The 55779-nt window shown below is 64.4% G+C and carries 52 protein-coding genes (2 of these 52 cut by a window edge); 30 read left to right on the top strand and 22 right to left on the bottom strand.

Annotated features, from left to right (window positions below):
- The 3 genes in view from ACVWZ5_RS03590 to ACVWZ5_RS03580 are tightly spaced (at most 16 nt apart) and all read right to left on the bottom strand, a layout consistent with a single transcriptional unit that may run on beyond the window.
- A protein-coding gene (locus tag ACVWZ5_RS03590) for a hybrid sensor histidine kinase/response regulator (RefSeq protein ID WP_062573431.1) crosses the window boundary here: on the bottom strand, window positions 1–153 show its beginning. Its footprint begins 2232 nt before the window's first position; the window shows 153 of its 2385 coding nt (coding positions 1–153); it begins with the start codon at window positions 151–153; the stop codon falls past the left edge of the window.
- Between the two features lie 11 nt (window positions 154–164).
- Window positions 165–626, bottom strand: coding sequence for a response regulator (locus tag ACVWZ5_RS03585; protein ID WP_457340409.1), 462 nt, complete (start codon window positions 624–626; stop codon window positions 165–167).
- Window positions 627–642: 16 nt separating this feature from the next.
- Window positions 643–2922, bottom strand: coding sequence for an ATP-binding protein (locus ACVWZ5_RS03580; protein ID WP_457340408.1), 2280 nt, complete (start codon window positions 2920–2922; stop codon window positions 643–645).
- Window positions 2923–3214: 292 nt separating this feature from the next.
- Here ACVWZ5_RS03580 and ACVWZ5_RS03575 point away from each other — a divergent pair, with 292 nt between their 5' ends.
- The 7 genes from ACVWZ5_RS03575 to ACVWZ5_RS03545 all read left to right on the top strand — a co-directional run bounded on the left by ACVWZ5_RS03575 (window position 3215) and on the right by ACVWZ5_RS03545 (window position 9539).
- The gene (locus tag ACVWZ5_RS03575; RefSeq protein ID WP_062573433.1) at window positions 3215–3742 is read left to right on the top strand and encodes a Csu type fimbrial protein; all 528 of its coding nucleotides are present in this window, start codon (window positions 3215–3217) and stop codon (window positions 3740–3742) included.
- Window positions 3743–3766: 24 nt separating this feature from the next.
- Window positions 3767–4300 (top strand): Csu type fimbrial protein, encoded by a 534-nt coding sequence (locus ACVWZ5_RS03570; protein ID WP_457340416.1) that lies wholly within the window; start codon window positions 3767–3769, stop codon window positions 4298–4300.
- Window positions 4301–4317: 17 nt separating this feature from the next.
- Window positions 4318–4851, top strand: a complete 534-nt coding sequence (locus ACVWZ5_RS03565; protein WP_050705094.1) for a Csu type fimbrial protein — start codon at window positions 4318–4320, stop codon at window positions 4849–4851.
- A 3-nt stretch (window positions 4852–4854) separates the two neighbouring features.
- On the top strand, window positions 4855–5358 hold the full coding sequence (locus ACVWZ5_RS03560) for a Csu type fimbrial protein (protein ID WP_084941333.1): 504 nt from the start codon (window positions 4855–4857) through the stop codon (window positions 5356–5358).
- Window positions 5359–5392: 34 nt separating this feature from the next.
- Window positions 5393–6172, top strand: a complete 780-nt coding sequence (locus ACVWZ5_RS03555) for a fimbrial biogenesis chaperone (protein ID WP_457340407.1) — start codon at window positions 5393–5395, stop codon at window positions 6170–6172.
- A gap of 68 nt (window positions 6173–6240) precedes the next feature.
- The gene (locus tag ACVWZ5_RS03550) at window positions 6241–8574 is read left to right on the top strand and encodes a fimbria/pilus outer membrane usher protein (protein ID WP_457340415.1); all 2334 of its coding nucleotides are present in this window, start codon (window positions 6241–6243) and stop codon (window positions 8572–8574) included.
- Window positions 8571–9539 carry a Csu type fimbrial protein gene (locus tag ACVWZ5_RS03545; protein WP_457340406.1) on the top strand — a complete coding sequence of 323 codons (969 nt, stop codon included), beginning with the start codon at window positions 8571–8573 and terminating at the stop codon, window positions 9537–9539. Before ACVWZ5_RS03550 ends, ACVWZ5_RS03545 begins: the two co-directional genes overlap by 4 nt.
- A 66-nt stretch (window positions 9540–9605) precedes the next feature.
- On the opposite strand, the gene ACVWZ5_RS03540 is transcribed toward ACVWZ5_RS03545, so the two are convergent.
- Window positions 9606–10754 carry a M14 family metallopeptidase gene (locus tag ACVWZ5_RS03540; RefSeq protein WP_062573437.1) on the bottom strand — a complete coding sequence of 383 codons (1149 nt, stop codon included), beginning with the start codon at window positions 10752–10754 and terminating at the stop codon, window positions 9606–9608.
- Between the two features lie 210 nt (window positions 10755–10964).
- Here ACVWZ5_RS03540 and ACVWZ5_RS03535 point away from each other — a divergent pair, with 210 nt between their 5' ends.
- Window positions 10965–11822 carry an RHS repeat-associated core domain-containing protein gene (locus tag ACVWZ5_RS03535; protein WP_457340405.1) on the top strand — a complete coding sequence of 286 codons (858 nt, stop codon included), beginning with the start codon at window positions 10965–10967 and terminating at the stop codon, window positions 11820–11822.
- 15 nt (window positions 11823–11837) lie between these two features.
- Here the strand turns inward: ACVWZ5_RS03535 and ACVWZ5_RS03530 are convergent, their stop codons facing one another.
- Both ACVWZ5_RS03530 and ACVWZ5_RS03525 read right to left on the bottom strand, forming a co-directional pair.
- A complete protein-coding gene (locus ACVWZ5_RS03530; RefSeq protein ID WP_096050239.1) occupies window positions 11838–12353 on the bottom strand; it encodes a DUF4880 domain-containing protein in 516 nt (171 codons plus the stop codon).
- A 576-nt stretch (window positions 12354–12929) separates the two neighbouring features.
- The gene (locus ACVWZ5_RS03525) at window positions 12930–13244 is read right to left on the bottom strand and encodes a DUF6124 family protein (RefSeq protein WP_062573438.1); all 315 of its coding nucleotides are present in this window, start codon (window positions 13242–13244) and stop codon (window positions 12930–12932) included.
- 89 nt (window positions 13245–13333) lie between these two features.
- On the opposite strand from ACVWZ5_RS03525, the gene ACVWZ5_RS03520 reads away from it, so the two are divergent.
- Complete coding sequence (locus ACVWZ5_RS03520) at window positions 13334–14041, top strand: XRE family transcriptional regulator (RefSeq protein ID WP_062575698.1); 708 nt, start codon at window positions 13334–13336, stop codon at window positions 14039–14041.
- A 354-nt stretch (window positions 14042–14395) separates the two neighbouring features.
- Here the strand turns inward: ACVWZ5_RS03520 and ACVWZ5_RS03515 are convergent, their stop codons facing one another.
- From ACVWZ5_RS03515 to ACVWZ5_RS03500, 4 genes are read right to left on the bottom strand one after another with little or no spacing between them, the layout of a single operon-like run.
- Window positions 14396–16351: an ATP-binding protein gene (locus ACVWZ5_RS03515; RefSeq protein ID WP_457340404.1), complete on the bottom strand. Its 1956-nt coding sequence runs from the start codon at window positions 16349–16351 to the stop codon at window positions 14396–14398.
- A complete protein-coding gene (locus tag ACVWZ5_RS03510; protein ID WP_028692514.1) occupies window positions 16348–17157 on the bottom strand; it encodes a gamma-carboxygeranoyl-CoA hydratase in 810 nt (269 codons plus the stop codon). Before ACVWZ5_RS03510 ends, ACVWZ5_RS03515 begins: the two co-directional genes overlap by 4 nt.
- 3 nt (window positions 17158–17160) lie before the next feature.
- Complete coding sequence (locus ACVWZ5_RS03505; RefSeq protein ID WP_096048247.1) at window positions 17161–18768, bottom strand: carboxyl transferase domain-containing protein; 1608 nt, start codon at window positions 18766–18768, stop codon at window positions 17161–17163.
- A 19-nt stretch (window positions 18769–18787) separates the two neighbouring features.
- The gene (locus tag ACVWZ5_RS03500) at window positions 18788–19951 is read right to left on the bottom strand and encodes an isovaleryl-CoA dehydrogenase (RefSeq protein WP_336196576.1); all 1164 of its coding nucleotides are present in this window, start codon (window positions 19949–19951) and stop codon (window positions 18788–18790) included.
- A gap of 285 nt (window positions 19952–20236) precedes the next feature.
- On the opposite strand from ACVWZ5_RS03500, the gene ACVWZ5_RS03495 reads away from it, so the two are divergent.
- Window positions 20237–21910, top strand: coding sequence for an AMP-binding protein (locus tag ACVWZ5_RS03495; RefSeq protein ID WP_084941340.1), 1674 nt, complete (start codon window positions 20237–20239; stop codon window positions 21908–21910).
- Between the two features lie 85 nt (window positions 21911–21995).
- On the opposite strand, the gene ACVWZ5_RS03490 is transcribed toward ACVWZ5_RS03495, so the two are convergent.
- The 3 genes from ACVWZ5_RS03490 to ACVWZ5_RS03480 all read right to left on the bottom strand — a co-directional run bounded on the left by ACVWZ5_RS03490 (window position 21996) and on the right by ACVWZ5_RS03480 (window position 30897).
- The gene (locus ACVWZ5_RS03490) at window positions 21996–22199 is read right to left on the bottom strand and encodes a cold shock domain-containing protein (RefSeq protein ID WP_062573443.1); all 204 of its coding nucleotides are present in this window, start codon (window positions 22197–22199) and stop codon (window positions 21996–21998) included.
- A gap of 86 nt (window positions 22200–22285) precedes the next feature.
- Entirely contained in the window at window positions 22286–30538 is an 8253-nt protein-coding gene (locus ACVWZ5_RS03485; RefSeq protein ID WP_457340403.1) for an RHS repeat-associated core domain-containing protein, read from the bottom strand.
- A gap of 197 nt (window positions 30539–30735) precedes the next feature.
- A complete protein-coding gene (locus ACVWZ5_RS03480; protein ID WP_167388392.1) occupies window positions 30736–30897 on the bottom strand; it encodes a hypothetical protein in 162 nt (53 codons plus the stop codon).
- A 138-nt stretch (window positions 30898–31035) separates the two neighbouring features.
- Between ACVWZ5_RS03480 and ACVWZ5_RS03475 the strand changes: the two genes are divergently transcribed.
- From ACVWZ5_RS03475 to ACVWZ5_RS03445, 7 genes are all read left to right on the top strand, one after another.
- Window positions 31036–33054, top strand: coding sequence for an alpha-1,4-glucan--maltose-1-phosphate maltosyltransferase (locus tag ACVWZ5_RS03475; protein ID WP_457340402.1), 2019 nt, complete (start codon window positions 31036–31038; stop codon window positions 33052–33054).
- Between the two features lie 62 nt (window positions 33055–33116).
- Window positions 33117–36434: a maltose alpha-D-glucosyltransferase gene (gene treS, locus ACVWZ5_RS03470; protein ID WP_301141308.1), complete on the top strand. Its 3318-nt coding sequence runs from the start codon at window positions 33117–33119 to the stop codon at window positions 36432–36434.
- Entirely contained in the window at window positions 36435–38645 is a 2211-nt protein-coding gene (gene glgB / locus ACVWZ5_RS03465; RefSeq protein ID WP_301141310.1) for a 1,4-alpha-glucan branching protein GlgB, read from the top strand.
- A 130-nt stretch (window positions 38646–38775) separates the two neighbouring features.
- Window positions 38776–39096, top strand: a complete 321-nt coding sequence (locus ACVWZ5_RS03460; RefSeq protein ID WP_084941344.1) for a hypothetical protein — start codon at window positions 38776–38778, stop codon at window positions 39094–39096.
- 21 nt (window positions 39097–39117) lie between these two features.
- Window positions 39118–40266 (top strand): PQQ-dependent sugar dehydrogenase, encoded by a 1149-nt coding sequence (locus tag ACVWZ5_RS03455; RefSeq protein WP_084941345.1) that lies wholly within the window; start codon window positions 39118–39120, stop codon window positions 40264–40266.
- 72 nt (window positions 40267–40338) lie between these two features.
- The gene (zapE, locus tag ACVWZ5_RS03450; protein WP_301141316.1) at window positions 40339–41439 is read left to right on the top strand and encodes a cell division protein ZapE; all 1101 of its coding nucleotides are present in this window, start codon (window positions 40339–40341) and stop codon (window positions 41437–41439) included.
- An 11-nt stretch (window positions 41440–41450) separates the two neighbouring features.
- Window positions 41451–42035: a DinB family protein gene (locus ACVWZ5_RS03445; protein ID WP_062573450.1), complete on the top strand. Its 585-nt coding sequence runs from the start codon at window positions 41451–41453 to the stop codon at window positions 42033–42035.
- 7 nt (window positions 42036–42042) lie between these two features.
- Here the strand turns inward: ACVWZ5_RS03445 and ACVWZ5_RS03440 are convergent, their stop codons facing one another.
- The gene (locus ACVWZ5_RS03440; protein WP_062573451.1) at window positions 42043–42411 is read right to left on the bottom strand and encodes a CesT family type III secretion system chaperone; all 369 of its coding nucleotides are present in this window, start codon (window positions 42409–42411) and stop codon (window positions 42043–42045) included.
- Window positions 42412–42718: 307 nt separating this feature from the next.
- Between ACVWZ5_RS03440 and ACVWZ5_RS03435 the strand changes: the two genes are divergently transcribed.
- From ACVWZ5_RS03435 to ACVWZ5_RS03375, 13 genes are read left to right on the top strand one after another with little or no spacing between them, the layout of a single operon-like run.
- Window positions 42719–43477, top strand: a complete 759-nt coding sequence (locus tag ACVWZ5_RS03435; RefSeq protein WP_081100246.1) for a helix-turn-helix transcriptional regulator — start codon at window positions 42719–42721, stop codon at window positions 43475–43477.
- Window positions 43478–43511: 34 nt separating this feature from the next.
- Complete coding sequence (locus tag ACVWZ5_RS03430; protein WP_062573453.1) at window positions 43512–43934, top strand: CesT family type III secretion system chaperone; 423 nt, start codon at window positions 43512–43514, stop codon at window positions 43932–43934.
- Window positions 43922–45445 carry a type III secretion system outer membrane ring subunit SctC gene (gene sctC, locus ACVWZ5_RS03425; protein WP_084941346.1) on the top strand — a complete coding sequence of 508 codons (1524 nt, stop codon included), beginning with the start codon at window positions 43922–43924 and terminating at the stop codon, window positions 45443–45445. The genes ACVWZ5_RS03430 and sctC overlap by 13 nt, the downstream gene beginning before the upstream one ends.
- Before the next feature lies 1 nt (window position 45446).
- A complete protein-coding gene (locus tag ACVWZ5_RS03420) occupies window positions 45447–46349 on the top strand; it encodes an FHA domain-containing protein (protein ID WP_457340401.1) in 903 nt (300 codons plus the stop codon).
- Entirely contained in the window at window positions 46339–46536 is a 198-nt protein-coding gene (locus tag ACVWZ5_RS03415; RefSeq protein WP_062573456.1) for an EscE/YscE/SsaE family type III secretion system needle protein co-chaperone, read from the top strand. Before ACVWZ5_RS03420 ends, ACVWZ5_RS03415 begins: the two co-directional genes overlap by 11 nt.
- A gap of 1 nt (window position 46537) precedes the next feature.
- Entirely contained in the window at window positions 46538–46798 is a 261-nt protein-coding gene (locus ACVWZ5_RS03410) for an EscF/YscF/HrpA family type III secretion system needle major subunit (protein ID WP_062573457.1), read from the top strand.
- A gap of 2 nt (window positions 46799–46800) precedes the next feature.
- On the top strand, window positions 46801–47151 hold the full coding sequence (locus ACVWZ5_RS03405; protein WP_186599553.1) for a YscG family type III secretion system chaperone: 351 nt from the start codon (window positions 46801–46803) through the stop codon (window positions 47149–47151).
- On the top strand, window positions 47148–47369 hold the full coding sequence (locus tag ACVWZ5_RS03400) for a hypothetical protein (protein WP_062573459.1): 222 nt from the start codon (window positions 47148–47150) through the stop codon (window positions 47367–47369). The genes ACVWZ5_RS03405 and ACVWZ5_RS03400 overlap by 4 nt, the downstream gene beginning before the upstream one ends.
- Entirely contained in the window at window positions 47366–47704 is a 339-nt protein-coding gene (gene sctI, locus ACVWZ5_RS03395) for a type III secretion system inner rod subunit SctI (RefSeq protein ID WP_062573460.1), read from the top strand. Before ACVWZ5_RS03400 ends, sctI begins: the two co-directional genes overlap by 4 nt.
- A 28-nt stretch (window positions 47705–47732) precedes the next feature.
- Window positions 47733–48446 (top strand): type III secretion system inner membrane ring lipoprotein SctJ, encoded by a 714-nt coding sequence (gene sctJ / locus ACVWZ5_RS03390; RefSeq protein ID WP_186599552.1) that lies wholly within the window; start codon window positions 47733–47735, stop codon window positions 48444–48446.
- The gene (locus tag ACVWZ5_RS03385; RefSeq protein ID WP_062575701.1) at window positions 48443–49057 is read left to right on the top strand and encodes a SctK family type III secretion system sorting platform protein; all 615 of its coding nucleotides are present in this window, start codon (window positions 48443–48445) and stop codon (window positions 49055–49057) included. Before sctJ ends, ACVWZ5_RS03385 begins: the two co-directional genes overlap by 4 nt.
- Window positions 49036–49671, top strand: coding sequence for an HrpE/YscL family type III secretion apparatus protein (locus ACVWZ5_RS03380; RefSeq protein WP_301141331.1), 636 nt, complete (start codon window positions 49036–49038; stop codon window positions 49669–49671). The genes ACVWZ5_RS03385 and ACVWZ5_RS03380 overlap by 22 nt, the downstream gene beginning before the upstream one ends.
- Window positions 49668–49844, top strand: a complete 177-nt coding sequence (locus tag ACVWZ5_RS03375) for a hypothetical protein (protein WP_155721646.1) — start codon at window positions 49668–49670, stop codon at window positions 49842–49844. Before ACVWZ5_RS03380 ends, ACVWZ5_RS03375 begins: the two co-directional genes overlap by 4 nt.
- 60 nt (window positions 49845–49904) lie before the next feature.
- On the opposite strand, the gene sctU is transcribed toward ACVWZ5_RS03375, so the two are convergent.
- The 8 genes from sctU to sctN form a co-directional block, all read right to left on the bottom strand.
- Window positions 49905–50957, bottom strand: a complete 1053-nt coding sequence (gene sctU / locus ACVWZ5_RS03370) for a type III secretion system export apparatus subunit SctU (RefSeq protein ID WP_062573462.1) — start codon at window positions 50955–50957, stop codon at window positions 49905–49907.
- Window positions 50954–51742 (bottom strand): type III secretion system export apparatus subunit SctT, encoded by a 789-nt coding sequence (sctT, locus tag ACVWZ5_RS03365; RefSeq protein WP_062573463.1) that lies wholly within the window; start codon window positions 51740–51742, stop codon window positions 50954–50956. The genes sctU and sctT overlap by 4 nt, the downstream gene beginning before the upstream one ends.
- Window positions 51739–52005, bottom strand: a complete 267-nt coding sequence (gene sctS, locus ACVWZ5_RS03360) for a type III secretion system export apparatus subunit SctS (protein WP_062573464.1) — start codon at window positions 52003–52005, stop codon at window positions 51739–51741. The genes sctT and sctS overlap by 4 nt, the downstream gene beginning before the upstream one ends.
- Window position 52006: 1 nt before the next feature.
- Window positions 52007–52660, bottom strand: a complete 654-nt coding sequence (gene sctR, locus ACVWZ5_RS03355; protein WP_062573465.1) for a type III secretion system export apparatus subunit SctR — start codon at window positions 52658–52660, stop codon at window positions 52007–52009.
- Window positions 52657–53580 carry a type III secretion system cytoplasmic ring protein SctQ gene (gene sctQ / locus ACVWZ5_RS03350; protein WP_062573466.1) on the bottom strand — a complete coding sequence of 308 codons (924 nt, stop codon included), beginning with the start codon at window positions 53578–53580 and terminating at the stop codon, window positions 52657–52659. Before sctQ ends, sctR begins: the two co-directional genes overlap by 4 nt.
- Complete coding sequence (locus tag ACVWZ5_RS03345; protein WP_084941349.1) at window positions 53577–54332, bottom strand: type III secretion system needle length determinant; 756 nt, start codon at window positions 54330–54332, stop codon at window positions 53577–53579. The genes sctQ and ACVWZ5_RS03345 overlap by 4 nt, the downstream gene beginning before the upstream one ends.
- A gap of 80 nt (window positions 54333–54412) precedes the next feature.
- Complete coding sequence (gene sctO / locus ACVWZ5_RS03340; protein WP_062573469.1) at window positions 54413–54883, bottom strand: type III secretion system stalk subunit SctO; 471 nt, start codon at window positions 54881–54883, stop codon at window positions 54413–54415.
- Window positions 54874–55779 carry the 3' portion of a type III secretion system ATPase SctN gene (gene sctN, locus ACVWZ5_RS03335; RefSeq protein WP_084941350.1) on the bottom strand. 423 nt of this gene lie beyond the right edge of the window, so 906 of the gene's 1329 nt are visible here — the last part of the coding sequence; its start codon lies beyond the right edge, outside the window — the gene reads right to left on this strand; its stop codon occupies window positions 54874–54876. The genes sctO and sctN overlap by 10 nt, the downstream gene beginning before the upstream one ends.

Below are 55779 nucleotides of genomic sequence, written 5' to 3'. Positions count from 1 at the left end.
GCTGTCTTCGCGCAGGGCATGCTCGACGCCGACATGGTCGAACACCAGCCGTGACTGGACCTGCAGCCCGCTGCGTTCCAGGCACAAAAGCGTCAGCTCGGCGTCCATCGAGCTGTCTTCGACCAGCAGCAGGCTGAGTGGTGCGCCTTGCATTGCCAGCTGACTCAATTGCTGCCGCGCCTGTTCAGGCGCAGCGAGCCGGGCGGCGGTTCGTTGAGTACCGCCCAGAACACGCCCAGATCGGAGATCGCTGCCACGAACTCCTTGAACTCCACGGGCTTGACCACGTAGGCATTGACGCCCAGTTCGTAGGCGCGCAATAGGTCGGGTTCTTCTCGCGAGGAGGTCAGCATGACCGTCGGGATGCTGCGCAACTCGGCGGTATCGCGCACTTGCTTGAGTACCTCAAGGCCATCAACCTTGGGCAGCTTCAGATCAAGCAGCAGCACCGCCGGGTTGCCACCGTCACGCTCGGCGTAGGTGTTGCGTCGCAACAGGTAGTCCAGGGCTTCGGCGCCATCGCGCAGCACGATGACCTCATTGGCCAGTTGGCTGCGCTCCAGTGCCAGGAGGGTCAACTCCAGGTCCCTGGGGTTATCTTCGACCAGCAGAATGGGTTTGAGCATGATAGGTGCAGACGCCTCAGGAATGCGGTTGATGGCGAGGAAGGGTGAAATGGAAGCTGGCGCCCTGGCCGACCTGGCCTTCAGCCCAGACCCGGCCGTCGTGGCGCTCGATGATGCGACGCACGCTGGCCAGGCCGATGCCGGTCCCTTCGAATTCTTCCATGCGATGCAGGCGCTGGAACACACCGAAAAGCTTGTTGGCATAGGCCATGTCGAAGCCCACGCCGTTGTCGCGCACGTACACCTCGGTCTCCAGTTCGTGCTGCACGGCGCCGATTTCGATACGCGCGGGGCGGCGTCCACGGCTGTATTTGATGGCATTGGCGATGAGATTGTACAGGGCCATGTTGATGAACGCCGGATCCGCGATGACTTTGGGCATGGAGGCGACCATCCAGATGATTTCGCGCCCCTGGTAATCGGGCTCGAACTCCTGGCGGATGGTATCGACCAGGGTGTTGAGGTCGACGTCCGCCAAGCGCAGCGCCGAGCGTCCCATTTGCGAGAAGTTTAGAAGGTTGTCCACCAGTGAACCGGCAAAATGTGCGGCCTCATCGATGTGGGACAGGAAGCGTCGACCGCGTTCGCTCAAGTGTTCGCCCTCGATTTCGCTCAGCAGCTCGGTATAGCCGGCGATATGCCGCAACGGTGCGCGCAGGTCGTGGGAGACGCTATAGGAGAAGGCTTCGAGTTCCTTGTTGGAGCGTTTGAGCTCTCCGGCCAGTTGCGCCAGTTCCTCGGCCTTGCGCAGGACGATGCCCAATACGGCCATGCGCAGTTCGAGCACGCCATCGACGACGAGGGGACTCCAGGGGGCGCTGAAGCCACGCACTTCCTCCTGCCAGCGTTCGAAGCTGTGGCGTGGATTGAGGTGTCCTTGGGGGCTGATCGCTTTGTCCGGCCGTCCGGCCCAGTTGACCAGGCGGGTTTGCTCAGGGCGAAACCACACCAGGTAATGCGAGTGCAACTGCGAGATCGCAACGGCCAGTACTCCGCCGACACAGCTGGCGAGCTCCGGCAGAGCTTCGATGTCACGGCCCACGTTGTCGGTATGGAACACCCCCTCTTCGCCGCGCTCGCCAAGCCAGTGCACCAGGGCATTGACCTGCGCCGCCGAAGGTGTGTCTCCGATCAGGTCGCAGCGCTCGGCGCTGATGATGGCTGCGCCACTGGCCCCGGCGAAGGCCAGCAGCACCTCGGGCTGGTCGAGCAGGCCCTCGCTCACGCTGTCACGATCGGCCATCGCCGCCAGCATGCGTACGATGCGCTCACGCAGCTCGAGCAGGGTACGGGTGCGGTCGTGGGATTCGCGTGACTCGATCTGCAGCGACAGGACACTGGCAAGCAATTCGCACGCGGTGCGCGTCTGGAAGTCCACCGGTCGGGGGCGCTCGTGGTGGCAGGACACCAGCCCCCATAGTCGACCGTCGACCACGATGGACAGCGACATGGAGGCCAGGGTGCCCATGTTTCGCATGTATTGCAGATGCACGGGCGACACGCTGCGCAGGGCCGCAAAGCTCATGTCCAGCGGCTTGCCGGTCATCGGGTTCAACGGCGGCAGCAAGGGAGAGGGCTGATAGTCGGCATCTTCGATCAGGCGGATGCGATTGACCCGGTACAACTCCCGGGCCTGGCGAGGAATGTCGGACGCGGGGAAACTCAGCCCCAGATAGCTTGGATAGCCAGGGTCGGCCTCTTCGGCCAATACCGTGCCGTTGCCCTCGGGATCGAAACTGTAGGCCTTGACCCGTCCGAAGCCGGTGATGCGTTTGATCTGCCGCACCGAATGCTGCAGCAGATCCTCGACGCTGGTGGCTTTGTGCAAGGTGCTGACGAAAGCGCGCACCAACGGATAGTAGTCCCCCTGATAAACGCCCTCGGACTTATGGCTCGATTCGAATTCGAGAATCAGCACCTGATCATGCCGATGGGCGAGCACGCGCAGCAATGACTGGCTGGGTGCGTCCTGGCGCAAGTGCACGTCGCCAATGTGAAAAGGGAAGACGTCTCCTTGCGGCAGATAGCCCAGCTGGCCGCTCAGGTCGAAGTCAGCGCTGACCAGATCCGGGAATGCCTGGCCGAGCAGGTCGCCTGCGGGTACGCCGAACCATCGCTCGGCGTTCTCGCTCGCCTGCAGGACGCGCAACGTGCTCTCGTCAACAGCCAGCAGGAAGCCCTGGGGCTGAATGCTGCCCGGAACCTGGATCGGCTCCTGGGCGCAGCGCTCGATCGCCTGGTCGAGCGGGGTCTGGTCGGTCGTCACGGGACTCTCCTGTAGGTTCCGTCCATGCATGAGTCATGCGCTAGCACAAAATATTGCGGATGAACGGTACCAGAATGGTGGCCGCCATGCCGGAATCTGGTCATTGGAAAGTGGGCGGGCGCCGAGGTTTCGTTCCAGACCGGAAAATTCCTTCTGGGGCCTGCCGGTGATGGGCTGCGCGGCAGCCCCGGTGACACAAACCGGCAAGCACAGGTCCAGCCCTGCCATTTTCATTAATGCCAAAGAGGGGTAGGCCTTCCCCGGCTCGGATCCAATCGCGCTGCTACGCTCAAGCTCAACCCATACGCACAAGGATCGACCGGTGACGGAGCGCTTGGTGGCCCTGCTGTTGGGCCTGTGGTTGAGTGGCAACGCCATGGCAGCGGATTTCCTCGTCGAAGTGCAGGTGCGCGTGCAGCGTGGTTGCATGCTGGTCAACCAGCAACGCGACGCCGGTTCGCAGGCGTTGGGGCGCATCGACCTGGGCAGCGCGGCGCGCCTGGATGGCCCGGCTGCGCCGGTCAGTGGCGTGCTGCTCGCACAGCGCCCGCCGCGGTTGGAGTGCAACCCGGACACCCCGTACCAAGTGCGTGTCGATGGCGGCCAGCACGGCGGCGTCGGCGAAGTGCGCTACCTCGTAAGCCCCGATGCCCAGGCCCGGCCGATTCCTTACCGCCTGTACCGTGATGCCGCCTGGCGTCAGCCGCTGGCGGTGGACGTGGCGCAATCGGCGCGGGTACCGGACAGCGGCTCGGTGGAGCTGCCCCTCTACGCACGGATCGACAAGCTGGCCTGGGCCCCCCGCGCCGGGCTGTACGCCGACCTGCTCAAAGTTACGGTCACCTGGTAGGGAGGCTGCATGCTCATGGACGTGTTGCACCGTGGTTCGATCCTGCTACTGACCCTCGGCCCGCTGCTGCTGCCCAGCGGCGCGGCCCACGGCACCACCACCGGCTTCATCCAGGCACGGCTGGTGATCAGCGCCGCCTGCCAGATCAGCAGCGACCCGCAACCGGCCACCCTGGGCAACCCGGGCCTGATGGACTTCGGTGCCCGCGGGCCGACCTGGGACCAGCCGCTGACCAGCAGGGTCGACGAGGCCGGCGGCGAGGGCAGCCTGCAGATCAGTTGCTCGCCGCAGGTGCGTGCCTTCAGCGTGCGCATCAACGGCGGGCAGAACGGTGGCGACGGCGTGCGCCGCCTGCGCAACGGCCGCGAGCTCATTCCCTACCAACTGGCCACCGACCCGGGCGGCAACAGCCGTTATGGCATCGGCCAGGCCCGTACCTTCACCATCAGCGGCACCCAGCAGGTGCCCGTGCCCATCTATGGCGTGGTGGTCGCGCAACCGCGCGCGCTGCCTGCCGGGCTGTATCGCGACACCCTCAGGGTGACCCTGGACTGGTAACACGCAAGGAGATTCCGATGCCCAAGCACCTCACCCGCTGCATCTTCGCCGGCCTTGGCCTGGCCCTGGCCGCCCAGGCCCAGGCCGCCACCGTGACCGGCACCATCAGCTCGACCCTGACACTGACCGCCGCCTGCCAGGTCAACGGCAGCGGCGGCACCTCGGGGCTCAACTTCGGCAGCCTCAACTTCGGCACCCAGGACTCGCTGTTCACCACCGCCAATGGCCAGGTGCTCGGCGGCGGTGGCGGGGCCATGAGCATTCTCTGCTCGGCAGGCACGGTGCCGACGATCAAGGTGCGTGCCGGTACCCATGACTCGCAGTCCGCCGGCGGGACCCGGGCCCTGGCCGATGGCGCGGGCAATTTCGTGCCCTACGACTTCTACACCGATGCCGGGCACACTCAGCTGTTGGCGATCGACGGCACCATCACCCTGCCGACCAGCACCGGCGTGGCGCAGACCGTCAACCTGTACGGCCAGGCTCGCGGCAAGGCCGGCCTGCCGGCCGGGGTGTACACCGACACGGTGGCGGTCGAGCTGAGTTTCTGAGCCATGTCGGGCACGGCGCGGCTACTGGCCGTCGGGCTGTGCCTGGCGCTGACCCAGGGTGCCCACGCGGTCACCACCAGCACCTTCCAGGTGACGGCGCAGATCGTCGCCGGCTGCCTGGTGGTCGGCGGCGTGACGGCCTATGGCGTGCTCGACTACGGCACCAGCTCGGCGCTGTCCACCGCCACCCTGAGCACCTCGCTCGGCGGCAGCTCGGTGACCTTCCAGTGCACCCCCGGCGTGGCCCTGAGCATGAGCCTGGACGGCGGCCAGAACGGCGCCAGCGGCACGCGCAACCTCAAGCGTTCGGGGGGCACGCAACTGCTGGCCTACCAGCTGTACCGCGACGCCGCGTTCAGCCAGAGCCTGGGCATCGGCAGCAGCGTGGCGGTGAGCTACAGCGATCCGACGGCGATCAAGTTGCCGGTCTATGGCCGTACCACCCTGACCGGCACCCTGCCGGCCGGGACCTATACCGATGTCGTGCAAGTGACGGTGACCTGGTGACAGGCCACTGCGGATAACCGAGAAGGAGAGGGGCATGGGGGCAGGCGCGAAACGGGCGCGTGGGATCATCGGGCTGCTGCTGTTGGCCAGCTGCGCATCGGCCTTCGCGGCCACTTCGGTGCTGATCTGGCCGATCGACCCGGTGCTGGAGGCCGACCAGAAGGCCGGCGCGCTGTGGCTGGAAAACCGTGGTTCTGCGCCGACCAGCCTGCAGGTGCGGGTGTTCGCCTGGCGCCAGGGCGAGTACCAGGAGCAGTTCCAGGCCCAGCGCGAGATCATCGGCAGCCCGCCGGTGGCCAATATCCCGCCGGGGCAGAAGCAACTGATCCGCCTGACCCGCACCGGCAGCTCGCCCGCGGGCCAGGAGCAGGCCTACCGCATCATCATCGACGAGATCCCTTCGCCGCTGCCGACCGATGCCGCCAGCGAGGGGCCGAAAGCGGCAATCCGCCTGCAGATGCGCTACTCGGTGCCGCTGTTCGTCTACGGCGAGGGGCTGTGGGGCAAGCCCGACCCAGAGGGCAGGCGCAGTGCAGAGGGCGTGGGCAAGCCGCAGTTGAGCTGGCGCGCGGTGACGGTGCAGGGCAAGCCCTATGTCGAGCTGCGCAACACGGGGCCGGTGCATGCGCGGCTGACCGACGTGGTGTTGCAGCAGGCCGGCCAGGACCGGCCGCTGGTAGAGGGGCTGCTCGGCTACGTGCTGCCCGGCGCCAGCATGCGCTGGCCGGCACCGGCCACGCCGGGCGCGGCCAGCGTGCTCAAGGGACGGGTCAACGGCCAGGAGGTGGCACAGGCCATCAAACAGGGGCTGTGACCTGCGCATGAACGGATCGAAGGGGCCAGGGAGGACCCGGTAATGGTTGGAAGTCGTGTGTGAGCTGGGTGTGTGTGGCAACGCACCGGTTGTGCCTGGGCCTGGCGGTACTGGGGCCCGGCCTGGGCGTGGCCGACGAGCTGCCGCCGCCACCCTCGGAACAGGCCGCCATCGCCGACGCCACGCTGTACCTCGACCTGCAGGTGAACCAGGTGGCCAAGGCTGAGCTGGTGCCGGTGCAGCAGCGCGCCGGGCGCCTGTACCTGGCCAGCGAGGTGTTGCGCGAGGCGGGCATCAGGCTGCCGGGCGAACCCCAGGGCGAAGTGGCCCTGGACGAGATCCCCGGCTTGCACAGCGACTACGACAGCCAGAACCAGCGCCTGCTGCTGCAGGTGCCGCCGGCCTGGCTGCCCGACCAGCAGGTCGGCGAGCGCAACCTGTACCCGGCCAGCGACGCCCGCAGCAGCTTCGGCGCCTTGCTCAACTACGACGCCTACCTCAACGACACCGACGAGGGCGGCAGCTACCTGGCCGCCTGGAACGAGCTACGCCTGTTCGACGACTGGGGCACCTTCTCCAGCACCGGGCAATGGCGCCAGTCGTTCAATGGTGCCCAGGCCCAGGGTCGCCAGGGTTTCCTGCGTTACGACACCACCTTCCGCTACACCGACGAGCAGCGCCTGCTCACCTATGAGGCGGGCGACCTGGTGACCGGCGCGCTGCCCTGGACCACCTCGGTGCGGGTGGGCGGCCTGCAACTGTCCCGCGACTTCGGCGCCCGTCCCGACCTGATCACCTATCCGCTGCCGGCCTTTGCCGGTGAAGCCGCCGTGCCGACATCGCTGGACCTGTTCATCAACGGCTACAAGAGCAGCAGCACTGAACTGCAGCCGGGCCCCTATACCCTGACCAACGTGCCGTTCATCAACGGCGCCGGCGAAGCGGTGGTGGTGACCACCGACGCCCTCGGCCGGCAGGTGTCGACCACCTTGCCGTTCTACGTCACCAGCAGCCTGCTGGCCAAGGGGCTGTCGGACTTCTCGGTGGCCGCCGGCAGCCTGCGCCGCGACTATGCCGTGCGCGATTTCGCCTATGGCCCGGGGGTCGCCTCGGCGACCTTGCGCCACGGGGTGTCCGACTACTTCACCCTGGAAACCCATGCCGAGAGCGCCGAGTCGATGATGCTCGGCGGCCTGGGCGGCAACCTGCGCCTGGGTACCCTCGGCGTGCTCAACGCGGCGCTGACCCAGAGCCGTTTCGAAGGCGATACGGGCCAGCAGCTGGCGCTGGGCTACCAGTACAACAGCCGGCGCATCGGCTTCAACTACCAGCGCGTGCAGCGCCACGGCGACTACGCCGACCTGTCGCTGGTCGACAGCCCCTTCACCCGCCTGAGCCAGCGCAGCGAGCAGGCCACCCTGAGCCTCAACCTGGACCGCTACGGCAGCCTTGGTATGGGCTATTTCGACGTGCGCGCCGGCGACGGCACGCGCACGCGGCTGATCAACATGAGCTGGAGCAAGCCGCTGTGGCGCAACAGCAGCCTGTACCTGTCGGCCAACCGCGAGGTCGGTGACAGCCAGTGGGCGGTGCAGGCGCAACTGGTGATTCCCTTCGACCTGCGTGGCACCCTGGCCTTCAGCGCCGAGCGCAGCAAGGATGGCCAGGACCTGCAGCGGGTCAACTACAGCCAGGCGGTGCCCGTGGGCGGCGGGGTGGGCTACAACCTGGGCTACGCCACCGGCGGCAACCGCGACGACTACCGCCAGGCCGACCTGACCTGGCGCCTGCAGTCGGTGCAGTTGCAGGTGGGCGCCTACGGCAGCAGCGGCGAGATGACCCGTTGGGCCGATGCCAGTGGCTCGCTGGTGCTGATGGATGCGGGCCTTTTCGCCGCCAACCGTATTGACGACGCCTTCGTGGTGGTCAGCACCAGCGGCTACGCCGACGTGCCGGTGCGCTACGAGAACCAGCAGATCGGCCGCACCGACCGCAACGGCCACCTGTTGGTGCCGTACAGCAGCGGCTACTACCGCGGCAAGTACGAGATCGACCCGATGGACCTGCCTGCCGATGTGCTGGCGCCGCAGGTGGAGCAACGCGTGGCGGTGCGCCGTGGCAGCGGCTACCTGCTGGAGTTCCCGCTTAAGCGTGTGCTGGCGGCGAGCCTGGTGCTGGTCGATGCTGACCAGCAGGAACTCAAGCTGGGCAGCCGGGTACGCCATCAGGAAAGCGGCGGCGAGGCGGTGGTGGGGTGGGATGGGTTGGTCTACCTGGAGAACCTGGCACCGCACAATCGCCTGCAGGTGGACAAGGCCGATGGCGGGCAGTGCCAGGTGGCGTTCGACCTGCCTGAAGGGCAGGGGCCGATTCCACTGATCGGCCCGCTGGTGTGCCAATGAACCGGCTGATCCGTGGGTGCCTGGCAGGGCTGTTGGCGCTGCCGGGGACGGCCTGGGCGTTGTGCTCGTCGGTGGTCACCGCGCCGGCGGCCTACGGCTCGGTCAACTCGACGCTGGTGCGCACCACCGTGCAGAATGCCTCGACCACCAACGCCGGCCTGCAGTGCACCGGCTCGCTGTTGTCGCTGTTGACCAGCAATGACCATTTCTATGCCACCTTCACGTCGTCCAGCAGTGGGTTGGTGGGGCCGACCGGCGATGTGATTCCCTATACGCTCTACGCCGACAACACCACCAGCTACCCGATCAGCCGTGGCGTGCAGTTCGACTTCGCCCGCAATGGCATCATCGATGCCCTGGGCCTGCTCAACGGCACCACGCCCAAAGCCGTGCCGCTGTACCTGAAGACCGTGGTCGGTGCCAATGTCGCCGCCGGCCTGTACCAGGAAACCCTGAACATCGCCTGGAGCTGGAACTACTGCTCGGGGATTGGTATCGGTGCCATCTGCCTGGGGCGCGACATCGGCAGCGGCAACCAGACCCTGCTGGTCAGCCTCACCGTGACCAACGACTGCCAGATCACCACGCCCAACATCAGCTTTGCCAGCGCGCCGGTGGTGGCCGGATTCGGCACGGTGAACCAGAGCGTGAGTGTGTCGTGCACCAAGGGCAGCAACTACACGGTGGGGCTGGATGACGGGCAGAACGTCTCGGGCGGGCGGCGGCGGATGAAGTCCAGCGCCAACAACTACCTGGCCTACGACATCTTCAAGAGCGCCGGCGTGGTGCGCTGGGGCTCGGTGGGCGCGGCGCGACGTTCGAGCAGCGATGCCGAGGTGAACCCCGGGGCGGGGACCGGGACGGGGAGCCAGGTGTTCAACTACAACGCCAAGGTGTACACCGACCAGGCCACGCCGCCGGCGGCGACCTATACCGACAGTGTGGTCCTGGATGTGCAGTTCTGAGTAACACCACACCTGGGAGCGGCCTTGTGTCGCGAAAGGGCAGCTCCCACAATGGGATCGGGTTGCTCAGCGCAGATCGCCGACCATCTTCAGCAACGTCTCCAGCACCGCCCCGGCCAGCGCCTTCGAGCGCTCGCCCGACCAGCCGGTGCGCGGGTTCGGCGCATCGTCGTGGTCCTTGAACGGCATCTCCAGGGTCAGCGACAGGCAGTCATGGGCCTGGCCCACGGCATTGCAGGCCAAGGTCATGTTGGCCTGGCCCGGCTCGTCGCGGGTGTAGCCGTATTTGGTCTGGAAGTCCGGAGTCAGGCTGCACAGGGTGCTGCGGAACTGCTCTTCCAGCTTGGCGAGGCGCGGCGTGTAGCCGGGGTTGCCTTCGCAGGCCGCGGTGAACACATGGGGGATCTCCTCGTCGCCATGGGCGTCGATGAACGCATCCACGCCATGCAGCTTCATCTGGCTCTGGGCGAAGAACACTTCGGGGCTCAGTTCGACGCTGGCGTCCTGCCAGGCGCGGTTGAGGTCCTTGCCCTTGAAGTTGGTGCGCAGGTGGCCGAGGAAGGCGCCGTCCGGGTTCATGTTGGGGATCAGGTACAGGTCGGCCTTGGCCAGCAGTTGCTGGATGACCGGGCCGTTGGCTTCGAGGGCGTCGATCACGCCTTCCATGAACCACTCGGCCATGTGCTCGCCCGGGTGCTGCTGGGCGATGATCCACAGCTTGCGCTTGCCGGTTGCGCCGTCGCCCGCGCGCAGCAGCGGAATGTCGCGCCCCTGCACGCTGCGCCCGCTGGCCAGCAGTTCGACGCCCGGGATCTGCTTGGCGCGCTCGATCAGCTGGTTGTGGCGCGCACGCGGGTAGGGCTCGAAGTAGGCGAACCAGGCCTGCGCCTGTTCAGCCTTGAAGTCGAAGCTCAGGGCCTTGCCGTCGAACTGGCTGGGCACGCGGAACCAGGTCTGCTGGTCGTAGGAGGCCACGGCGTGGTAGCCGGTCCAGGCGTTCTTGTAGGAGGACTGGTGGGCGTTGTCCAGGCTGAAGCGATGGACCTGGCCCGGGGTCAGGCCGCTGGCCTTGAAGTGGAACCACTGGAAGTGGCCACTGTTGGTGTCCGGGCGGATGTTCAGGTGGACATGCGCAGGGTTGCTGGCGTCCAGGACCAGGATGTTGCCGGAGTCGAAATCGCAGTCGATGTGCAGCGGGGAGAGCGTCACGGTCATTGCCAGCCTCCTGTTGGCGTTGTTGTTGGCACCTACTGTACATCGGTTGGCAGCTCTCAGGGCACTGGTGGCCAAAGGCGTTACCACGCAGCTGTGTAGATCCGACCTGATGATGGCGAGGGGTGCACCTGGCAGTTTTGCCAGTAGTAGCGTCTGGCGTGTCGCATTTAGGATGTCTCTGGAACACCTGGTTTAGAGGGTCGAATTAATATGGATCAGATTTTTGTGTGCACGTTGGCCGGCACTGATAAGCTAACTGTTCTCGTCAATAAACGTCCAAGTGAAGAGGTTCAGCGGTTTGCTTACCTGCCTTTCGGCCATCTGAATGTGGAGGATGGACGACGAATGAAATTGTTGTTTAATGGGCAGTATCTTGAATCGTTGTTGCATTGTTATTTTTTGGGTAACGGTTACCGTGCGTTCAACACTACATTAATGCGTTTTATGTCCCCCGACAGCCTAAGTCCATTTGCTATGGGAGGTTTAAATGGGTACGCCTATTGTAGGAACGACCCGGTCAATCTACATGATCCTTCTGGGCATTTCGATTCATTAAAATTGAGGTATATGGCTGAAATAAAAATTACAAAGCATTGGCTAAGTCGGTTCGACACGAATCCAGCCACGCAAGAGTTTTCAGGTTTTTGGCGCAAAGAAGAGACCACTGTCGACGATCTCGTCATGGCAGATAAATTAGGTCGGCGTTTGGATCGTATGCATTTTCTCGACTGGGTTTACAAGTACGAAATAAAAGCAAAGCGCGAATCGCGTTTAGAAGGGCTGGAACGCGAATACAATAAAGTCAAAGGCAAGGTGGACAGGACGCGGCAACGGCTGTCCTACTTACGAAACTTGTATGAGCCGATCACCTTTACTGTGCTCACCCCTTCGTTGCAAAGGAGAGCATCCGGTAGACGTCCCGCTGTCGGGAGTGCGTCGACCCAAGAGGACTCAGTTTTTGATCAGACTTCACACGATCGGTTGGCCCCATCACCACCTCACGATCTTCCCCCAGCCTACAGCGACATATCTCCCCTCGGCAAAAACATCAGGGGCCTTGAAGGCTAGGCGATGTAAAGGGGATCACACGCAGTATCCAAATAGAACCAGTGCTGCAACACCTATAACGACGGCAATCGAGCAGCCACCCAGCGACAGCGCCGCACGCCCTTGCCGGTACCAGCCGTCGTGGCCCAATTGCCGGGCAGGGGCGAGCAGGCTGCGCCAGCGCAGTTCGGTTTCGTGGAAGGCGCGCAGGTGGTCGGGGTCGGCATCCAGCCAGCGGCGGAAGTCGATGCGCTCGCTGGCGGTCACCTGCGGGCTCTGCAGCCGCACGTACCATTGGCCGGCGATGCTGGCCAGCGCGTCGCCTGGGGCGCGGGCGGTCTGCAGGGCCTGGTTCATATGGCGTTCGATGCTGATCAGCGGCAGGTCCAGGCGTTCGGCGATGGCGGCGAAGCCCAGCTGGTCGAGGCGGTTGAGCAGGAACACTTGCTGGACCCGGCGCGGCAGACGCTTGAGCGCATGCAGCAGCGCGTCATCGCCATGCTGTTCGGCGGTGTGCGGGTCGTGCTCGAGGGGCAGCAGCAGGCGGGTCATGGACAGCTCCTTGCTCATTAAGGAAAGGGGTGGGGGCGTCTTCCTTGACGCGAAATCAGCTTAGGCTTTGTACGAAAAGGGCCTGCGCGACGATCATGCTGCGTTGAAAACAGGCTCGGAATGCTCATTTCCAACCCGTAAACTCCGCTTCCTCGCCTGTTTTCGCCTTGCCTGATCGCCGCTCGGCTCCTTTTCGTACAAAGCCTAGGCTAAACGAGATTGATTCTCAAGTGCTGATTCCGCAAAGATTTGTAATGAGCGTTCACGTCCTGACACAGTTTTGCTATCATCGCCGCCATCAACGATCTTCATTAGCCTGAAGAGCCAAAAAAAATGACCCGGCAAAAAGCCGGGTCAAAAACCGTGATTAGCCTGATGAGGAGATAATCTGAGCGTCCGACCTGAGGACGTTGCAGGTTATCCAGCGGGTCTCGCGACCTGCTGAGTGCAATAATAATCGTTATCATTTGCCAGTCAAATGATTTTTCCGCGATTGGCAAAAAAATATCTAACTGACGCACGCCTCGTCCCCGGCAATCGGGGCTTTTGCCGTTCGTCGGCTATCACGTTCTCCCTTCACATCGATGCCTTTTCCGTGGCGTGGCACTGCTCCAGCAGGGCGCGGGCCATGTTGACCATGTGCATCAGCGCAAACACCACTTCCCGCGTCGTGCCCTGCAGATGGTTGCCGGTTTCCTGTGCCGTGGCCGACGCGCAGCGCAGCAGCGCCATGGCATGGTCACAGGCCTGGGCGTTGCTGACGCCTTCGCGCAAGGTCCACAGCGAACGCTCCAGGTCGCGGGGCGTGGGGGTGGGGTTGAGGTAGAAATCGAGGGCGCGGCGGGCTGCTTCTTCGTCGAGATCTGTTTCCGTTTCTTTCGAGATGCTCATCCTGATTACCTGCGAATACCAATAGGGGAAAGGTGAAGCTCGATTCTAATACCTAAAGTATTGAAATGTGTTTGGACAAATACTACTTGATGTGTATTGAACGCAGGGAGGCAGTCCGTATCGTGCCTGCGATGAATATGGACAAATGGATAGCCCTGGTCCGGGAACGGATCGAGGAACTCGATATCTCCCAGGAGCAGCTTGCCGAACGCGTTGGGGTCTCCCAGGGCAGCATCGGCCATTGGCTGAAGAAACGCCGTCAGCCTCGGGTCGACTCGATGAACCGTACGTTCATCGAGTTGGGCATGCCGCATTACCAGGTCAGCATGCAACTGCGTGTGCTGGGACAGGTGGGCGAGGAGCGGGCGCGTTATGGCCTCGAGGACGAGGATGATGATGACGGGCTGGCAAAATACTTCGTGTGTTTCCGCTATCCGGTACGTGACTGGAGCACCTTGGGTCAGCAGGAGCAGGAAGCGCCGGAGGTCTTCGAGCAGACCGACTACCTGGCCCAGGGCAAGGCGTTCTGGCTGACGGTCGAGAACGACACCATGAGTGCTGCCAGCGGCAGGAGCGTGCCCGAGGGGGTTCGAATCCTGGTTGATGACGGCGTGGCCGCCGAGCCGGGGCGCCTGGTGATTGCCCGACTGCCTGGCAAGTCCGCGATCTTTCGGCAGTTGACCGAGGAGGGTGGGCAGCGGTATCTGAAGGCGCTCAACAATGCCTATCCGACCCTGGTCTGCGAGGAGGGCTGCGAGTTCCTTGGTGTTGTGGTGCGGATGCACGGGGTGCTCTAGGTTCGCGCGCAGGTCGTGTTGGGGCTGCGAGGCGCCAGGCAGGGGCCTTGCAGCGCTCTTGAGATCGAGCGCCGCCCGCGCGGCGCATCGCGACGCAAGGCCGCTCCCACATCTGTTTCGGGCCAGTCAATCCTGTGCCATTACCTGGTCCGCCTCGTTGGTCCGACGCGGTCCCAGCATAGAGACTGCTGCCGCCCCGCCTGTCTCAAGGCATGCGCCAGGGCGGGCAACCATGGCCTGACAGGTTTGGCACGTTGCAACAAATGTGGGAGCGGCCTTGCGTCGCGATGCGCCGCGCGGGCGGCGCTCGATCTCATAGGCGAAACAACCCTTTCGGCGAACACATTGCCGCCGTTATGCCCCCTCCAACTCCACCAGCACTGTCCCTTCGCTGACCATATCCCCCTCCTGACAGAACAGCGCCTTCACCGTCCCCTCATGGGGCGCCCGAATGCTGTGCTCCATCTTCATCGCCTCCAGCACCACCAGCGCGGTACCGGCCTCGACCACCTGTCCCGGTTCGACCAGCACTCGCACGATGCTGCCATTCATGGGGGCGCCCAGCCCGCCCTGATGGCTGTGGCTGGCTTCTGCCGCCGCAATCGGGTCATGGGCGCTGATGGCGTGCAACTCGCCGGCCCACTGCAGGTACAAGGTGCCACCCCGACGCACCGACAGGTGACGACGGCGCAGGCCGTCCTGGTCGTGACACAGCTGCTCCCCCTCCAGCCGATAGGCCGAAGGCGCGCTGCGTTCCAGCGCCACGGCCTGCTCATGCCCGTCGCACTGCAAATGCAGGCTGCTGCGCGCCGGCAAGCCCAGGCGCAGGCCATCGCGTGCCGCCCACGGCGAAGCGCGGTCGTCCTGGCGCTGTAGCGCTGGCTCGCCTTGCAGCCACGCCTCGGCGGCCGCCTCCCAGAACTGCGCCGGCAGCGCCTGGGGCGCAGGCAGCAGCACATCCTGGTGACGCGGAATGAACCCGGTATCCAGCTCCGCCTCGGCAAACGCCGGGTGTGCAAGGATGCGGCGCAGGAAGGCGATATTGGTCTTCAGCCCGCCAATGGCGAACTCATCGAGCATCGCCAGCAAGCGCAGGCGCGCCTGCTCGCGGTCCTGGCCCCAGGCAATCAGCTTGCCCAGCATCGGGTCGTAGAACGGCGACACCACGTCGCCCTCGCTGACGCCGCTGTCCACCCTGCGGCCTTCGCCCGGCGCCGACTCGCGGTACAGCGCCAGGGTGCCGGTGGCGGGAAGGAACTCGTTGGCCGGATCCTCCGCATACAGCCGCACCTCGATGGCATGGCCGATCAGCGGCACCTGCTCCTGGGTGATCGGCAGCGGCTCGCCGCAGGCCACGCGGATCTGCCAGGCCACCAGGTCGAGCCCGGTGATGGCTTCGGTGACCGGGTGCTCCACCTGCAGGCGGGTGTTCATTTCCATGAAGAAGAACTCGCCGCGGGCATCGAGCAGGAACTCGACGGTGCCGGCGCCCACGTAGCCGATGGCTTGGGCGGCCCGCACCGCGGCCTCGCCCATGGCCTTGCGCAGCTCGGGGGACAGGCCCGGCGCCGGGGCTTCCTCGACCACCTTCTGGTGGCGACGCTGGATCGAGCAGTCACGCTCGTTGAGGTACAGGCAATTGCCGTGCTGGTCGGCGAACACCTGGATCTCCACATGACGCGGCTTGAGCACGTACTTCTCGACCAGCATGCGCGCATCGCCGAACGACGACTGCGCCTCGCGCTGCGCCGAGGCCAGGGCGTCGGCCAGCTGGCTCTCGTCCTCGACCACCTTCATGCCCTTGCCGCCACCGCCAGCGCTGGCCTTGAGCAGCACCGGGTAGCCGATGCGCTCGGCGGCGGCGCGGAAGGTCTCCAGGTCCTGGGCCTCGCCGTGGTAGCCCGGCACCAGCGGCACGCCGGCGGACTCCATCAGCGCCTTGGCCGCCGACTTGCTGCCCATGGCATCGATGGCGCTGGCCGGTGGGCCGAGGAAGATCAGCCCGGCCTGCTCGATGGCGCGGGCAAAACCGGCGTTCTCCGACAGGAAGCCATAGCCCGGGTGGATCGCCTGGGCGCCGCTGGCCTTGGCCGCGGCGAGCAGCTTGTCGATCACCAGGTAGCTTTCGGCGGCCTTGGTGCCACCGAGGTCGACACGGATATCGGCCTCGCGACTGTGGCGCGCATCGCGGTCGGTGGCGCTGTGCACGGCCACGGTGGTCAGGCCCATGGCCTTGGCGGTGCGCATCACCCGGCAGGCGATCTCGCCGCGGTTGGCGACCAGCAGGGTGGTCAGCGTGGGTCGGCTCATGGGCGCGGCTCCTTGTTGTCTTGCCAGGCGGGGCGGCGTTTTTCCAGGAAGGCGCGCAGGCCTTCCTGGCCTTCGGCGCTGACGCGGATGCGGGCGATGGTGTTCTCGCAGTAGCGGCGCAGGGCCGGGCTCAGCTCGCCAGCGTCCACCTCGCGCAGCAGGTCCTTGGTGGCGCGCAGCGCCTGCGGGCTGTTGTGCAGCAGGTTGTCGACCCAGGCCTCGACCTGGGCGTCCAGCTCGCTGGCAGGGTACACCTCGGCCAGCAGGCCCAGCTCACGGGCGCGCACGCCGCTGAAGCGCTCGGCGGTTAGGGCGTAGCGGCGGGCGGCGCGCTCGCCGATGGCCTTGACCACGAACGGGCTGATCACCGCCGGGGCCAGGCCGATGCGCACTTCCGACAGGCACAGCTGCGCATCCTCGGCGCCGATGGCCATGTCGCAGCAGCTGATCAGCCCCAGCGCACCGCCGAAGGCCGCGCCTTGCACCACGGCCAGGGTCGGCGCCTTGAGCCGGTGCAGGGCGTACATCAGCTCGCCCAGCTCGTGGGCGTCGTCCAGGTTGGTGTTGAAGTCCAGTTGCGCCGACTGCTGCATCCAGGCAAGGTCCGCGCCGGCACTGAAATGCCGGCCGCGGCCGCGCAGCACCACGAAACGCAGGCTGGCGTCCTCGGCCAGGCGGTCGAGGGCGACGATCAGTTCGCGGATCATCTGCGCGTTGAAGGCGTTGTTCTTGTCTTCCCGGCTCAGCCACAGGGTGGCGAAGCCGCGAGGGTCCTTGACCAGTTCAAGGGTGGCGAATTCGCTCATGGGTCACATCCGGAAAATGCCGAAGCGGCTCTGTTCGATCGGGGCGTTCAGCGCGGCGGACAACGCCAGGCCGAGCACATCGCGGGTCTGCGCCGGGTCGATGACGCCGTCGTCCCACAGCCGGGCGCTGGAGTAGTAGGGGTGGCCCTGGCGTTCGTACTGGTCGAGGATCGGCTGCTTGAGCTTCTTCTCGTCTTCGCTGCTGAACACTTCGCCACTGCGCTCGCTCTGTTCGCGCTTTACCTGGGCCAGCACGCCGGCCGCCTGCTCGGCGCCCATCACGCCGATGCGCGCGTTGGGCCACATCCACAGGAAGCGCGGGTCGTAGGCGCGGCCGCACATGCCATAGTTGCCGGCGCCGAAGCTGCCGCCGATGATCACCGTGAACTTCGGCACCTGCGCACAGGCCACGGCGGTCACCAGCTTGGCGCCGTGCTTGGCGATGCCGCCTTCCTCGTACTTCTTGCCGACCATGAAACCTGTGATGTTCTGCAGGAACAGCAGCGGGATGCCGCGCTGGCAGGCCAGTTCGATGAAGTGCGCGCCTTTTTGCGCGGCCTCGGCGAAGAGGATGCCGTTGTTGGCCAGGATCGCCACCGGGTAGCCGTGCAGGTGGGCGAAGCCGCACACCAGGGTAGTGCCGAACAGCGCCTTGAACTCATCGAACACCGAACCGTCGACCAGCCGTGCGATCACCTCGCGCACGTCGAACGGCTGCTTGGCGTCGGCCGGGACCACACCGTACAGCTCCTCGGCGTCGTACAGCGGCGCGATCGGCGCCTGGCACTGCAGCTTGCCCTGCTTGTGCCAGTTGAGGTTGGCGACACTGCGCCGGGCGATGGCCAGGGCGTGCTCGTCGTTATCGGCGTAATGGTCGGCCACGCCGCTGGTGCGGCAGTGCACGTCGGCACCGCCGAGGTCCTCGGCGCTGACCACTTCACCGGTCGCGGCTTTCACCAAAGGCGGGCCTGCGAGGAAAATGGTCGCCTGCTGGCGCACCATGATCGCCTCGTCGGCCATGGCCGGCACATAGGCGCCGCCGGCGGTGCACGAGCCCATCACCACGGCGATCTGCGGGATGCCCAGGGCGCTCATGTTGGCCTGGTTGAAGAAGATCCGCCCGAAGTGCTCGCGGTCGGGGAATACCTCGTCCTGGCGCGGCAGGTTGGCGCCGCCGGAGTCCACCAGGTAGATGCACGGCAGGCGGTTCTGCAGGGCGATGGTCTGGGCGCGCAGGTGCTTTTTCACCGTCAGCGGGTAGTAGGAGCCGCCTTTGACCGTGGCGTCGTTGGCCACGATCATGCATTCCACGCCTTCGACCCGGCCGATGCCGGCGATCACGCCGGCGGCCGGCACGTCTTCGCCGTAGACTTCATGGGCGGCGAGCTGGCCGATCTCGAGAAACGCCGAGCCTGGGTCGAGCAGGCGGTCGATACGCTCGCGGGGCAGCAGCTTGCCGCGCGAGGTGTGCCGCTCCTGGGCCTTCGGCCCGCCGCCCTGGCTGACCTGGGCGAGCAGGCCGCGCAGGGCCTGGACCTGTTCGAGCATGGCCGCGCTGTTGGCGGCGAATTCCGCCGAGCGTGGGTTGATCTGGGTATGCAAGGTAGCCATGGACGCCGGTTCCTTGTGCTCAGCGGGTTTCGTTGAACAGTTCGCGGCCGATCAGCATCCGGCGGATCTCGCTGGTGCCGGCACCGATCTCGTACAGCTTGGCGTCGCGCAACAGGCGCCCAGCCGGGAATTCATTGATGTAGCCGTTGCCGCCAAGGATCTGGATTGCCTCCAGGGCCATCTGCGTGGCGCGCTCGGCGGTGTAGAGGATCACCCCGGCGGCGTCCTTGCGGGTGGTTTCGCTGCGGTCGCAGGCCTGGGCCACGGCGTACAGGTAGGCGCGGCTGGCGTTGAGCTGGGTGTACATGTCGGCGATCTTGCCCTGGATCAGCTGGAACTCGCCGATGCTCTGGCCGAACTGCTTGCGGTCGTGGATGTACGGCACCACCAGGTCCATGCAGCTCTGCATGATGCCGGTGGGGCCGCCAGCGAGCACCACGCGCTCGTAGTCCAGGCCGCTCATCAGCACGCGCACGCCGCCGTTGAGCTGGCCGAGGATGTTTTCTTCCGGCACTTCGACGTCATCGAAGAACAGTTCGCAGGTGTTGGAGCCGCGCATGCCGAGCTTGTCGAACTTGTTGCTGCGGGTGAAGCCTTTCCAGTCGCGCTCGACGATGAACGCGGTGATGCCGTGGGGGCCCTTGTCCAGGTCGGTCTTGGCGTAGATCACGTAGGTGTTGGCGTCGGGGCCGTTGGTGATCCAGGTCTTGCTGCCGTTGAGCACGTAGCGGTCGCCGCGTTTTTCGGCGCGCAGCTTCATCGACACCACGTCGGAACCGGCGTTGGGCTCGCTCATGGCCAGGGCGCCGATGTGCTCGCCGCTGATCAGCTTGGGCAGGTACTTGAGCTTCTGCTCGTGGGTGCCGTTGCGGTTGATCTGGTTGACGCACAGGTTGGAGTGGGCGCCGTAGGAGAGGGCCACCGACGCCGAGCCCCGGCTGATTTCTTCCATCGACACCACATGGGCCAGGTAGCCCAGGCCGGCGCCGCCGTATTCTTCAGGGACGGTGATGCCCAACAGGCCCATGTCGCCGAACTTGCGCCACATGTCGGCGGGGAACAGGTTGTCGTGGTCGATCTGCGCGGCACGCGGCGCCAGCTCGGCGGCGACGAAGGTGCGCACCTGGTCGCGGAGCATGTCGATGGTCTCGCCCAGGGCGAAGTTCAGGCTGGGGTAATGCATGTGCGGGCACCTTCTTGTTCTTGAAATGGGAGCGGTTGCTGCGGCGTTGTGGGAGCGGGCTTGCCCCGCGATGCCCGTCAGAACGGCCAGCGGTATTGCCTGGTCCGGCCTCATCGCGGGGCAAGCCCGCTCCCACAACGCCGTCATGTCTGTGGTTGACGTTAACGTAAACCTGCCTTCCGGGGCTGTCAATCGCAACGTCACCTTTACGTAAACGTAAATCTGCGCCAGAGTAATTGCCGCCTGCTTCAGTCATGCCCAGAACAACCACAAGAAGGGACAACCATGCCTCAACCAAGCTACACGCGCGGCCGCCAAGACAAACCCTTGCTCACCCTGACCATCGGCCAGGCCTTCGATGCCACCGTCGCCCTTCATGGCGAGCGCGAGGCGCTGGTGGTGCGCCACCAGGGATTGCGCTACAGCTGGCGCGAGCTGGCCGCCGAGGTCGATGTGCATGCCCGGGCCTTGATGGCGCTGGGCGTGGAGGTCGGCGAGCGGGTCGGCATCTGGGCGCCCAACTGCGCCCAGTGGTGCATCCTGCAACTGGCCACGGCCAAGGTCGGCGGGATTCTGGTCAATATCAACCCGGCCTATCGCGTGGGTGAGCTTGAATACGTGCTGCGCCAGTCCGGCTGCCGCTGGCTGGTGTGCGCCGATGCCTTCAAGACCTCCGACTACCACGCGATGGTGCAGGCGTTGGTACCTGAGCTGGCGCTACATGCCGTGGGCGAGTTGGCCAGTGAGCGCCTGCCCGACCTGCGCGGGGTGATCAGCCTCGCCGCCGAGCCGCCGATGGGCTTCTTGCCCTGGACCGCGCTGGCCGGGCGGGCAGGGCAGGTGGAGCTCGCCGCCTACGAGGCCCGGCAGCAGGGCCTGCAGTTCGACCAGGCGGTGAACATCCAGTACACCTCCGGCACCACCGGCGCGCCCAAAGGCGCGACCCTGAGCCACTACAACCTGCTCAACAACGGCTACATGGTCGGCGAGAGCCTGGGCCTGACCGAGCAGGATCGCATGGTGATCCCGGTGCCGCTGTACCACTGTTTCGGCATGGTCATGGGCAATCTTGGCTGCATCACCCACGGCAGCACCCTGATCTATCCCAACGACGCTTTCGACGCCGAACTCACCCTGCGCGCCGTGGCCGAGGAGCGCGCGAGCATCCTCTATGGCGTGCCGACCATGTTCATCGCCATGCTCGATCACCCCAGCCGCGTTGCGCTGGACCTGTCCACACTGCGCAGCGGCATCATGGCCGGCGCCACCTGCCCGATCGAGGTGATGCGCAAGGTCATCGACCAGTTGCACATGGCCGAGGTGCAGATCGCCTACGGCATGACCGAGACCAGCCCGGTGTCGCTGCAGACCGGCCCCGATGACGGCCTGGAGATGCGCGTGACCACCGTGGGCCGCACCCAGCCGCAGCTGGAGACCAAGCTGGTGGACGCTGACGGGCGCATCGTTGCCCGGGGCGAGATCGGCGAGCTGTGCACCCGCGGCTACAGCGTGATGCTCGGCTATTGGGACAACCTGCAGGCCACCCATGACGCCATCGACCCGGCCGGGTGGATGCACAGCGGCGACCTGGCGGTGATGGATGACGACGGTTACGTGCGGATTGTCGGGCGCAACAAGGACATGATCATTCGCGGGGGCGAGAACATCTATCCGCGCGAGCTGGAGGAGTTTTTCCACACCCATCCGGCGGTGGCCGAGGCACAGGTGGTGGGGATTCCGTGCAGCAAGTATGGCGAGGAGGTGGTGGCGTGGATCCGTCTGCACCCCGGGCACAGTGCCACGGCCGAGGAGTTGCAGCAGTGGTGCAAGGCGCGGCTGGCGCACTTCAAGACGCCGCGGCATTTCCGCTTTGTCGAAGAGTTTCCGATGACCGTGACCGGCAAGGTGCAGAAGTTTCGGATGCGCGAGATCAGCGTCGCGGAAATCGGAGGCGTTTGAGCTGGAGTCCGAGGGTACTCGGTCGAAGCCTTCGAGTGAACGCGCCCCGCGCCTTGACGCGGGGCACGCTACAGCACGCCGGGGTTTATTTGCGCTTCACATTGGTGGCGTGCGGTTTGTTTCCCACCAGCTTGATGTCGAACGTCACCTCGACGTCATCCTCCAGGCCCGTGGCCTGATCCTTGGGCAGGTACACCCGTGTTCCTTGGTGTTTGTAGTCGATGTAGCCGTAGCCCTCTTCGTCATCGAACTCCACCACTTTTCCGGTCTTGCCCTTTGTATCGCTCATGATTGCCACCTTCGTTATCATTGCCTATGGATGCGCTTCCCCAGCGCGGGGCAGGGAAAGCGCTGCTGCGCAATCCGCTGGCAAGCTCACCACCAGAACCTCACGCTGTGCGTGGCCGGTGGCAACCTGTGCCGTACTGTGCCAATGGATGGAAGCCGGGGTACCTGCGCGGCCGAGGAATCGCCCGCGTTCCTTACGCTGATCGTGACGCTCGCCGCCCGCTCGGGTTGTTCCTCTGCCTGCAGCGCCAGGCGCTGCTCTTCCAGGCCTATGCTCGATAGGATCGTGCCTTGCAAGAGGTTGGCATCGAGTACGTTGCAGACAACGTCGGCTGCGTATGCGGCACCCTGCGAGATGCGGGTCGGCAGGTAGCGGCTGGCCAGTGGGAGATGCAATCCCTTGGCTTGCATATAGCTGCCAATTTTTCCAATGGCGCCTGCGTGTGCAAAGTTGGTATGGGTATAGATTTCAACAGGCTCTGTCAGGTGATACATCAGTCGCCGCCAAGGGCTGCCGAGCTTGTCAGGAGTGCCAACCCCTCCCAGCGCGTTGTCGGCAAACTTGGTGAATCGACCGCCCGCTCTGGCTGCGCGCCCCGTACCTGACAACCCTTTTAACCCGTTGCGCCACAGGGTCTTGGCACCGTTCCACACCACCTTGGCGCCTTTCCCTAGCAGCTTGGCCCCCGTCGCCAGGAGCTTCAGCCCTTTCAGGCCAAGCTTGAACAACCCGGAGAAGCCCAAGGTACTCAGTACCCCTGTGGCGACCGAAACGATGCTCAATTTTCTGGATAGTTCAGGGTTCGAGTCTGCTGTGAACACCGCCGTTACTTCGAAGGCGAACGACAGCACACTCATCGCCGTGACGAACCCCAGCACGATCGCCGACATGCCCCCGGTGACAACGGTCAGTACCGCGCCCACCACGGCCACCAATGCCGAGAACGCCAGGCCACGCCAGCGACTGCCGACCGGCATCTTCTGGGTGTCCTGCAGTGCCTGGTGATAGGAGGCCAGTTGGTTTGTCTGGTCCCAACGACTGATCATGATGGCCCCGCTAGGGTCGTGCAGGTTGACTGGGTCCGGGCAGTGGGCGTAGTCGTTGATGCCCCCTTCACCAAACGGGCTGAGCCAATCCGGCTGGGCATAGCGGCGCAGTGCCGGGTTGTAGGTGCGGTAGCCATTGCCGGCGTGGTAATGCCCGGTGAGGGGGTCGCGGCGCATGCCGTTGTAGCCGTTGACAACGCCGGTCAGCGCCTTGCCTTCGCCAAACGGCAGCAGCGGTGCCAGTTCCAGCTTACCTTCCTTGACCTGCCCGGCGACCCCGACCTGTGGGTCATCGATCAGCCAGCGCACCTCGTTTTCATCGTACTGGGCCAGGCCGCCGGTCAGGCTTGTGCGTTGGCTGACCTTGCCGGCCTTGTCGTAACGCAGCTCGCCAATCAGTTCGTCGCCGTCGTAGCGTAGCTCGCGGGTGCTCTTGTCGGCCTCGAGGTACTGCGCCGCGAGGCGCTGGCTGCCGTCGTATTCGTACCGGGCCAGGAGCTTGTCGGCGCTGTCGTGGACTTTGTCGAGCTGGCCGGCGGCGTTGTAGCTGAAGCGGTGCTGGCCTGCGGCGTCGGTCAGGTAGCCATTGCTGTTCCAGGCCATCTTTTGGGTGTCCTTGCCACGGGTGACGCCTGTCAGCTGGGTCGGATCGGCCTTGGCATAGGCCAGGTCCTCGGTGTGCGTCTTGTCGTCAAAGTCGGTGGTGACGCACTGGGTCAGGTTGCTCATGGCATCCCAGGTGAAGTCCTGGGCCTTGACCGCCGTGCCCTGGCTGTCTTGCGGGCAATGCTTGGCGGCGCTGGTCTTGCATTCATACTTTTGCAGGCGGTCGAGCGCGTCGTAGGTGAAGTGCTCGGCGCGCAGCTGGGTGCCTTTCTCGTAGCTGGTCTTGCTCGCCAGGCGGCCATCGCCGCGCCAGGTCAGGCATTGCTTGAAGCACTCGCTGCCGTTGTGCAGGAAGCGTCGAGTCACTTCCTGGCCAAAGCTGTCATATTCGCTGAGTACCTGCCAGCGGCCGCCGGCCTTGAGTGCCTGGGCTTGACGCGACTGCAAGCGCCCCAGCGCGTCATAGCGATGCAGCACTTCCTCGTGGTCCTGGCACGTGCGCAGCACCCGGCCCAGGCGATCAGTGAACTCCCGTTGCCAGTGGCCGTCGGCGCGCAGCGAGGCCAGCGTCTGGCCACGCAGGCTCTGCCAGCGGCAGCCCTGGCGCGTGGCGCGAGGGGAAGTTTGCTTGACCTGCTGCCGACCAGGCAGGTTTACGTCACGGTAGGCCTGCGTCCAGCCGCTGGACATCGCGCTGTCGCTGGCGTCCGAGGACAAGGTCAGCGTGTTGTCCTCGTGAGTAAGGCTGGAGAAGGCCTGCTCCTGCCCTTTGAAACTCATGCCCTTGGCGTCCTGTGCAGTGGTGAGGATGGTCTTGTCGGGCAAGGTCACCGTCGTGTCGGTGAAACCATAGGCGCGCTTGCCCACGGTACGCGACGTCAGCGTGCTGACTTTGCTCACCTTTTGTGTTGCCACCACCGTACCGTCCACCTTGAGCTCGGTGGCGTGGTTGCTCAGGCCATGGTAGCTGTACGCGACGGTGGAGTCGTTGGGGCGCGTGAGCTGGGTAACCCGGCCCAAGGCGTCGCGTTCAAGGCTATAGGTATCGATCTGCTTGCCCAGAGTGCGTTCATACTTGATGACGTGCCCCGAACTGTCGAAGTGCCGGAGCAATTGCATGTGGGTTTTGCCGTCAGTGTCGATCAGGCGTTCCACTTGCTCGAAGGTGCCGTTCTTGCGATAGGTATAATCGGTGCTGCGTTGGAACAAGCACTGCCCATCGAGGCCGTGTTCGACGAGGCACTGGCTGGTGATGTCCTGGGTTGCCAGCGCTTCGAACACCCATGCACTTTGTGCAGCGTCAGCTTTGTCCTTGGCTTGCAGCACGCTACGCAGGCCTGGCCCATCCAGGCCGCCTTGTTCCCGCGTCCAGGCTTGAGGCCCCACGCTCAACACCGCTGGGGCCATCGCCACCACGGCCTGGCCGCCGGGCAGGTAGTCCCAGGTGCAACTGGCCAGCAACTGCGATGCATCCAGGCCTTGCAGGCTGCATTGCTCCAGCGGTACATAGTGCTGGGTGCCGTGCTTGCGCCACTCGCGGCGCCAAACCCGTTGCAGGCCATCCAGGTAGCTGCGGCTGATGTCCTTGTTGGCATGGGTGTGCGTGGCCACCTTGCCGTCAGCCGAATAGGTGGTGTCGGTCTGCTCGTCGGCCTTCTGGTCCTTGTCCTTGCCCGTGCCACCTGCCTTGACCAGGTAGCGCGTCTCTTGGGTCACGCGGCCCAGCGCATCGTACTGCCAGTGCACCTCTTCGCCTTGCTCCACCCGTTCCAGGCGACGCCGGGCATGGCGTGAGCGCAGCTCCTTGCTGAGCTGTTCGGTACCGGCCTCGGTGCTGGCGTTGACGCGTACCACGATGCCGTTATTGGTGGGGTTGTCCTCGAAGTCCTGGACGTTCTTCAGCTCGAAGCGCTGCTGGCCGAGGTGAGTGACCTGGGTATCCTTGACCGACCACTGCATGACCTTGCTTTGTGCTGTCTTGGCGCTGACCCCCGTAATCTCGGTGCTGCGCTGGCGCCACAGCAGGGGGGCCGAGGCGCCGGCCAGCGCCCAGGTGGCATCGGCGTCGAGCCGGTCGCCTTTGAGCTGGGCCTTGACCCCCTCGATCACGACCACCTCGGCCTGCTCCAGCAAGTCACGAGTGCCACGTTTGACCTTGCGGTAGCCGAACAGGCGCAGACCCTTTGGATTGCCGAATGGATCGCACTGGTACTCCGCCATGAGCGGCGCCGCGGCATAGTCCGGAATGAAGGGGCAGTTCAGGGTCGGTAGTGCTTCCAACCCTTTCAACGTGTTGAGCGTGATCGGGTTGTCGCCGGCTTTGGTGTAGTAGCAGCGGTACAGCGTGTGCTCGTCGCTCTTGTGCAGGCGCTGGATGTTGCCGGCCAGGTCTTCTTCCTGCGTGGCCACCTCCACTGTGCGGCCCAGCGCATCGCGCTCGGAGCGGGGAACGCCGGCCAACAGCCGAGTGATGCTCGCGGCCAATTTTGGGCGGTCGGCGTTATCGGATTTGTTGAGGAGCCACTCAAGCAGCTCCTGCTGGCGCTCGATCAGCACCGCTCCGTCCTTCACCACGATCTCGTCGCTCTCGGCGCCGGCCTCCAGGGCGTAGCACAATTCGACAAACTCATCGCCCGCTCCGGTATAGCGGTAACCCTTGGTCAACCGATGTTTGTCACCTTTTTTCTCGTCCTTGCGTGTGCTGAAGGCCAGCCAGTGGTCCTGCTCCGAGGCCACACCGCGCAGCAGTTCGAACCGCTCGAAACGGCTGCCGTGTTTGACGCGACCATGCACCAGCAAATGCTGCTCGCGGGCTCCATGCGCGCCGCCTTCGTACTCGACACTGACGACCCGCTGGTCGGTCTCCAGAAATTCCCCGTCGTAGCGGTAGGTCGTCACCTGGTTCTGATGCCCATCGCCTGGCAGCAGGGTGTGCAGCTTGACGCGAGGCAGGCCAGGGCGGCCGTGTTGCTTCGTGGCAGCTTGGTACTTCACGCATTCGACCGAACCATCCAGTTCTCGCAGCCCGCACAGCACGCGGTCCAGTGTCGGGTCGTCATCGTAATCGCAGTCGACCTGTTGCAAAACCTTGCCGTTCTGCTCGCGCTTGAGCGTACGCAGCAGATAACCTTTGAGGTCGAGATTAACCTCGTACTTCTCGGTCTTGCTGCCCGGCCAGACCTGCATTTTCACTTGCGAGGCCTTTTTCTCCTGCGGCGTGACGTATTCCGCCGTGAACAGTGCCTCGTCGCCACTGTTGATCGCCAACAGCAGGAACTGGCCCTTCTGGCGCTTCCACTCCAACGTCAACTGCTCACCGTAGGGCGACTCGATGGTCGATGGCAGCAGCAACACGAACGGCTTTTCGTATTCAGCGATGCGTCGTTTCAGTTCCTTGATGTTCTCGTCACCCTCCCACGCCTTGACCGCCTCGTTATAATCGATTGCCGCAGTGGCGTAGTAGAGCCAGGGAACGCACATCAGTAGCCACTGTTGCCAGTTTTCCGGTGTTGTCGGGAAATCAGGTTTTGACTTGTCCCGAATGGCTTTCAACGTTTTCACGACCAGGTCGTGGAACTCTTTGTTCGGCTCCTCGTCGTCGCTGCCTTTGGCCGCAGGCGCCTTTAAGATTTCCTGGCGGCCGCTGGGTAGGTCAAGCGTGAATTCGCTGTAGTCCTCGTTGCTGCGCACCACGCAGGAGGCCAGCTTGAGCGCCTGGCCTTTGCCCAGGTCGGCCCATTGCGCGTCGGTGAACTTGACCTGGGTGCCATCGGCCAGGGTCAGCAGCCTGTCGCGCACCTGCACGCTGGAAAAGCGCCAGGCCCAGCCATCACCCAGCCCGGCCTCGTTGGCGCGTAGCGCCGAGTAGTGCAAGGTCAGGTCGCACGCGGGCCCTTGGCCTTGCAAGCCCTGCAGGCTGGCCACTGGGTAATGGGCGTGGAACAGTCCGGTGCGTGGGTCCACCCCGGATTCGCTGTGGCCGGTGGTATCAAACAGTTCGGAGCGGCTGGTGTTAGCGTAGTCTTCGCAGAGGAAGCTGATTTCCTTCCATTCTTTGAGCGCTTTCGCTGGGTGGAAGCTGACAGACTGGGGAGCGTGCCACAACTGGGTGGCCTGCAATGTACCGATATGGCCCACGGTCGAAGCGGTTTTGCCGCGCTCGGACTCTGGGAAGTCCATGTAGATATCATACGTCTGGTTGGCCAGAGGGCCTTGCCAAGTGATGGTATCGCCAGTGACCGATACAGGCCACACCGGTGGGGGTGTGTCTTGAGAGAGAAAAAACTCGTGGTGAAGTCTAGCGACCGAGACTTCATAAGGTGATCGCTTGAGCTTTTGCTCCGCGCTCTCCATCTCCATCTCCATCTCCATCTCCTTCTCCATCTTCATCTTCTTCTTCTTCCTCACCGGCGTCTCCAGCTTCTTCAGCTTTGTCGCCAACGAGTTCGAAATCGCCGCCTTCATCTGCTCCGCCACCTCACCAATAGCCTTGATGACAGTGTCCACGATGGCGACTACATTAGCCTCGCTGTTAAATTTTTGAGTGATAGTTTCAGCGAATTTGTACGCACTCTTAAGTACGGTGTCGGCGGTCGTTTCTATGGTGTTTAGGGGGCTGGAATGAACTATTTGTTCATCTAGAAATGTATAGAGGCGGGAATCGAACATATGCTTGACGCCGCCGCTGATTAGAACAACTTCGGCCTCGGTAGCCGCCAGATCGCCTTTGAATTTTTCGTAACGTAAGGGGTTGAAGGTAACAAGAATGTCACGGAGGATAGCGTTGCAGAATCTCGCATATTTCTTTCCGTCAACGTCTTTCCAGTAGTTTTCGTAGGTGCCAATGTCTCCTGTCCTAAAAACGGTCTGGACGGTGGCATGTTTTCTGAGGATCTGCGTGTAAACGCAGTATCTTAGTAGATTCGAAGAAAAGCTGTCTAAAGGAAAGCTGTCTAAGGAAGAACTGTCTAAGGAAGAAATGTCTAAGGAAGCACTGTCTACGTAAATAACGTCTACGGAAGAACTGTCTAAGGAATATTTTCTCTGCGCTAAAACCTTGGCGACGTTGGCGGGGTCATCCAAGGTTGTGACTTCGGCAAACGTTGCTGCGATTGGCGTGCCTACCGCTACACATGCATCCACATAGGCATTGTAGGTTTCTCTGAGGCGTTCGGCCTGCTCCTGCCTCGGTACGCACGCCATCACCCGGTAGCCCTTTTTGCGCGCTGCCTCGTCAAGGCGAAACGCTAATTCTGCGCCCTCAGAATTGATCGTCACCCCAGTCACACCTTCGGTTGGCTGGACCGTGATCTGTGCGGAATCAGTTGTCTTGTCGCTTGGCCATTCATCGGTGTTCAGCAGCTGCAACCCATAATCCTCGGTACTCCAGCCACCACCGTCGCCAACGTTGTCCAGCGCGACCAGCAGTTCAGCGTGGCGAGGTAGCCACAGCTGCTTGTCATCCTTGACAGACAGCTCCGGCCAATTTTGTGCTTGGATGAAGAGGGATAGCGCCTTTACCCAGGTGGTCTGGTTGCCGGGCACTGTCTTGCAATCCTGCGGCCTGAACAGTGCGTGGTGCAGCAACGCCTGGTTGCCAGGATGACGCACGGTCACCAGCACAGCATCTCCCGGAGCCTTGAAAGCCGCCTTCAGCACCGGGCCATCGACCGCATGCTCGTCCCCCGGCAGCGTGGCGAAGATGCGCAGGCCGTCGCCGCGCTGTTCGAGCATCGCCGTGGTGGTATTGATGCGCAAGTAAGGCGCCACCTGCGATTTGGCCAGCGCTTCGGCCCAAGGCTTGAGCCATTTGTCGCTGGTGCTCTGCACCTTGCTCGGCGTCCAGGTGTGGTGGCCAAGCAGGCGATGGGAGAACGCGTCGTATACCCACGCATGCAGCGGGCCGCCACTGGGTATTGCGGTGCTGTCGAGCGTATCGCTGGCCCACCAGTCCACCTCGGTCAGGGTCACGCACAGTTCGGCGTGCTGCGGCCCCCAGAAGGCGTTGCCTTGGTCGCCTGGTGTCACCGTGCAGGCCGCCGCGTCCAGTACACCGGCGCGCAACAGGTGGCTGTCGCGGTTGATCTGCTCGCACAGGGCCTTGCTCCAGCCACTGTCCGCTTCGGCGGTAAACAGGTGCTGTTCGTGCAGGGCCTGGGTCTTGAGGTCGCGCACTTGCAGGCTAAGTGTCTTGCCCTTGGTCAGCGAGAAATTGTCGTCACACGCCAGCACCTGAACGCGGTTGTTGCTGAACGGTGCGGTGCTGAACGCCCGATAGTCGGCCTGGCACCACAGGCGTGGTTTCGCGTGGCTGCTGGAAAACGCATTGTCTTCGCTCCAACCCCCGGCCGTGATCGGCTTGCCGGCCTTGGCGACCTGTTCGGCGAAGTCTGCCAACCACTTTGTGGCGTCCAGCTTGCCGGCTTTCGCTGTGTAGTCGACCCGAGTCAGTTCGCCGGTACGACGGTGTACCAGGCACGCGCTGATGGTTTCGCCCTTGGCCAGGGCGCGACCGGCCTTGATCGGGCACAGGCTGTACCAGCCCCCTTCGACGCTGCCTACCCGTTCCAGGTCGAAGCCCTGCATGTCGGGCAGGCTGCCGTCGGGTTGGGTGCTGATCAGGTAGGGCACCGGGAAGGTGTCGGTATCCGCTGCGGACTTGAGTTCTTTGGAAGAGGCGGCGGCCATCAGGGATGCTCCATGCGGCAAGGGCTTGAAGCTATTTTTTAAAACGTTCCGACAGCCTCAACAACTGGCAAAAATGCCAGGTAGGGCAGGTGCTACTGGTAGGAATGCCAGGTGCGGTTGAGCCAGGTTCATGCTTTCAGTGCCGGCCCCGTGACAGGGCCGGGCCAAGCGCCAAATTGCTGCAGCCTTGTCTATCCTCAAGCTTTCACCGGCGGCTCCTGGCTCGGCGGGTCGCCCACGGTCGGCGGCACGGTCGGCTTGATCGGCAGCTCGTCCGGATCCTCCTCGGGCACCGGCGGCGGCAAGGTCGGGTCGTCGATGTTCGGGTCGGGTGTCTCCGGTGGAATAGGAATGTTCATGGGCCTGGCCTCGCGGGATGAATGAAGCGGTGTCGAAGGCTTTGACCCAGGCCTGCGCCCGACGCTCATTTTTTTTGAACCCCCGTGCGCCAACACGGCTCTGAACCCTTACCGCCACCAGCCCAGGGGAGCAGGTCGATGTCTGGTAAAGAGCCGTTCGAAAGCGTGCCCATGGCCAACGATCACCCGGACCAGGCCATCAGCCTGGCCCAGGCGCTGCTGGCGCCGCGCATCGTGATCGAGGACGCAAGCCCGGTGCTCGACGGCGGCACCTTCGCCGCCAAGGCGGTGCGCGGGCACAAGGTCGAGGTGACGGCCAAGGTCTACAGCGATGGTCACGACCGCCTGGCGGTGAGCCTGAACTGGCGCCAGGCCCACAGCCGGCGCTGGCACTGCGTGGCGATGCACTCGCCGGGCAACGACCTGTGGCTGGCGGACTTCACCCCCGCCGATCTGGGCTTGCACCTGTTCAGCATCGAGGCCTGGATCGACCCGTTCGCCACCTTCTGCCACGACCTGGAGAAGAAGTACGCCGCCGGTGTGGACGTGAAGCTCGAACTCGAGGAAGGCCGGCTGCTGCTGGGCCAGGGCATCGAGCGCAGCGACGGACTGTTGCGCGAGCAGCTTGAACGGTTGCAACAGCGCCTGCCGGATTTGCCGGTGGACGACCAGGTGGCGTTGCTGTTGCATCCTGATGCCGCCCAGCTGATGGCCGAGGCCGAGCACCGCAGTTACCTCACCCGAAGCCGTGAGTTTCCCCTGGATGTGGACCGCGAGGCAGCACTGTTCGGCAGCTGGTACGAACTGTTTCCGCGATCGATCACCGACGATCCTGAACGCCATGGTACGTTCAATGACGTGCACCAGCGCCTGCCGATGATCCGCGACATGGGCTTCGACGTGCTGTACTTCCCGCCGATCCACCCCATCGGCATGAAGCACCGCAAGGGCCGCAACAATGCCTTGCAGGCCGAGCCCGGTGACCCCGGCAGCCCCTACGCCATCGGCAGCCCCGAGGGCGGGCACGATGCCATCCACCCGCAGCTGGGCAGCCGCGAGGACTTCCGCCGCCTGGTTGCCGCCGCCGCCGAGCACGGCCTGGAAATCGCCCTGGACTTCGCCATCCAGTGTTCCCAGGACCACCCCTGGCTCACGGAGCACCCCGGCTGGTTCAGCTGGCGCCCCGACGGCAGCATCCGCTACGCCGAGAACCCACCGAAGAAGTACCAGGACATCGTCAATGTCGACTTCTACGCCCCCGAATCGGTGCCGAGCCTGTGGCTGGCCTTGCGCGACGTGGTGGTCGGCTGGGTGGAGGAGGGGGTGAAGACCTTCCGTGTCGACAACCCGCACACCAAGCCGCTGCCGTTCTGGCAATGGCTGATCGCCAATGTGCGTAGCCAGCACCCCGAGGTGATCTTCCTCGCCGAAGCCTTCACCCGCCCGGCGATGATGGCGCGCCTGGGCAAGGTCGGCTACGCGCAGAGCTACACCTACTTCACCTGGCGCAATACCAAGCAAGAGCTGCGCGAATACTTCGAAGAGCTCAACCAGCCGCCGTGGAGCCAGTGCTACCGGCCCAATTTCTTCGTCAACACGCCGGATATCAATCCGTTCTTCCTGCAGACCTCGGGCCGTGCCGGCTTTCTTATCCGCGCCGCGCTGGCGACCATGGGCTCGGGCCTGTGGGGCATGTACTCGGGCTTCGAGCTGTGCGAGGGCACGCCGTTGCCGGGCAAGGAGGAGTACCTGGATTCTGAGAAATACGAGATCCGCCCACGCGATTTCACCCAGTCCGGCAACATCGTCGCCGAGATCGCCCAGCTCAACCGTATCCGCCGGCAGAACCGCGCCCTGCAGACCCACCTGGGGGTGGTGTTCCTCAACTGCTGGAATGACAACATTCTCTACTTCGCCAAGCGCACGCCCGAGCGTGACAACTTCATCCTCGTGGCCATCAGCCTCGACCCGCACAACGCCCAGGAGGCCAGCTTCGAGTTGCCGCTATGGGAGCTGGGGCTGGACGACAGCGCCGACACCCAGGGCGAGGACCTGATGAATGGCCAGCGCTGGACCTGGCATGGCAAGACCCAGTGGATGCGCATCGAGCCGTGGCACCAGCCGTTCGGTATCTGGCGCATCGAAAGGGCTACATGAAGGGGCCGCAAAGCGGCCCCAATCCAGGCGACACGGTCCCGTAGCACTGAAAGGAGTCCCCAATGGCCAAGCGTTCCCGCCCGGCAGCCTTCATCGACGATCCGCTGTGGTACAAGGACGCGGTGATCTACCAACTGCACGTAAAATCGTTCTTCGACGCGAACAACGACGGCATCGGTGATTTCGCAGGCCTGATCGGCAAGCTCGACTACATCGCCGAACTGGGCGTCAACACCCTCTGGCTGCTGCCGTTCTACCCTTCGCCCCGGCGCGATGACGGCTATGACATCGCCGAGTACAAGGCCGTGCACCCGGACTACGGCAGCATGGCCGATGCCAAGCGCTTCATCACCGAGGCGCACAAGCGCGGCCTGCGGGTGATCACCGAGCTGGTCATCAACCACACCTCCGACCAGCACCCCTGGTTCCAGCGCGCCCGGCATGCCAAGCGTGGCAGCAAGGCCCGGGACTTCTACGTGTGGTCGGACGATGACCAGAAGTACGACGGCACGCGGATCATCTTCCTCGACACCGAGAAGTCCAACTGGACCTGGGACCCGGTGGCAGGCCAGTACTTCTGGCACCGCTTCTACTCGCACCAGCCGGACCTCAATTTCGACAACCCGCAAGTGCTCAAGGCAGTGATCGGGGTGATGCGCTTCTGGCTCGACATCGGCGTCGATGGCCTGCGCCTGGACGCCATCCCCTACCTGATCGAGCGCGACGGCACCAACAACGAGAACCTCCCCGAAACCCACACCGTGCTCAAGGCCATCCGCGCCGAGATCGATGCCAACTACCCCGACCGCATGCTCCTGGCCGAGGCCAACCAGTGGCCCGAGGACACCCGCCCGTACTTCGGCGAGGGCGACGGCGACGAATGCCACATGGCCTTCCACTTCCCGTTGATGCCGCGCATGTACATGGCCCTGGCCATGGAAGACCGCTTCCCGATCACCGACATCCTGCGCCAGACCCCGGAGATCCCGGCCAACTGCCAGTGGGCGATCTTCCTGCGCAACCACGATGAGCTGACTCTGGAGATGGTCACCGACCGCGAGCGCGACTACCTGTGGAACTACTACGCCGAGGACCGCCGCGCACGCATCAACTTAGGAATTCGCCGGCGCTTGGCACCGCTGCTGCAACGCGACCGGCGGCGCATCGAGCTGCTCACCAGCCTGCTGCTGTCGATGCCCGGCACGCCGACGCTGTACTACGGCGACGAACTGGGCATGGGCGACAACATCTACCTGGGCGACCGCGATGGCGTGCGCACCCCCATGCAGTGGTCGCCGGACCGCAACGGCGGCTTCTCCCGCGCCGACCCGCAGCGCCTGGTGTTGCCGCCGATCATGGACCCGCTGTACGGCTACCAGACCATCAACGTCGAAGCCCAGGCCCACGACCCGCATTCGCTGCTCAATTGGAACCGCCGCCTGCTGGCGGTGCGCAAGCAGCAGAAGGCCTTTGGCCGTGGCAGCCTGAAGATGCTCACGCCGAGCAATCGCCGGGTGCTGGCGTACATCCGCGAATACACCGATGCCGACGGCAACAGCGAAATCGTGCTGTGCGTGGCCAACGTCTCGCGGGCGGCCCAGGCGGCGGAGCTGGAACTGTCGCAGTACGCCGACAAGGTACCGGTGGAGATGCTTGGCGGCAGCGCCTTCCCGCCCATCGGCCAGCTGCCGTTCCTGTTGACCCTGCCGCCCTATGGCTTCTACTGGTTCCTGCTGGCCAGTCACGACCGCATGCCCAGCTGGCATGTCCAGCCTGCCGAGGGGCTGCCCGAGCTGACCACCCTGGTGCTGCGCAAGCGCATGGAGGAACTGCTCGAGTCGCCCTCCCGCGAAACCTTGCAGGCGTCGATCCTGCCGCAGTACCTGCCCAAGCGTCGCTGGTTCGCCGGCAAGGAAGGGCCGATCGACCAGGTGCGCCTGCGCTATGGCGTGCGCTTCGCCACCCCGGCGCTGCCGGTGCTGCTTGGCGAGCTGGAGGTGCACAGCGAAGGCGTGGTCACCTACTACCAACTGCCCTTCGGCCTGTTGCCAGAGGAGCAGATCAATGCCGCGCTGCCCCAGCAGCTGGCGCTGTCGCGGGTACGCCGCGGCCGTCAGGTGGGGCTGATCACCGATGCGTTCGTGCTTGAACCCTTCATCCGCGCCGTGCTCCAGGGCTGCCAGGACGGCCTGCGGCTGGCCTGTGGCGATGGCCTGGGCGAGCTGCGCTTCCACAGCACCGAGCAGTTGGCCGCGCTGCAGCTCGATGCGCAGAGCGAGGTGCGCTACCTGGGCGCGGAGCAATCCAACAGTTCGGTGGTGGTCGGTGGCAGCCTGGTGCTCAAGTTGATCCGTCGGGTCAATCCGGGCACTCACCCGGAGCTGGAGATGAGCGCCTACCTGACCGCCGCCGGCTTTGCCAATATCTCGCCGTTGCTGGCCTGGGTCAGCCGCGTGGACGACAGCGAGCAGCCGCACCTGCTGATGATCGCCCAGGGCTACCTGAGCAACCAGGGCGATGCCTGGGACTGGACGCAGAATACCCTGGAGCGGGCGATCCGCGACCAGATGGAGCCCGGCAACGTCGAACCGGAGGCGCATACCGATGCCCTGGCCGAGCTGACGGGGTTTGCCGCCTTGCTCGGCCAACGCCTGGGCGAGATGCACCTGCTGCTGGCCGCGCCGAGCGACGACGCAGCGTTCCAGTCCCGCCCGAGCGATGCCCGGGACAGCGAGCGCTGGAGCCGGCAGATCAGCGCCGAACTGACCCGCGCCCTCGACCTGCTGGCCCAGCACCGCGACACCCTTGACCGCGACAGCCAGGCGCTGGTCGACGATCTGCAGCAACAGCGCGACGGCCTGCAGCAGCACGTCGACGACCTCGCCCGGCAAGCCCGGGGCGGCTTGCTGATGCGCGTGCACGGCGACCTGCACCTGGGCCAGGTGCTGGTGGTGCAGGGCGATGCCTACCTGATCGATTTCGAGGGCGAGCCGGCGCGCCCGCTCGACGAGCGTCGGGCGAAACACAGCCCGTACAAGGATGTCAGCGGCGTGCTGCGCTCCTTCGACTATGCTGCTGCGATGATCCTGCGCAGCGCCTCTGCGGTAGACCTCTCCGAGGCGGCGCGCCAGGCCCGCCAGCGGGTCGCCCGGCAGTACCTGCACCAGTCGCGTCACGCTTTCGTCGAGGCCTACGGGTTGGCCACCGCCGCCATGCCCCACGCCTGGCAGCAGGCCGACGGCGAGCGCGCCGCGCTTGAGCTGTTCTGCTTGGAGAAGGCTGCCTACGAAATCACCTATGAAGCCGAAAACCGGCCCAATTGGCTGGCCGTGCCTTTGCATGGCCTGCATGGACTGATCAGTACCTGGGGAGAGTCTTAGATGAATGCAACCACGCGTGACAACGGCGGCCTTCGGCAGCGGGACCTCGATGCCCTGGCTCGCGCCGAGCACGCCGATCCATTTGCCGTTCTGGGTCCCCATGACGATGGGGCGGGCGGCCTGTTGGTTCGCGCTTTCCTGCCCAATGCCCTGAGTGCACGCCTGCTGGCGCGCCATGACGGGCAGGTGCTTGCCGAAATGGTGCAGGGCAGCGTGCCGGGGCTGTTCACCGCGCACCTCGATCAGGCACGGGCCTACCTGCTGCAGATCGGCTGGGCCGGCGGCGAGCAGGTCACCGAGGACCCTTACAGCTTCGGCCCGCAACTGGGCGACATGGACCTCTACCTGTTCGCCGAAGGCAACCACCGCGACCTGTCCGGGCGTTTCGGTGCCCAGCCGACCGTGGTCGACGGTGTCGCGGGCGTGTGCTTTTCGGTGTGGGCGCCCAATGCCCGACGGGTCTCGGTGGTCGGCGACTTCAACAACTGGGACGGCCGCCGTCACCCCATGCGCCTGCGCCACAGCGCCGGGGTGTGGGAACTGTTCGTGCCCAGGCTCGGCGTGGGCGAAACCTACAAGTTCGAGGTGCTGGGCGCGGACGGCGTGCTGCCGCTCAAGGCCGACCCCCTGGCCCGCGCCACGGAGCTGCCGCCGAGCACCGCCTCGAAGGTGGCCGGGGCCCTGGCCCACGACTGGCGCGACGGCCAGTGGATGGAGCAGCGCGCCCAGCGCCATGCCTACAGCGCGCCACTGTCGATCTACGAACTGCACGCCGGCTCCTGGCGCTGCGAGCTGGACGATGCCGGCGAAGTCGCGCGCTTCTACAACTGGCGCGAGCTGGCCGAGCGCCTGGTGCCCTATGTGCAGGAGCTGGGCTTCACCCATATCGAGCTGATGCCGATCATGGAACACCCTTTCGGCGGCTCCTGGGGCTACCAGCCGCTGTCGCTGTTCGCGCCGACCTCGCGCTATGGCAGCGCCGAGGACTTCGCCTTCTTCGTCGATGCCTGCCACCAGGGTGGCATCGGCGTGATCCTCGATTGGGTGCCGGCGCATTTTCCCACCGACGAGCATGGCCTGGCGCGTTTCGACGGCACCGCCCTTTACGAGTACGACAACCCGCTGGAAGGCTTCCACCAGGACTGGAACACGTTGATCTACAACCTCGGCCGCAACGAGGTGCGCGGCTTCATGCTGGCCTCGGCGCTGCACTGGCTCAAGCACTTCCACATCGACGGCTTGCGCGTGGACGCGGTGGCCTCGATGCTCTACCGCGACTATTCGCGCAAGGCCGGCGAGTGGGTGCCCAACCGCCACGGCGGGCGCGAGAACCTCGAAGCCATCGACTTCATCCGCCACCTAAATGGTGTCGCCGCCCACGAAGCGCCGGGCGCGCTGATCATCGCCGAGGAATCCACCGCCTGGCCCGGGGTCAGCCAGCCGGTGCAGCAGGGCGGACTGGGCTTTGCCTACAAGTGGAACATGGGCTGGATGCACGACACCTTGCACTACATCCAGAACGACCCGGTGCACCGCACCTATCATCACAACGAGATGAGCTTCGGGCTGATCTACGCCTATTCCGAGCATTTCATCCTGCCGATTTCCCACGACGAAGTGGTCCACGGCAAGCACTCGCTGATCGACAAGATGCCCGGCGATCGCTGGCAGAAGTTCGCCAACCTGCGGGCGTACCTGGCCTTCATGTGGACCCACCCGGGCAAGAAGCTGCTGTTCATGGGCTGCGAGTTCGGCCAGTGGCGCGAGTGGAACCACGACCAGCAACTGGACTGGTACCTGCTGCAGTACTCCGAGCACCAGGGCGTGCAGAAGCTGGTGGCTGACCTCAACCGGCTGTACCGTGAACGGCCGGCGCTGCACGAACAGGACTGCCGGGCCCAGGGCTTCCAGTGGCTGATCGGCGACGATGCGCACAACAGTGTGTACGCCTGGTTGCGCTGGAGCAGCCAGGGCGAGCCTCTGCTGGTGGTTGCCAACTTCACCCCGGTGCCGCGAGAGGGCTACCGGATCGGCGTGCCGTTCGGCGAACGGTGGCAGGAGTTGCTCAATAGCGATGCCGGGCTATATGCCGGATCGAATGTGGGGAATCTCGGAGGGGTGGCCTGCGAGGCGATCGCCAGCCATGGCCAGCCGTTGTCGCTGGCGCTGAACCTGCCGCCATTGGGGGTATTGGTGATGAGTCCCACCTGATGGCGTCGTCGCCAGCAGAGAGAGGGTCCATACTGAAACATCAGGACCCAAATTCATCCTTTTGCGATCAGGCCGGCGCGTCCTAGGCTATCCAACCCAGGCGCGCGCCTTTTCGTACCGGAGGTGAAGCATGAATCCCACCTTGCCAATCCTGGGCCTTGGCTTGTTGCTGGCCCTGCCGCTGCAGGCAGCGCCCCTGCCAGGGCCGTTGCTGGCCGCCAATGACAGCAACAATCCGTACAACAGCCCGATCATGCGCGCCAACCCCAACAGCCGCCAGGGCAGCGTGCCCGCCAGCCCACCGGTGCGCGGCCCGTCCACGCAACCCAACCCGCGCCCGCCGACCCTCGACAACCGCGGTATCGGCAACGGCGACAATCTGCGCCGCGAGCAGCAAACCCCGAACCTGGAACCCACCCGGCCACCACGCGACTCACTGCGCGTGCCGTGAGCCCCTTCGAAGGAATCGAGCATGACGCCACGCACCTGGATGATCTCCCTGGCGGCCGCCAGTCTGTTCCCCTTGTTGGCCCAGGCGGCCGCCGAGCAACAGTTTCCCAGTGAAGAGGGGCAGCTGACCGTCAGCACCGTCGCCGACGGCCTGCGCAACCCCTGGGCCCTGGCCTTCCTGCCGGGTGACAAGGACATGCTGGTGAGCGAGCGCCCCGGCAACCTGCGCATTGTCAGCGCCGAGGGCAAGGTAGGCCCACCGTTGTCCGGCGTGCCCAAGGTGTGGGCCGAAGGGCAGGGTGGCCTGCTCGACGTGGTGCTGTCGCCTGATTTTTCCACGGATCGCACGGTGTATTTGTCGTTTGCCGAGGAAGGCCCCGACGGCAAGGCCGGGACTGCGGTCGGCCGTGGCCAGCTGTCGCAGGACCGGGCGCGCCTGGAAAATTTCACCGTGATTTTCCGCCAGCAGCCCAAGCTCTCCGAAGGCAATCACTTCGGTTCTCGGTTGGTGTTCGATCGTGACGGCTACCTGTTCATTGCCCTGGGCGAGAACAACCAGCGGCCCACCGCCCAGGACCTGGACAAGCTGCAGGGCAAGCTCGTGCGTATCCTGCCCGATGGCGAGGTACCCAAGGACAACCCCTTCGTCGGCCGCGACAACGTGCGCCCGGAGATCTGGTCGTTCGGCCACCGCAACCAACAGGGCGCGGCCCTGAATCCCTGGACCGGCCAGCTGTGGACCCACGAGCACGGCCCCCGTGGCGGCGACGAGATCAACATTCCGCGGCCCGGCAAGAACTACGGCTGGCCGATCGCCACCCATGGCATCAACTACTCGCTGTTGCCGATCCCGGAGGCCAAGGGCAAGCATGTCCAGGGCATGGTCGACCCGCATCATGTGTGGGAGAAATCGCCGGGCATCAGCGGCATGGCGTTCTATGACAGCCCGACCTTCAAGGCGTGGGACCACAACCTGTTCATCGGCGCGCTGGCGACCCGGGAGTTGATCCGCCTGCAGCTAGATGGCGACAAGATCGTGCATGAAGAGCGCTTGCTGGGCGACCTCAAGGCGCGGATCCGTGACGTGCGGGTAGGGCCGGATGGCTATGTGTATGTGCTGACCGATGCCAAGGATGGGGCATTGCTGAAGGTGGGGTTGAAAGACGATTGATGCCGGTGAGGACCTGTCGCGTGGCAGCAGGCGCGCCCGCGACAATGCCGAAAGTGTCGTAACATGGCGGGCATGACGCCCGAATCCTTCTACCAGCAAGCACTCATCGAACGCGGTTTCTTTCCTGATCCGGCTCAGGCGGCGGCCGTCACTGCATTGCAGGGCTGCTTCGATGCCCTGGCCCAGGGCAAGCCGACCCAGGGCCTTTACCTCTGGGGCCCGGTCGGCCGCGGCAAGACCTGGTTGATGGACCTGTTCCACCGGTGCCTGCCGCTACCCGCCCGGCGCCAGCATTTCCACCACTTCATGGCCTGGGTCCACCAGCGCCTGTTCCAGCTCAACGGCACCGCCGACCCGCTCAAGGCATTGGCTCGGGCGTTGGCCGGCGAGATCCGCGTCCTGTGTTTCGACGAGCTGTTCGTCAGCGATATCGGTGACGCGATCATCCTCGGCCGACTGTTCCAGGTGTTGTTCGACGAGGGCGTGGTGATCGTCGCCACGTCCAACCAGCCCCCCGGTCAGTTGTATCGCGACGGTTTCAACCGTGAACGCTTCCTGCCAGCCATCGCCGCCATCGAGCGGCACATGCGGGTGCTTCCGGTGGCCGGCGAGCAGGACCATCGCCTGCATCCAGGAGCATGGCGGCAGCGCTACTGGGTGGCGCCGGCGGGAGGTGGCGGGGCGCTGGCTGCGGTGTTCGAACAGTTGAGCCCGGATGATCCCGGAAGCGCGCAGGCCGTGCAGATCGGTTCGCGCCATGTGCGGGTCGTGCGCCAGAGCCCCCGGGCGCTCTGGTGCCGATTCGCCGATCTGTGCGAGCAGCCCCTGGCCGCCACGGACTTCATGGCGTTGTGCGACCGTTTTCCGGCCATTCTGGTAAGTGATGTGCCAGCCCTGGGCGGCGTGCAACAGGCCGGGCGTATCGCCCGTGGCACCGAGGATGGCGCGGCCCGGGTCGAGGCCGGGGATCGCCAACTGCCGACCCTGGCGCCCAAGGATGACAGCGTGCGCCGTTTCATCGCGTTGGTCGACGAGTGCTACGACCGTCGGGTGGCATTGTACCTGGAGGCCGAGGTCCCGCTGGAAGCGCTCTACACTCAAGGGTATCTGGCGTTCCCGTACCAACGGACCCTGAGCCGGCTACGGGAGATGCAACTGCAACGCTTCGCCTGAAGGAGCCGACCATGGAGCCGCTGTCGCATCATCTGCTGACCCAGGCCTACAACAATGGCTGGGCCAACCACCGCCTGTACAAGGCTTGCCTGCAACTGACCCAGGACGAGTTCGTCGCCCCTCGTTGCAGCTTCTTCCCGTCGATCAAGGCGACCCTGAACCATCTTCTGACAGTGGACTGGTTTTACCTGGACGCACTGGAGTGCGAGCAGCGCGGTGCGGCACCTGACCCGGATGGCGAGCGTTTTTTCGTGCCCGAGCAGCCCTATGCCACATGCACCGATTTGCACGCCCAGCAGGCACAGGCTGACCAGCGATTGATTACCTATTGCCGACAGCTGCGTGACGACCAGCTCGGACGCTATGTCAGCATTGTTCGACCGCAGCGGATGCAGCATGAGTCACGCCTGCGCTTGCTGTCACACCTGTTCGAGCACCAGATCCATCATCGCGGCCAGGTGCACGCGATGCTGAGCGATACGGCGGTCAGGCCTCCGCAACTGGATGAGTTCTTCTGCGAGGAGGAGGCGTCGCTGCGCGCCGAGGATTTTGCCGCCCTCGGCTGGAGCGAGGCGCAAATCTGGACGCGGCGCTGAGCGCGGGTCATGGTGCTTCTCCAGCCACCAGGTCGTGGGCGGCCTGGACCAGCTGCTCCAGCTGGTGGTGGACCATGGCCCGATCCATTTGCAGCAGAGACTGGCGGTTCCACAGCACCTGCATGCCCGTGAGCGGATCAGCCCCGAGCAGGGGTTTGCAGAGGTCCTGGCAGAACAGGTTCTGTTCGCCCCAGCGCACGTCATCGAGGGTGGGCAGTTCAATGAACATCAGCAGCTGGTCGGCAGGGTGCTCGGTCACGTTGCACACATGGGGGCCTACCCGCAGGCTGATCACGGGCTCGAAGGCCGCAGGGGGTTCCAGCTTCAAGGCGGCGTACAGCTGGGTCAACGCGTAGTCATAGTTCGAGCCTGGCATGGCAAGTTCTCTCTGGATGGGGTTGTCACGGTAGCGACCGCGCGCCTTGCCGGGATATCGGGTGTTGTCGCGTTTTTTTAGTTGTTGGCTGCTCCTCTTGCTTCCTGTCGCCTTACAGGTGATGGCGAAATGATACCTGTCAGGTGAAGAAAATCCCTGCGTCCATTCCTGGGAAAGCGCCGTAGCCTAACGCCATGTCTATACCGGTTGTAACGACCTGGCCGGTGTGTTGAAGGGCCTACGGGACGTAAGGCCTGGTGCGAGAGGGATTTCTCCAGTTGAGGACTGGTGTGTGCAAGGGCGGCAGATGGATGTTGTCGGGGCGGGGTTTGCGTCCCAGGGGAAGGAAGGCTTCTACGCGGTGATGGCGGGTGAGTTGGCCGTGCGCGAGAAGGACACCGTCATTGAGCTGCGGGCCGGCGACCTGCTGTTTGTCAGGCGCGGTACCTACCTGGTAGCGACCCGATGGGTGGAATGCCAAGTGCTGTGGCTGCCGCTTGATGTGAATTTCGTGCAGGCGTTCATGCAGCGGCATGGCAAAGAGCTGAGCCACCTTGAGCGCTGTGGCGAGCCCTGTGTGAATGCCCTGCGACTTGACCCTTGCGCCATGGCCCAGGAGTGCGTGACCCGTCTGGCTGCGCTCGGCGGGGAGGGTACCTCGTCCATGCTGGCGATGCTGCGCCTGGAGGAGCTGCTGCTGTTGCTGGTGTTCGGGCCGCAGGGGCGGACATTGCTGGCGGCCTTGCGCCAGCAGGGCAATCGTCATGCGGATCGCTTGCATGCCTTCATGGAGCAGCATTACCTGCGCGAGTGGCGCCTTGATCAATACGCCGAAGCCTTCGGGCTTGGCCTGACGGCGTTCAAGAGTCTGTTCTGCTCGTTCTACAACTGCTCGCCGCGGGCCTGGATCACCGAGCGCAGGATCATCCACGCGCATCACCTGCTGCTGAACACGCGCATGAGTATTGTCGACATCGCCATGGAAAGCGGTTTCTCCAGCCAGTCGTACTTCAGCCAGAGTTACCGCCGGCGTTTCGGTTGCACACCCAGCGATGCCCGCCGCTAGACGCCAATCTCTACCTTCCATGGACAAATCCTGCATGAACAGACTTCCAACGCAGCTGGCCCGGCGGCTGGGCATGGCGCCCTGGCTTGCCGATGAGGCCGGCGTCTATCACCTGTGCATCGATGGCCACGGTCTGCGGCTCGAACCGCGTGGCACTCAGTGGCGGGTTGGCAGTTCGCTGTCATCGGTGGTTGGGCAAGGCGCCGGTCTCGACCGGCAAACCCTGCGCCGTCTGTTGGGCATGGTCACTGGGTGGGCCGCGCATTGCCCGCAGCGGCTGGCGATGACAGCTGAGGGCGAGTTGCTGCTCGAGGCGTGGATAGATGCGGCACAGGGGGATGTGGGTACTTTCGAGCACGTGCTGGGCGTCCAGGTCGCCCTTCTGGATATCCTGTGCGCGCAACGCCGCAGCCGGGCACCTTTGATTGCCCGGGGGACTAGCGTATGGCTGCCATGAGATCGCTTGCCGCCGGGTTGGCCCTGCTTGCCACTCTTGTCGCCCACGGCGAGCCGCTGGACTGGTCGGACGAGCCGTTCCACTACGTTGCCCAGGGCGAGAGTCTGCGCGACGTACTGGCCAACTTCGCCGCCAACTACCAGGGATCGGTGGTGGTGAGCGACAAAGTCAGGGATCAGGTGAGCGCGACCTTCGAGCAGCCGGATCCACAAGCCTTTCTCGAGCAGGTCGCCGTGCTCTACAACCTGGCCTGGTACTACGACGGCGCGGTGCTGCATGTCGACAAGTCGAGCGAAGTGCAGACCCGGCTGATCCATCTGGACAAGGTACGCGAGCCGCAACTGCGTGCCGCGCTCCAGGAGGGTGGTGGCTGGACCTCGCGCTTCGCCTGGCGTGCCGCGGCGGGTGGACGGCTGGTGTATGCATCGGGACCACCCCGCTATCTGGATCGGGTCGAGCAGACGGTCAAGGCCCTGGAACAGCAGGCGAGCCTGCATGACGAGCTGGGCGGCAGCCTCAGCGTCGAGGTGATCCCGCTCAGGCATGCGGTGGCCGAGGATCGTGAGATCGACTATCGCGACCAGAAGGTGGCGGTGCCCGGCGTGGCGACGATTCTTTCCCGGGTTCTGGCCGATGCCAATGTGGTGACGGTCGATGGTCAGCCTGTGGGAGAGGGCGCCTCCGTGCGTCCAGGGCGTGCCGTGGTCCAGGCCGAACCGTCGCTCAATGCCATCATCGTGCGTGATCACGCCGAGCGCCTGCCCATGTACAGGCGCCTGGTGATGGCGTTGGACCGGCCCGCGGCGCGGATCGAAGTGGGCCTGACAATACTCGACATCAATGCCGAGCACTTGTCGGAGTTGGGGGTGCAATGGCAGGTGGGTATCGGTACCGGCAAGCACCAGTTGATCGACATCCGTACCTCCGCTGGCCAGGCCGAGGGATCGCTGGCCGGCAGCCTGGTCGATAGCCGAGGCGTCGACCGCTTGCTGGCCAAGGTGACCCTGATGCAGGGCGAAGGCCATGCCCAGGTGGTGTCGCGGCCGACCTTGCTGACCCAGGAAAACACCCTGGCGGTGATCGACCACAGTGAAACCTACTATGTGCGGGTGATGGGCGAACGGGTGGCCGAGCTCAAGGCGATCACCTACGGCACCTTGTTGAAGATGACGCCGCGCCTGATCCGCAATGCGGACCGGCCGGAAATCAGCCTGAGCCTGCATATCGAGGATGGCAACCAGAAGCCCAACAGCACCGGCCCCGACGGTATTCCCACCATCAGCCGCACGGTCATCGACACGCTGGCCCGGGTTGATCTTGGGCAGAGCCTCATGATCGGTGGCATCCATCGCGACGAGTCAAGCGAAAGCATCCGCAAGGTCCCCTTGCTGGGTGACATTCCTTTCCTGGGAGCCTTGTTTCGCTATCACTCGAACAACACGCGTCGCTCGGTCCGGCTGTTCCTGATCGAGCCGAGGCTGATTGATCCCGGGCTTGGCGAGCGTGCCTGAAATGACCTGGAAACTGCGCATCTACAGTGGTTTGAACGCTGGCGCCGAGGTGTCCCTGGCACACGGTCGGGTGGTCATTGGCGCCGACCCGGCCCAGGCCGACCTGGTCCTGATGGATGCAGGGATAGCCTCGGTTCACCTGGTACTGATGGTGGAGGCCGGTGGCGTGCGCCTGCTGGAGTGGGGATCGGCCGAACCCCCCACTCAGGCTGGGCGGAAGGTGGCAGCAGATGCCGAGTTGCAGGCGCTGGCGATTCAATGTTGCGGCCCGTTGCACTGGGCCTTCTGCAATCAGCACGACGTGTTTGCCGAGCGACCCTGCGCACAGGCTGAGCAGTCTGGTGTGCGGCGTGGCTGGTTCATGGTGCCCGCGGCTGGGTTGCTCATGCTGCTCGTGCTGCTCACGCAAGTGTTGACTCCCCAGACAGGGTCGCAGGACACCCCCACGGCAGTGGCTGTCCCAGTCGCGCCTGCGCCTCGGCCCCAGGTGCAAGCTCGGACGAAATTGGCGCATCTGCTGCGCGAGTGGCGGCTGGAGGACAGCTTGAGCGTCGTGGACCAGGGGGACACCCTGGTGCTGCGTGGGGCGCTTGGGGAGCGCCAGCGCCAGGACTACCAAAATCTCCAGCGGCAGTATCGCGAGGCATTCGGCGACCACCCGTCGTTGCGGCTGATCGACGAGGGCAGGGCGCCTGCGTCCGGCAAACTCGATTTTCCTGTTCGAGGCGTGTCACTGGGACGATTGCCCTTCGTGACACTGACTGACAACCATCGTTATCCCGTGGGGGCGCTGATGCCTTCCGGAATGCGCATCCTGGCAATTGATGATCAGGCGATCACGCTGAGCAAGGGTGGCCGGGACTACGTGATCAACCTGAAAGAGAGATCGGCAGATGATGGATGAACTCATGCAAGAGGTACGTGACCCACGCAGGCAGGCACGGATGTTCTCGGTGCTGGAGCACGCGCGACAGACTTGCCTCAGGCAGATGACAGAGCCCCTGCCGCCGGTTGAGTTCCAAGCGTTGCACAGCCAGCTGGCAGCCCTTGAGGCCGCCTTGAATATACTCGATAAATTGGAGAAACACTGAAATGACCACCATCAGCAGCGGATTCTACGACGGCACCAGCAACACCATGGACATGGTCCACGAGGGTATGGTCAAGCAGGCGCAACAGGCCAACAAGGCGGTACTCGACTCACTCCAGAAACTCAACGAGAAAAGTGACGATCCGGCATTGCTGGCTGACATGCGCCACCGTTCGAACATCTGGTCGAACGTCTTCCAGGTCGACGCGACCCTTGGCCAGACGTTCAAGAACACCATCAGCAGCATCTTGCAGAAGTTCTGAGCATGAACCATTCCGTGAACAATCTGATGGCTCGCCTGGGCCTGCTGGGGGTCGAGCACTGCCACCATGACGAGGCCATGTCTATTGCGCAATGGCTTGCCCGGGAGCCGGCGACCAGGGAGGCCGCCAGTGCGATTCGCATCGCCAGTTTGATGGGGCAGGGGCGCTGCGAAGAGGCCCTTGTAGAGGGCAACGAGGCTCCCTGGCCATCCCTTGGGCCCTGGCTGGCACTGTGCGAGCGCCAGCTGGGCTACATGGCTGCGCTGGAGCGACGGCTCGAACGTATGGCGCTGAGCGAGGATCCCGACCTGATGCGGTTCGCCAAGGGCATGCGCGCCCAGGTGGTGGCATGAACCCGCTGGGATTGACGCTGTTTTCCGGCGTGCAGCAAACACTGGCCCCGATACCGGCACACAACGACAAACACGCGACTGAATTCCAGGCAAGCCTTGCTGCAGATCAGGCACGCGAGCAGGCGTGCGTGGAAATCACACGGCAAATGAACCTGCAAGTGCTCGCCATGGCGATGGACCTGCTGAATGATTCCTTCACGGTGGAGGGCAGCTCATGAGTGGCATTATCGAGGTAGCGCCAGTGGTCACCGATTTGCAGTCCCTGTCGGCACCGGTTGCCGACGCCGGGCAGGTCGCCGAGTTCGAGCAGGCGCTTGCCGGTCCTGCCGGCAGCGCTGAGGACGGACTGTTGCATCAGGTCGGTCAGCTCAGCCAGCAGCATGCCGAGGCCAGGCGAGGCGCGCACGTCAATCTGGTCTCCGGCACGGGTGATCCCGTGGCATTGATGGATGCCCATTGGGCGCTGATCCGCGCCAACCTGCAGGTGGAGTTGATTGCCAAGGGCGTGGGGCGCACCACGCAGAACATCGAAACCCTGATGAAAGCCCAGTAGGTGCCCGGTGAAGAGAACATGGCAGTGCATGCTGCTTCTGGCGGTGCTGGCAATGGGGGGGTGCAGGGTCGAGCTTTACCTTGGCCTCGGCCAGCGCGAAGCCAACGAAATGCTCGCGGTGCTGGACGCCGAGGGTATCGGCGCGGTGAAGGCCCAGGACAAGGACGGCAAGGTGAAGATCCTGATCGACGAAGCCGACATCGGTCGCGCGGTGGCGGCACTCAAGCGCCAGGGCTACCCACGCGAGATGTTCTCCACGGTCAATGACGTGTTTCCCCGGGACAGCCTGATCTCCTCGCCGCTGGAGGAGCAGGCGCGGCTGACCTATGTGAAGTCCCAGGAACTGTCACGGACCCTGTCCGAGATCGATGGCGTATTGGTGGCGCGGGTGCATGTGGTGTTGCCGGAACCCCATGACGGCCTGCGCCGGCAGGTCGGCGCGGCGTCGGCGTCGATCTTCATCAAGCACGCGGCGGATGCGGCGCTGGACCTGTATACCGGACAGATGAAGCAGCTGTTGAGCAACAGTATCGAAGGCCTGGACTACGAGCGCATCAGCGTGGTTCTGGTGCCGTCGACACAGGCCAGCCAGCCGCTGGCAGGCCTGCGTCATGTGACGCTGTTGTCGATACAGGTACTGGAGGGTTCGCGCTGGCGGCTGGTGACGCTGCTGGGCGTATTGCTGGGAGTGCTGGTGCTTAGCAACCTGGCGCAGTACCTGTGGTGGCGGCAGAGGGCATGACTGAGTTCCAGCTTCGCTTCTGCCCGGCGCACTACCTGCACATGAGCCATTGTCCTGAGGTTCTGGGCCAGGCAATTCAGGCCTTGCCCCATTGGCGGGAGAGTGGTGCGGTCAACGGCTGGCTGATCTCGGTGCTGGAGCTGTCCGAGCCGTTCGACATGCCAGGGCGACTCGGCAGGCTGGCCCTTTTTGCGCAACCAGCGTTGGAGCAGGTGTTGTCCAGCCTGGGGGGGCTGCTGCACGGCCAGGCCATCCAGCAGGTACTCGATCGCCCGGGCCATTCGCGCTTGCGGCTGGCGCTGGACCCGCAGGGCCTTCGCTATTGCCTGGAACAGTGGCGCCTGGTCATCGGCCCTTGGCCTGCCGACTGGCAACGGGCGCTGCCAGACGGTGAGCTGGACGCGTACCTGCGTGGTTGTGGCCTGGCGTTCTGGCTACAGGCCTGCGGGGAGGTCGATCCGGGATTCGCGCGACGCCTGGCTCTTCGCCTGCCAGGCGGGCCAGGCGTGCCAACTTGGCCGATGGATGATGAACAACGCGGCCTGGCCCGCATTCTTTGCATGAAAGTGGCCCGAGACAGGAGCCCGGAATGTTGCCATTTATTGAACTGATCGATGCCCGCCCGATGATCGATCCAAACCAGACCGTACTGCGCGGCGCGGATTACCAGCAGTATCTCGACACCCGCGCATTGACCGAAAATGCCCGGCAGCGTGCCCGAGAAATCGACTCCCGGGCCGATGCGGTGCTCGAAGAGCATCAGCGGCTCGGGCGGGAGATCGGGTTGGAAATGGCCGCCGTGGAGCAGGCGGCGTTGCTGCACGGGACGCGATTGCGCTGTGCCGAATTCTATCGCCGGGCCGACCGGGCAATGAGCGAGGTAGTGCAGCAGGCCGTATGCAAGGTGCTGGGGGAGTATCCCGACATCGTGCTGACATTGGCCGCGACCCGCCAGGCGCTGGCTCAGGTCAGCCCACGGGAGCCGCTGGTGCTGCACGTTCGTCCGGATCAGCTCGACGAGGTTCGTCAGCGCCTGGATGAGGTCCTGGTGCAGTTTCCCGAGGCGGGGCCTGTGGAGCTAAGCGCTGATGCCCGGCTTGCGCTAGGTGGCTGCCGCCTGGAAGCCGAGGATTGCGTGATCGATGCCAGCATCGAGGGGCAGCTGGTCGCACTGCAGCGGGCGCTGGCGCAACGGCACGCTGATGATGAGGTGGTAACGTCATGAACGAAGCCGTGTTGGCCGCAGCCGAGCGGGCGATCCGCGACGATCAGCAGCGGGATGCGTTGCTTCAGGTGTTCTGGAAGCAGCTTCGCCAGCCTGCAAGGCGTCCGGCGCGGGACGCTGCAGATGCCGTGCCTGTGCGTCGGCCATTGCCTCAGCGAGGGATTCTGGTCTAGCGATCCCAAGGCGTGATCAAAGGGGGGCGCAGCGATGGTGCACTGTTCCCTGTCCTCGGGCTAGCCCTCTGCAACCTCTTCCTGCATCCGCAACCAACGGATCACCTCGGCGACCGGCTGGATCAGTTCGCCGGGAATGTACTGTTCCACCCGGCTATCGGCGAACAGTGCTCGGGCCAGGGGAATGCGTTCGAGTACCGGTATGCCTTCCTCTTCGGCAAGCCGCCGAACCAGCAGGGCCTGCTGGTCGGTGTATTTGAGGGTAACCAGCGGCAAAGGCGTTTCCCCGGGTTTGTAGCGCAGGCCTATGGCGATATGGGTCGGATTGGCGATGATGACCGACGAGCGCCTGACGTCCGCGCGCAACGTGCCGTTCTGCATCTCGCGGTGACGCTTGCGACGCTCCCGCTTGAGCTCCGGGGCGCCTTCCATCTCCTTGTGTTCGCGCTTGACCTCTTCCTTGCTCATGCGCAGCTGCTTGTGATGCTGCCAGCGCTCCAGGCCGTAGTCGACCGCCGAGATCGCCAGGAAACCCACGGCGCAGACACCGATCAGCTTGCCGATCAGACTGCCCAGCAACGGCAGGATGCATTCAATACCGCATGAGGACACTCGCAGCAGCGTGCGCAGGTGATCGCTGAGCAGGCCAAGCACCAGTGCGCCGAGCAGCATCACCTTGAGCGACGACTTGAAAAAATCCAGCAGGTTCCTGATCGAGAAGATCCGTTTCACGCCCTCCAGCAGACTGACCTTCTTCAGGTCGGGGGCCAGCGATTGGCCGCTGAATACGAAGCCGGTCTGCAGCAGATTGCCGGCGATACCGGCCAGCACCGTGGTCAGCAGGAACGGCAGGGTCAGCCATAGCAACTCCTGCAGCAGCTGCCCCAGCATCACCTCCAGGGCTTGGTGAAAGGGCAGGTGAAGCAGAGGGGCGGGCAGCAGCATCAACTCACCGAGGTGCCCCAGAAAGTAGTCGGGAAAGCCCATCGGCAACGCGACCAGGCTCAGGATGAGTACAGTGGAAACCAGCTCCTTGCTCCTGGCCACCTGACCGTTGCGGCGTGCGTCGCGCAATTTCGCCCGCGTGGGTTGTTCGGTTTTCTCGGCGCTCATGGCTGCTCCAGCAACGGGCCGAGCAGATGGACCTTGGCCAGTGCGATGAACACCTGGTCCTCGGCCTGCGTCATCAGCAGGAACAGGTACGGCACCAGCAGCGCGCTGCAGACCAGGCTCTTGATCGGCATGGACAGGATGAACACGTTCAGCGACGGCGCGAAGCGGCTGACCAGGGCCAGGCCGAACTCGGCGAGGAACATGGCGATCAGCAACGGTGCGGCGAACAGCACGCACAGGGCCAGCAGGTAATCGAACTGGGCAAGGAAGAACGTGCTCCACTGGTCGCCGACGTGCGGGTAGAAGCTTGCCACCGGCCAGCTGGCGTAGCTGCCCAGCAGCGCTCCCAGCAGCCCCAGGAACGCGCCGCCGGTGAAGAATAGTGTGACGAGCGTCTGTACCAACAGGGCGCCAGTGGGGCTGGTCTGGCTCCCCAACAGCGGGTTAAGGGTGGAGGCCAGGGTGGCACCGCGCTGGTTGTCGATGAGAAAACCGCAGGCCTCCAGGGCCCAGAACGGGATGACCACCACGAAGCCCAGCAGCAGGCCGAGCAGCACTTCCTTGCCGATCAGCAGGCCCAGCTGCAGCCCGTCCAGCTCGGCGGGCAGGGTGTTGGCCACGCAGGGGTAGATGAACAGCGCCAGTGAACAGGCCACGCCGTTGCGCGCCAGGGCGCCCCCCAGCACTTGCTTGCCAAGAATCGGCAGCAGGAGGAAACAGCCGAACAGCCGGGGCAGGATCAGGCTGAAACTCAGCAGCACCTGTTCAAGCGTCTGGACCGTCATCGCACCAAAGGAATCCGATTGAGCACCAGGTCGGTGTAACGGTACAACTCGCTGCCCATCCAGTCGGCGGTGACGAACAGGGTGACGATCACCGCCACCAGCTTGGCGACGAAGCCCAGGGTCTGCTCTTGCACCTGGGTCAACGCCTGTACCAGGGAGACCAGGGTGCCGACCAGCGCGGCCATCAATACCGTCGGCAGTGAAAGGACCAGTACCAGCCACAGTGACTGGCTGGCGAAGTGCAGGACTTCGGTACTGCCCATGTCAGCCTCCGTAGCTCAGCACCAGGCCATGGGAAAGTCGTCCCCAGCCGTCGAGCAGGACGAACAGCAGCAGCTTGAACGGCAGTGAAATGGTCACGGGCGAGACCATCATCATGCCCATGGCCAGGAGGATGTTGGAGATGATCAGGTCGATGGCGATGAAGGGCAGGTAGATCAGGAAGCCGATCTCGAACGCCCGGCTCAGCTCGCTGATGGTGAACGCTGGCAGCAGCACCAGCAGGCTGTTGCCATCGACCCGCTCGGCGTACTGGCTGGGCCATAGCTGACGGGCACTGTCGAGGAAGAACGCGCGCTCACGTTCGTTGACCTGACGGTCGAGGAAGGCGCGAAACGGCGCCATGCCCTCTTCGAGAAAACGTTCGACCGAGCGTGCGTCGCCGAGGGTGGTCTCATGGGCGTTCAGGTAGTCGTAGGTGGCCATCCCCACTGGGGCCATGACATAGATACTGAGGATGATCGCCAGGCCATACAGGGCCATGTTCGGCGGGATCTGCTGCACCCCCAGCGCATTGCGCAGCAACGAGAAGACCACCGCCATCTTCAGGAACGAGGTGGCCATGACCGCGATGAAGGGCACCAGCGACAGCAGCGCCAGGCCAAGGATCAGGCCCAGTTCGTCCGGCAGCTGGATCATGTCGATTGCTGTTCCAGCAGGCGGTTGACTCGCACCCCAAGGCGGCCGTCGATTTGCACCAGCACGCCGGTACCGATACAGCGCTGGTTGGCGAGGATGCGCACCTGGGGATCCAGCGGGCTGTGCAGTTCGATCAGCGCTCCGGGTTGCAAGGTCGACAGCGTGTGCAGGTCGAGGGTCTGGCGGCCGACTTCGAAGCTGACCGGGATGGGCAGTTGCTCCAATGCTTCCAGCGCGGTGTCGGTCACAGGTGGCGTATCGTGCATGCGGACTAGCTCCAGGTGTGTGTCGTCGAGTTGCAGTTCGGCCCAGGGTTGTCCATCGAGCACGCCCAGCAGTTGCGGGGAGCTTGGCGTACCTGCGGGCAGCAGCAGGATGTCGCCCGTGCCTAGGTCGCGCAGCTCGTGTAACGTCAGTTCAAGGGGCCGCCACTGCAGCGAGAGGTTCAGCAGGATGTTCAGGCGTTCGCGCAGTGGGCGCCGTGGCAAGGCCGTCAGCAGGTGCTCGCTGTCGCCTTGTACCCAGCAGGGCAGCAGGCCTTGCGCGCTTCTCAGTGTCACCTGCAGACCGGGTGTGCGGTCGATGGCGTCTGCCGGTTCGATGCCCAGGCATTGCAGGCCGGGTAGGCGAGGCGTGTCCCGTTGCAGCACCGCCAGCTGCAGTGCGCTGGGCAGGCTGGCAAAGTCGGCGGCCTGCAACTGCGGTGCGAGCCATTGCGCCAGCTGCTGCCGACGACACAACAGGCGAGCCGGCACGCCATGCCAGTCAATCAGCACGGCCAGATCCAGTCCATCGCCTGGAATGCTGACGCTCAGCCAGACCTGCCCTTGATCGTCGGCATAATGAGCTTGGCGATGGCTCAAAAACTGCTGCAGGCGCAGTTCCTGAGCGTGGGCGGCAGGCAAGTTCGATGTACTCATGGTTCAGGCCAGCCTTCGTCCTCTGCATGACGCTTGTTGCGCGAGCCTTGCTGGCTGTCGCCATTTGCGCCGAAGCCGAGGCTGACCGGTTGCGCGGGATCGAGCCGTTGCAGACGCTCAAGCAGGTCCGTACCGGCAACCTGCAGTTGCCGCAAGGCGGCCGGCGCAGCCTGGATCTCCACCTGCAGGCCTGCGTTCATATGGTTCATGCGTACTTCAACATGCCCCAGCTGAGGTAACTGCACCTGCAACAGAGCCTGTTCGCGGGTATCCGTCCGGCTGGCGAACAGTTGCAATTGCAGGCGCTCCACAAGCGTCTGCAGATCCTGGATGGGGGCAACGACAGTTGCCGGCAAGACCCTGTCGATCAGGAGACGCTCGACCAAGGGAGCAGGGGGTGCAAGGATTGGGTCGGTATCACTGGTTGGCAGGCGATCCGGCGCGTTGTCGGTACTGTCGTGGACGGTTTGAGGGTCCACCTCGGCACGACTTGCCCCGGTCAATGAGGCTGGCTCGACTTCATCAGGTATCGCTGGCGTGGGCTCCGGAGCAGAGCGTTCGATGGCTCCCTCGATCAGCGCAGGTCGTTCTGCCGCACAGGCGGGTGGGCACTTTGCGAACAAGGCAGCCATGTTCAGGGCTACCGCGGTGACAGGGCGTTCAGGGCTGGCTTCGTCCCGGGCGGGGCGTTGGCCAGTATCCTGGGGTGCCCTGCGCTTGAGCCGTGGAACGTCCAGCAGATGTTCGAACAACAGTCGCTGCTCGTTGCAAGGCCCGGGTCCAGGCGTGTCAGGCAATGGGGTGTCCGGCAGCGCAGGGGCAGGCAGGGTGTTCAGCACGGCGAACCTCCCTGGCCATGGCGCTCTTCCTCTTCGAGTTCCTGGCTGTGTTCTGTGCGCCGAGCGGCTTGGCGGGAGGCCTGCTCGTGCAGCTGCTTGAAGCTGTCCAACTGTTGTCTGGCCTTGGCGAGCTTCGCTTGCGCCTGCTGGCGTGCTGAGTCTTGGCGTATCAGCGCGTTCTCGCAGGCCACGACCTGACCATGGAGGCTCGCCTCGCGCTCGCCGAGCAGGCCGACTTGCCGACGCCAGTGCTCCAGGCCATGGAGGTTGGTCAGGCGGCCCACCTGCGCATCGAACAGGCGCTGCTCCTCTTCGAGGGACCAGCGCCGATACGTCAGGTGCGCCTCGATCGATTGCGCCTTGTCCGCCTGGGCCGCCTGCAAGCGGGCCTGCTGAGTGCGCGCTTCGCGCTCGGCCACTTGCAGTCGGCGTTGCTTGATGGATAACAGGGCGGTCAAGGGCACCGGGTGATCTCCAGCAGGTGTTCGACGCTCTGTTGCAGCGAACTGTGTTCGTGCGGTGCCTGGCACAGCCAGGCACGAATGGCATCGCGCTTGTCGATGGCCAGGTCCACGGCCGGATCCTGTCCTCGGGTGTACTCGCCGACTCGCAGCAGCAACTCGACTTCTTCATAGCGTGCCATCCACTGGCGCAACTGGCCGGCGGCGGCGCGGTGGGCAGGGCTGACCACCTGGTGCATGATCCGGCTGACCGAGCGCAGCACATCGATGGCCGGGTAGTGATTGGCCGCCCCCAGCGCCTGTGACAGTACGATATGGCCATCAAGGATCGAGCGGGCTTCCTCGGCAATCGGCTCGTTCAGGTCGTCGCCCTCCACCAGCACGGTGTAGAGCGCGGTGATCGAGCCCTTGTCCGAGGGCCCGGCGCGTTCGAGCAGGCGTGGTAGCTGGGCGAACACCGAGGGTGGAAAACCGCGTCGGGTCGGCGGTTCACCTGCGGCCAGGCCGATCTCGCGTTGGGCCCTGGCGAAGCGGGTCAGCGAGTCCATCAGCAACAGGACCTGGCGACCCTGGTCGCGGAAATACTCGGCCACGGTGGTGGCGACGAAGCCCGCCCGGGCCCGCTCCATCGCCGGGCGGTCGGAGGTCGAAACCACCAGCACCGCGCGGCGCAGTCCGTGTTCGCCCAGCTCGTGATGAATGAACTCGCGCACCTCGCGGCCGCGCTCGCCGATCAGTGCAAGGACAATCACGTCGGCCTTCGCGTTGCGCATCAGCGAGGCCAGCAGCGTGCTCTTGCCGCCGCCGGCAGGGGCGAAGATGCCGGCCCGCTGCCCTTCGGCGCAGGTGAGCAGGCCATCGATGCAACGGATGCCCAGGCTCAAGGGTGTGTCGACCAG

It is taken from the genome of Pseudomonas sp. TE6283, from assembly GCF_054060555.1.
This window is presented reverse-complemented; position numbering and strand designations above follow the sequence as displayed.

What these genes read in the sequence shown, in the direction of transcription:
- sctQ (WP_062573466.1), bottom strand. Translation starts at nt 53,580, where the DNA reads ATGAGTACATCGAACTTGCCTGCCGCCCACGCTCAGGAACTGCGCCTG.
- sctU (WP_062573462.1), bottom strand. Translation starts at nt 50,957, where the DNA reads ATGAGCGCCGAGAAAACCGAACAACCCACGCGGGCGAAATTGCGCGAC.
- sctI (WP_062573460.1), top strand. Translation starts at nt 47,366, where the DNA reads ATGAGTGGCATTATCGAGGTAGCGCCAGTGGTCACCGATTTGCAGTCC.
- ACVWZ5_RS03555 (WP_457340407.1), top strand. Translation starts at nt 5,393, where the DNA reads ATGGGGGCAGGCGCGAAACGGGCGCGTGGGATCATCGGGCTGCTGCTG.
- ACVWZ5_RS03485 (WP_457340403.1), bottom strand. Translation starts at nt 30,538, where the DNA reads ATGGCCGCCGCCTCTTCCAAAGAACTCAAGTCCGCAGCGGATACCGAC.
- ACVWZ5_RS03400 (WP_062573459.1), top strand. Translation starts at nt 47,148, where the DNA reads ATGAACCCGCTGGGATTGACGCTGTTTTCCGGCGTGCAGCAAACACTG.
- ACVWZ5_RS03440 (WP_062573451.1), bottom strand. Translation starts at nt 42,411, where the DNA reads ATGCCAGGCTCGAACTATGACTACGCGTTGACCCAGCTGTACGCCGCC.
- ACVWZ5_RS03530 (WP_096050239.1), bottom strand. Translation starts at nt 12,353, where the DNA reads ATGACCCGCCTGCTGCTGCCCCTCGAGCACGACCCGCACACCGCCGAA.
- ACVWZ5_RS03405 (WP_186599553.1), top strand. Translation starts at nt 46,801, where the DNA reads ATGAACCATTCCGTGAACAATCTGATGGCTCGCCTGGGCCTGCTGGGG.
- ACVWZ5_RS03415 (WP_062573456.1), top strand. Translation starts at nt 46,339, where the DNA reads ATGATGGATGAACTCATGCAAGAGGTACGTGACCCACGCAGGCAGGCA.
- ACVWZ5_RS03380 (WP_301141331.1), top strand. Translation starts at nt 49,036, where the DNA reads ATGTTGCCATTTATTGAACTGATCGATGCCCGCCCGATGATCGATCCA.
- ACVWZ5_RS03490 (WP_062573443.1), bottom strand. Translation starts at nt 22,199, where the DNA reads ATGAGCGATACAAAGGGCAAGACCGGAAAAGTGGTGGAGTTCGATGAC.
- ACVWZ5_RS03375 (WP_155721646.1), top strand. Translation starts at nt 49,668, where the DNA reads ATGAACGAAGCCGTGTTGGCCGCAGCCGAGCGGGCGATCCGCGACGAT.
- ACVWZ5_RS03520 (WP_062575698.1), top strand. Translation starts at nt 13,334, where the DNA reads ATGTGTATTGAACGCAGGGAGGCAGTCCGTATCGTGCCTGCGATGAAT.
- ACVWZ5_RS03500 (WP_336196576.1), bottom strand. Translation starts at nt 19,951, where the DNA reads ATGCATTACCCCAGCCTGAACTTCGCCCTGGGCGAGACCATCGACATG.
- sctJ (WP_186599552.1), top strand. Translation starts at nt 47,733, where the DNA reads ATGCTGCTTCTGGCGGTGCTGGCAATGGGGGGGTGCAGGGTCGAGCTT.
- treS (WP_301141308.1), top strand. Translation starts at nt 33,117, where the DNA reads ATGGCCAAGCGTTCCCGCCCGGCAGCCTTCATCGACGATCCGCTGTGG.
- ACVWZ5_RS03445 (WP_062573450.1), top strand. Translation starts at nt 41,451, where the DNA reads ATGGAGCCGCTGTCGCATCATCTGCTGACCCAGGCCTACAACAATGGC.
- ACVWZ5_RS03435 (WP_081100246.1), top strand. Translation starts at nt 42,719, where the DNA reads ATGGATGTTGTCGGGGCGGGGTTTGCGTCCCAGGGGAAGGAAGGCTTC.
- ACVWZ5_RS03540 (WP_062573437.1), bottom strand. Translation starts at nt 10,754, where the DNA reads ATGACCGTGACGCTCTCCCCGCTGCACATCGACTGCGATTTCGACTCC.
- ACVWZ5_RS03505 (WP_096048247.1), bottom strand. Translation starts at nt 18,768, where the DNA reads ATGGCTACCTTGCATACCCAGATCAACCCACGCTCGGCGGAATTCGCC.
- ACVWZ5_RS03560 (WP_084941333.1), top strand. Translation starts at nt 4,855, where the DNA reads ATGTCGGGCACGGCGCGGCTACTGGCCGTCGGGCTGTGCCTGGCGCTG.
- ACVWZ5_RS03420 (WP_457340401.1), top strand. Translation starts at nt 45,447, where the DNA reads ATGACCTGGAAACTGCGCATCTACAGTGGTTTGAACGCTGGCGCCGAG.
- ACVWZ5_RS03545 (WP_457340406.1), top strand. Translation starts at nt 8,571, where the DNA reads ATGAACCGGCTGATCCGTGGGTGCCTGGCAGGGCTGTTGGCGCTGCCG.
- ACVWZ5_RS03475 (WP_457340402.1), top strand. Translation starts at nt 31,036, where the DNA reads ATGTCTGGTAAAGAGCCGTTCGAAAGCGTGCCCATGGCCAACGATCAC.
- ACVWZ5_RS03495 (WP_084941340.1), top strand. Translation starts at nt 20,237, where the DNA reads ATGCCTCAACCAAGCTACACGCGCGGCCGCCAAGACAAACCCTTGCTC.
- sctR (WP_062573465.1), bottom strand. Translation starts at nt 52,660, where the DNA reads ATGATCCAGCTGCCGGACGAACTGGGCCTGATCCTTGGCCTGGCGCTG.
- ACVWZ5_RS03585 (WP_457340409.1), bottom strand. Translation starts at nt 626, where the DNA reads ATGCTCAAACCCATTCTGCTGGTCGAAGATAACCCCAGGGACCTGGAG.
- ACVWZ5_RS03510 (WP_028692514.1), bottom strand. Translation starts at nt 17,157, where the DNA reads ATGAGCGAATTCGCCACCCTTGAACTGGTCAAGGACCCTCGCGGCTTC.
- ACVWZ5_RS03410 (WP_062573457.1), top strand. Translation starts at nt 46,538, where the DNA reads ATGACCACCATCAGCAGCGGATTCTACGACGGCACCAGCAACACCATG.
- ACVWZ5_RS03535 (WP_457340405.1), top strand. Translation starts at nt 10,965, where the DNA reads ATGGATCAGATTTTTGTGTGCACGTTGGCCGGCACTGATAAGCTAACT.
- ACVWZ5_RS03580 (WP_457340408.1), bottom strand. Translation starts at nt 2,922, where the DNA reads ATGCATGGACGGAACCTACAGGAGAGTCCCGTGACGACCGACCAGACC.
- ACVWZ5_RS03515 (WP_457340404.1), bottom strand. Translation starts at nt 16,351, where the DNA reads ATGAGCCGACCCACGCTGACCACCCTGCTGGTCGCCAACCGCGGCGAG.
- ACVWZ5_RS03430 (WP_062573453.1), top strand. Translation starts at nt 43,512, where the DNA reads ATGAACAGACTTCCAACGCAGCTGGCCCGGCGGCTGGGCATGGCGCCC.
- glgB (WP_301141310.1), top strand. Translation starts at nt 36,435, where the DNA reads ATGAATGCAACCACGCGTGACAACGGCGGCCTTCGGCAGCGGGACCTC.
- ACVWZ5_RS03525 (WP_062573438.1), bottom strand. Translation starts at nt 13,244, where the DNA reads ATGAGCATCTCGAAAGAAACGGAAACAGATCTCGACGAAGAAGCAGCC.
- sctT (WP_062573463.1), bottom strand. Translation starts at nt 51,742, where the DNA reads ATGACGGTCCAGACGCTTGAACAGGTGCTGCTGAGTTTCAGCCTGATC.
- zapE (WP_301141316.1), top strand. Translation starts at nt 40,339, where the DNA reads ATGACGCCCGAATCCTTCTACCAGCAAGCACTCATCGAACGCGGTTTC.
- ACVWZ5_RS03480 (WP_167388392.1), bottom strand. Translation starts at nt 30,897, where the DNA reads ATGAACATTCCTATTCCACCGGAGACACCCGACCCGAACATCGACGAC.
- sctC (WP_084941346.1), top strand. Translation starts at nt 43,922, where the DNA reads ATGGCTGCCATGAGATCGCTTGCCGCCGGGTTGGCCCTGCTTGCCACT.
- ACVWZ5_RS03460 (WP_084941344.1), top strand. Translation starts at nt 38,776, where the DNA reads ATGAATCCCACCTTGCCAATCCTGGGCCTTGGCTTGTTGCTGGCCCTG.
- ACVWZ5_RS03455 (WP_084941345.1), top strand. Translation starts at nt 39,118, where the DNA reads ATGACGCCACGCACCTGGATGATCTCCCTGGCGGCCGCCAGTCTGTTC.
- sctS (WP_062573464.1), bottom strand. Translation starts at nt 52,005, where the DNA reads ATGGGCAGTACCGAAGTCCTGCACTTCGCCAGCCAGTCACTGTGGCTG.
- ACVWZ5_RS03565 (WP_050705094.1), top strand. Translation starts at nt 4,318, where the DNA reads ATGCCCAAGCACCTCACCCGCTGCATCTTCGCCGGCCTTGGCCTGGCC.
- ACVWZ5_RS03385 (WP_062575701.1), top strand. Translation starts at nt 48,443, where the DNA reads ATGACTGAGTTCCAGCTTCGCTTCTGCCCGGCGCACTACCTGCACATG.